Below are 56,113 nucleotides of genomic sequence, written 5' to 3'. Positions count from 1 at the left end.
GTGGCCGCGACGATGAAGAAGCGCATCGAACCCTTCTCCGTGCCGGCGATGCTCGACGCCCGCGAGGGCAAAATGTTCACCGACTTCTACACCCCCGCCAAACTCATCGAGTCGCTGGACATCACGAGCGTCGTAGGCCGCATCAAGATGCCCACGCTTGTCCTGGACTACGACTACGAGCAGTTCTATCCCGGCCAGCCGCGCCAGATGTTCGACAAGCTGACGGCTCCCAAGGACTACGTGAAGCTCACCACGGCCACCGGCGCGCAGTTGCACTGCTCCCCGATGGCCCCGCAGCAGCACTGCGAGGTCGTCTTCGACTGGCTGCAGGAGAAGCTGTCGGGCAGCTGATCTCTGCGGCGGCCTCCTCGTCACGGGGTGTGGATCGCGGTGATCGTCTCAGGTGACCGGACCGGTCAGGAATCGAGAAGCGCGGTCACCCGAGCCGCGGCTAGCGTGCTCGCCATGGACATCACCATTCACGCGAACTTCCTCCCCCACGACGCCCCGGACGCATCCCTGGCCTTCCATCGCGACCGCCCGGAGGTGGTCCCCGTGGTCCTCCTTCCTATCCGGGCTGGGCCCGGTTAAGACGAACGGCCAACGGCCAACGGCGAACTCGCGATCCGGGGCGATCGGGCTGTCGATTTCCGGACTTCCCGTTCGTCTTTGAGCCAGACAAATCCCGATCAGACCCACGACTTCAGGAGTGACCATGACCGGCTCTTCCACCCAGGGAATCAAGACCGTGCTGCATCCCGTTTCCGACCTGGCGGCGGCCAAGGAGGTGTACGCGGCCCTGCTCGGCGTACCGCCGCAGACCGACGAGTCCTACTACGTCGGCTTCGAGGCCGCGGGCCAGCACATCGGGCTGGTGCCGGGCGGTGGACCGCAGGGCATGACCTCACCGGTGGCCTACTGGCACGTGCCGGACCTCGAGGCGAAGCTGGCCGAGGTGATCGCCGCGGGTGCCACCGTGAAGGAGCCCGCGCACGACGTCGGTGGCGGCCGCCTGGTGGCCACCGTCACCGACCCCGATGGCAACGTCCTCGGGCTGCTTCAGGACCGATGAGTGCCGTCCGCCCGCTCCCGCGCTGAGCGTCGCGACACCGGGCATCGGCTCACGCACGGCATCGATGTCTGCGTGGCCGGCTCGGCGGCTGGGCCACACCCGCGACGTCTCCATGATCGAGGCGAAGTTGGCGTCCTCGAGATCGGCGGGCTGCCGCAGCAGCGGGTGACCACCGGTTCGTCGTGCACGCCGGCTTCGACCCGCGTGTGCCGGCCGCGCGGTAGCGCTGGTTCCGCATCTCCTCGCGCCGCATCCAGGTCCGGCGCGAGGAGAACGAGCTGCCCGACCGCGAGCCGATGCGCGTCGGCCGCTGGTTGGTCCGACGCCTCGGCGGGCACGCCGCGTGGCCGGGGCCCCGAGGCTTCACGGGCCGAAGCGAAGAAGACCAGACGTACTGCTCGAAGCTGGTTAGATCGAGCCAGGCGACGCACGGAGACCGCGCAGGCGGCCCCGCCTCACAGATGGAGACACGATGAGCATAGCCACGAGGACCGACACGCAATCGCCTGCGCTGCACGATGCCGACAGCCACGATCTGATCCGCGTGCACGGCGCGCGTGTGAACAACCTCAAGGACGTCAGTGTCGAGATCCCGAAGCGCCGCCTCACCGTGTTCACCGGCATCTCCGGCTCGGGCAAGAGCTCGCTGGTGTTCGGCACGATCGCCGCGGAGTCGCAGCGGCTGATCAACGAGACCTACAGCACCTTCGTACAGGGGTTCATGCCGACGATGGCACGGCCCGAGGTCGACGTACTCGATGGGCTGACGACCGCGATCATCGTCGACCAGCAGCGGATGGGCGCCGATCCCCGCTCCACGGTCGGCACCGCCACCGACGCCAACGCGATGCTGCGCATCCTCTTCAGCCGGCTCGGGAAGCCGCACATCGGCTCGCCGGGCGCGTTCTCCTTCAACGTCGCCTCGATCCAGGGGAGCGGTGCGATCACGGTCGAACGCGGCGCCGGCAAGACCAAGGCCGAGAAGCGGACCTACTCCCGCACCGGCGGCATGTGCACGCGCTGCGAGGGCCGGGGCTCGGTCACCGACATCGACCTCACCCAGCTCTACGACGACAGCAAGTCGATCAACGAGGGTGCGCTCACGATCCCCGGCTACAGCATCGACGGCTGGTACGGCCGGATCTACGGCGGCTCCGGTTTCCTCGACCCGGACAAGCCGATCCGCAAGTACACCAAGACCGAGCTCCACAACCTGCTCTACAAGGAACCGACCAAGATCAAGGTCGACAACATCAACCTGACGTACGAGGGCCTGATCCCGAAGCTGCAGAAGTCGATGCTGGCCAAGGACGTCGATGCGCTGCAGCCGCACATCCGCGCCTTCGTGGAGCGGGCGGTCACCTTCACCATCTGCCCCGACTGCGACGGCACCCGGCTCAGCGAGGCGGCCCGGTCGTCGAAGATCAAGAAGATCAGCATCGCCGACGCCTGCGCGATGCAGATCAGCGACCTCGCCGAGTGGGTGCGGAATCTGGACGAACCGTCCGTCACACCGCTCCTGACGGCGCTGGGGGAGACGCTCGACTCGTTCGTGGAGATCGGCCTCGGCTACCTCTCGCTCGACCGGCCCTCGGGCACGCTGTCGGGCGGCGAGGCGCAGCGCGTCAAGATGATCCGCCACCTCGGCTCCTCGCTCACCGACGTCACCTACGTCTTCGACGAGCCCACCACGGGCCTGCACCCCCATGACATCCAGCGGATGAACGGCCTGCTCCTCCGCCTGCGGGACAAGGGCAACACGGTGCTCGTCGTAGAGCACAAGCCGGAGACGATCGCGATCGCCGACCACGTCGTCGACCTCGGCCCCGGCGCAGGTACCGCGGGCGGCACCGTCTGCTTCGAGGGCACCGTCGAGGGGCTGCGGGCCGGCGGCACTGTCACCGGCCGCCATTTCGACGACCGGGCCGTCCTCAAGGAGACGGTGCGGACGCCCACCGGCAATCTGGAGATCCGCGGCGCGACTGCACACAACCTGCAGGGCGTCGACGTCGACATCCCGCTCGGGGTGCTTGCCGTCGTCACCGGCGTCGCCGGCTCCGGCAAGAGCTCGCTCGTGCACGGGTCGATCCCCGCCGGCGAGGGTGTGGTGTCGGTCGACCAGCGCGCGATCCGTGGCTCCAGGCGGAGCAACCCGGCCACGTACACCGGACTGCTCGAGCCGATCCGCAAGGCGTTCGCGAAGGCCAACGGCGTGAAGCCGGCGCTGTTCAGCGCCAACTCCGAGGGCGCCTGCCTCAACTGCAACGGCGCCGGCGTCATCTACACCGACCTGGCGATGATGGCCGGCGTCGCCACCACCTGTGAGGAGTGCGAGGGCAGGCGGTTCCAGGCATCGGTCCTTGACCATCACCTCGGCGGCCGCGACATCAGCGAGGTGCTCGCGATGTCGGTGACCGAGGCCGAGGAGTTCTTCGGCGCGGGCGAGGCGCGCACGCCGGCCGCGCACCGCATCCTCGGCCGGCTCGCCGACGTCGGGCTCGGTTACCTCAGCCTCGGCCAGCCGCTCACCACGCTGTCCGGCGGTGAGCGGCAGCGGCTCAAGCTGGCCACGCACATGGCCGAGAAGGGCGGGGTCTACGTCCTCGACGAGCCGACCGCCGGCCTCCACCTCGCCGACGTCGAGCAGCTGCTCGGCCTGCTCGACCGGCTCGTCGACTCCGGCAAGTCGGTCATCGTCGTCGAGCACCACCAGGCGGTCATGGCGCACGCCGACTGGATCATCGACCTCGGCCCCGGCGCCGGCCACGACGGCGGCCGGATCGTCTTCGAGGGCACACCCGCCGCCCTCGTCGCCGCCCGCTCCACCCTCACCGGCGAGCACCTCGCGGCCTACATCGGCACCTGACCGAGGCCTTCGCGGCGGCCGGGCGCCGATCGAGGAGGGCCGGCCCACGATGACGAGCACGCGGCCGAACGTGGCCGCGTGCTCGTCGATCACGACCCGCAGTCTCGGTTCGCTGTCGGGCAGCTGTTTGTCATGGACGGGACGGTCTTGCCCTGCCGCGGTCAGGCCACGGACGTGGCGGCCGCCCTTGCCGACATCCAGGCCCGGGAAGACAGGGATCTCACCGGTGTCGAGCACCGTAGTGCCTGAGGTGGTCGATCCGCGGGGGTGTTGTCGATCCGGTGGGGTGGTGAGGACGACATCCCGGGCCCGACGCGACCCCGCATTCCTCGATCGTGACGGAAATTACATTTCTCCGATTTCGTCCATTTTGTGGACTATTCTGTGCGAATTCGCTTGTGCAGGTCGGGCTCTGGCTGGCCAAACGCACCTTTTTTCGGGCCCGTCGGCGCTACAGGGAGAGACATGGGACGCGAACGCAGCAGAACCGTCAACTGGCGGATGGTTCTGCCCGCCGCCGGTGGGGCTGTCGTGCTCGGATTGGGTGGCCTCTACGTCGCTGGGCTCGTGGCCGGCGACGACATAGCCGAGGGCACAAGGGTGCGCGGTGTCGACATCGGCGGAATGGGCCGGGCGGAGGCCCAGCAGGTCCTGCACCGAAAGCTCGGGCCGGTCTTCGCGGCACCGGTCGCGTTGAAGATAGGTGACCGAACCGAGATGGCTGATCCCGGCGCGCTCGGGCTGTCCCTCGACACTGCAGCGACCGTCAACCGTGCCGCGAGCGCAGGATCCGACCCGGTGACGGCGATCGGCAGGCTCTTCGCCTCCGGCGGCCGGGACGTCGAGCCGGCGGTACGCGTGGACGCGCACAAGAGCCGGGCGGGGATCAACCGTGTCGCCGCGGCCACCGAGCGGCAGGTGCGGGACGGGTCGATATCGTTCGAGAAGGGCCGAGCGAAGGCCGTCCCTCCGGTCACCGGCGTCGCCGTGATCGCGGACAAGGCCCTGGACACCATCCGTGACGGCTACCTCCGCACGACGCATGCCGCTCCCGTCGTGATGCCGGTACGGCAGACGCAGCCGCACATCGGCCCGCAGGAGACCGAGCGGGCCATGAAGGAGTTCGCGCAGCCCGCGATGTCCGGCCCCGTCACGCTGACCCTTGCCGACAAACGCATAGCCATGGCCCCCACCACGCTCGGCAGGCATCTGACGATGAAGCCCGTCGGCCGAAACCGCCTCGCGCCGAGCCTCGACTCCAAGGGTCTGTTCGCCGACCCCGCTGTCTCCCGTCCGGTGCGCGACGCCTCCCAGGGGCCTCGGGACGCCGAGCTCCGTCTCGACGGCGACGACCGCGTGGTGGTGGCCCAGGACAGCAGTGTGGGGCGGCACGTCACCGCGAAGGCGCTCGGCGAGGCTGTGGTACCCCTGCTGACGCGCTCCGGACCGGCCCGCACCGGCGAGATCGCCTCCGCGGAGGTCCAGCCGAAGTTCACGAGTGCATCGGTGCAGCGGCTCGGCATCAAGGAGAAGGTCTCCTCCTTCACCGTCGCCTTCCCGGCCGCCCCCTACCGCAGCACCAACATCGGTCGCGCGGTGGAGCTCATCAACGGCTCGGTGGTCCTCCCCGGACATGAGTGGAGCCTCAACCGCACGGTGGGCGAGCGCACGAAGGACAACGGCTTCGTAGACGGCATCATGATCAACAACGGTCAGTACGTGAAGTCGCCCGGTGGCGGCGTCTCCGCAGTCGCCACCACCATGTTCAACGCCATTTTCTTCGCGGGCGTCAAGCCCGTGGAGCACGGCGCCCACTCCTTCTACATCGAGCGCTACCCCGAAGGCCGCGAGGCCACGGTCGCGTGGGGCACCCTCGACCTCCGCTGGATCAACGATTCCGGTCACGCCCTCTACATCAAGGCCGAATCCACTGACACGTCGGTGACCATCACTTTCCTGGGCACGAAGAAGTATGACGAGATACGTGCGACCAAGGGGCCGCGCACCAACATCACGCCGCCGGGCACGCGCACGGGCAGCGGCCCGCAGTGCGAAGTCCAGAGCCCACTCGAAGGGTTCGACGTTTCCGTCGGCCGCGTCTTCGTGCAGGGCGGCCGGGAAGTCAAGCGCGAAGACTTCAAGACCCACTACACGCCTCGCGACAAGGTCACGTGCACCCCGGAGGAACCGGCCTCAGCAGCGGCTGCCGGACGATCGAACGCATCGCGCGCGACGGCAACGAGCGACAGCGCCTCCCGCGGCTGAAGCGCCTCCCTCGGCTGATTCGTACCCTGGGTCCGCGGGACGAGCGTCCCGCACCTGCCGGGCCACGATCGCGCCTGTCAGCTCAAAGGCAGGGCGGCTCCGGGTTGACGGTGGAACGGCGTTGCACGGTCCCCGGGTTGTACTCGGGTGCCTGCAGGGTTACGGCTTTCTTGCGAAGGATGCGAGGAAGGGAAACGGGGACGAATCGCCGCCAACTGCGCACGGTCGTCCGCATGCCGACAGCCGATGCGACGGGGAGGGCGCCGATGAGCACTCTGTTCACGATTGACATCGGACATGGCACGGAGACCGGGCCGAGGTCATGGAACTGAGCTTGTTCCTTGGCATCCGCCTGCGGCGTACGGCGGCGACGGTTGGTTCCAGACCGCGTCGAACCGCCCGATGATCTGCCGGAGTTCGCGGGCGCTTCGACGTGACATGGCCTGCATCACGGTGCCGAGGAGAGCGCGGGCTTCGAGAGGATTGCCGCAGCAGTACCAGTGCACGTTGCCCCACTCGTAGTCGTGCCACAGCTCGCGCTCGGGACGGTGGACGTAGTCCTCCCAGAGGCGCACGGCCCCGCTGACGTCTCCTGGCTGCAGATAGTTGCGGGTGCGCTCGAGACGGATGATCTCGGACAGTGCACGCGAGGACAGGCCGTCGATGACTGGCTTTGCATCTCGTGCCCGGTGACGGGAGATCCCGGCCCGGACGTGTCCTGGCCGCCTACGCGACATGGACCCTTCGGTTCGTCGTCATGCCGCACATGGTGCCACGATCCCGAACGCTGCATCGAACGGATTCGCTCGCCTGGGGATTCGCCGCAGAGTCCGCCCAGACGATGGCGATCTCAAGGTGAGTGAGCGCGAGCCGGAAAACAGCTCCTTGGCCGCGCATGGGTCGATAAGCCCCGGCCCGCCTGCTCCGACCTGGACCTGAACCGCTCGTAGGCGCCTTGCCGCCGGCCTCTAAAACGGCTGCCGGGGCCGGGTCCGGATTCAACGGGGTCCCTGCCTGTTGCCTGACATGGCGTCAGCAGGCGTGGCCGGACTGGAGTGAGCTGAAGCTGTTGTTGTACGGGCCGGTGACGTTGAACGCGCCCACGCCGATCGAGAAGAAGCAGGTTCCGCTGTAGCCGTAACCGTCGTACAGCGACCAGGATCCGCCAGTGCGGTTGTAGACGGAGCTCGTCCGGTTGTCCATGCCCTGGCCCCGCAGGTCGGGCGATCCGGACCTGAACCAGGCCATGGAGCCGGTCCCGTCGGCACCATCGAAGATGCACAGGTATCCATTGGGACAGCGGTCATAGCCGGCCGCGGGTGCGGCGGTAGCCGCCTGTGCCTGGGTCGCGGTCAGGGATGTCAGTGCCAAGGCGGCAGCTGCACCCAGCGTCATCATGGTCTTGCGCACGGCTTTCCTCCCGTAGTTGAACCTGCACCGGCAAACGGCAGCAGGTTCGATCAGCTTCCGGGCTTCAGGATCACGACTCCCGCCAATGCCGGCAATGGTTTCGATCCTGGTCGAAATATGCAGGGGGCGCGTGCCGCCCAAAATGGGGTGATGAAGGCGGAACGGCCGCCGGTGAACTCGGCTAAGGTTCACCGCTTTCGGCTGTAGTGCTGGTGAGGGAGCAGCGGGAACACCTGACGCACGCCAGTGAAGAGCCACACGTCACGGTGCAGGTCTTTCCGCACGACGCAGGAGCGCACCCGGGCATGTCGGGGCAGTTCTCACCTCTCAACTTCGTCGACAACCCGATGCGAGCGCGATGTCGCAGCGACTCAGGCCTGGCCGGTCACGAACCGGTCGAGCGCCGAGGTCAGCTCCGCCGGCTTCTCCACTGGCAGTTCGTGGCCGGCATCCACGATCCGGACCACCGCGTCCGGGTAGTCCTTCGCCATCCGCAGCATCTGCGAGAGGGGCAACTGGATGTCGTGGTAGCCGTGCACCAGCAAGGTGGGCGTGCGGATCTCGCCGACCCGGTCGAGGACGTCGAACGCCCGCATGGCGGCGTAGCAGGTCATGACCACTTCCCGCGGTGTGGCCGAGGAGCCCCGGATGTACTCCCGGACCTCCTCGCGCGGGTGGCCGGGCGCGAAGGCCCGCTGGATGTTGGTGGCGACGAACAGCTTGAACGGCACCAGCGTCGACGCCGCCATCACCAGGCCCCGCCCCCGGCTGTAGGTCATTCGGCTGATCGAGTTCACCAGCACCAGGCGCTCGATCCGCTCGGGATGGCTGAGGGCGAGGGTCTGCGTGATCATCCCGCCCATGGAGTGGCCGACAGGAATGAACCGGTCGACTTCCAGGTGGTCGAGGAGGGTGACGACGTCCCCGGCCAGCTCCTCGATCGTCCGCGCCGACCCGTCGCTCTCGCCGTGCCCGCGCAGGTCGAGTCGTATCACCCGCCGCTTCGGGGCAAAATGCGCCATCTGGTGGTCCCAGCGGTGCCGGTTGGCCGTCCAGCCGTGGATGAACACCAGGGGCACGCCGTCACCATCGCGGGCGCCCTCGTCGTCGTACGTCAGTCTGGCGCCGTCGACATCGAGCTGCGGCATGGGGCGTGGCCTCCTTGAGTGCGGTTCGGGTACGGGCCGGGCAGTGCCGCCGAGCGCCCCGGAAGCCGTCATCGCCGCTTGCCGAGGACGTCGAGAATGTGCCCGAACACGTTGAGGGCGGCGGCCCCGGCCGAGGAACGTGTCGAGGTGACCGTAGCCGGGAATCCCGGTGTACGCCACGTCCAACTGCCGCTGCCGGTGGGAGAGTACCTCGGTGTCGTAGCCGTCCCAGCCCGGGTCGCCGGTGCGGGCGAAGGAGATCCGGGATGCGTGCATCCGCCGCGCCAGGTCCGTCGGTGGGCTGTTGGTCCCCAGCAGGGCGCCGGGTAGACCCGTTGTAGGAAGCCTGCAGGGTCCCTCGGCTCGTGAACCAGGCCTGACCTGTGGCTTCACGGATCACAGATGACGGATTGTCATTCTGCTGGTGGTACTCGTCGAGGCCGCCGAGGGGCGGCTGTAGGTGCCATCAGATCAGTTGGCTACGCCGCTGACCGCCCGGACATTGTCGATCGACACCCGCACCAGGAGGATTCCCGGGGCGCTGTTGCGGACGCCGTACTCGGCTGCGCGCTCCTTGCCCACGTAGCGGGCAGCGATCCGGCTCGCCCAGTCGCGCACCTGCGACGCGTCCTCGCTCACCTGCGCATGGCCGTCGATGATGACGAAGGAGAACGGCGGCTGATCGTCGTCCACGCAGAGGGCGAGCCGCCCGTCTCGGATCAGCGTCCGGCCCTTGACGGAATTCTTGCTGGTGTTGAAGACGAAGTCTTCGCCGTCCAGCAGGAACCAGACGGGGGCCACGTGTGGCCGTCCGTCCGCGCGGGTGGTGGCGATCTTCGCGGTTCTGGTGCCTGCGCTCACGAAAGCGCGCCATTCGGCATCCGTCATGGGTGTGGCCATTGGTCCTGGATTCCTCGTGGGCGGGTCGGTCAGAACAGTCCGTTGTCGTGCGGCAGTTCGGCGGGAATCGCGGGGATTGCGTCCCAGTGCTCGACGATCTTCCCGTCGGCGAGGCGGAACAGGTCGTAGTAGGCGACCGGTACGCCGAACTCGCCTTCGGCCTGCACCAGGGCGAAGTCACCCTCCGCGATGACTCTGTGGATCCTTGTGTAGACCACATTCTTCCCCTGCGCGGCCCACGTGGCGGCAGCCACGCCGAACCCCTCGAGACCGTCACCGGCCTCCGGGTTGTGCTGGAGGTAGGTCTCGGTGGACGTGTAGTCGGCCACCGCCGAGTAGTCGGCGCCCTTGAGTACTTTCTCGGCGTACTCGGTGACCAGCTTGCGGTTTGCCTCGGTCCTTGCCAGGTCGCCCGCCCGGGTCGGGCCACCGGTCTGGGAGCGGCCGCTGACGGTGTCTTCGACCACGGGCACCAGAGCGTCCCAGTGCTCGGCGAGCCGGCCGTTCTCCACTCGGTAGATGTCGAAGGCGACCAGTGGCACGGGGCCGAACCCGTAGTAGATCCCGTGCAGGGCGACCAGGTCTCCGTCGGCGATGACCCGGGCGCCGTCGTAGCGGAAGTCCGGGGACAGCGAGGAGACCAGTTCGCGCAGAGCCTCGGGGCCGTCGGCGGCGAGCGCGCTGTGCTGCGTGTACGAAGGCGAGACCCAGCGGTCCACCGCCGAGGGGTCCTTGTCGCCGAACAGCTCTCTGACGGCCTTGAGGACCAGATCCTTGTTGTTCATTTCGCACTGTTCCATGTCGCCGGGGGTGGCGGACCTGGTGTCCGCCACCTGTGCCTCCAGGATTGCCGGAGCTGATCAGGCACAGGAGGTAGAAATCCGAAGCACTAGGGTCAAAAATGGACAGCCATCCGATGAGCTGCCCTTCTCTCAGGTCATGATGCTCAAAAACCGACAGGAAGCTTGCGAATGATCTCCGAGCTTGCTTTCGCTCCGCCCGTCGGCACTCCGGCCGGGGTCGAGGTCCTCTCGCTGGCGGATCTGCGCACTCGTGTCGTACCCGGGCGTCTGGCAGGGCCGAACCGGCATGACTTCCACGTCCTGCTCACCCTCACCGGAGGCTCCCTGCTGCAGACCGTGGACTTCGCCGAGTACACCCTGCGCCCCGGGTCCTGGCTGTGGATTCGGCCCGGTCAGGTGCATCAGTGGGGTGACGTCACCCGGGCCGCCGGCACGCTGATCCTGTTCGAACGGGACTTCCCCGACTCCGCCACAGCGGCCGCCGCCGGCCTGGACGACCCTTACGCCCCGGTCGTACGGACGCCGGCCGGCGATGACAACGATGCGCTGCACGACGCCGCGCACCACCTGGAGCGCGAGTTCCACGCGGCGATGCGGATGCCGGTCGACATCCACGTCGTGGTGCTCCGCCATCTGCTGGACGTCCTCGTCCTGCGCCTCGCACACCTGAGCCGGCCCATCGACGTCCCCGCGCCCGCTCCGGGCTCGGCGTATCTGAGATTCCGTGACGCGGTCGAGAGGGACTTCGCCCGCACCCGCCGCCTGGCCGACTACGCACGCGCCCTCGGCTACTCGCCGCGCACCCTGTCGCGGGCCACGCTCACCGCCGCCGGCGTCGGGGCGAAGGAGTTCATCGACCGCAGAGTCGTGCTGGAGGCCGGCCGCCTGCTGGCGCACAGCGACTTGTCCGCGGGCCGGATCGCAGCCCAGCTCGGCTTCTCCAGCGCGACCAACTTCAGCAAGTTCTTTCACCAGCGCACCGGTCAGACTCCCATCGCCTTCCGCCATTCCGCGCGCGGGACAGGGGGATGATCCGCACCATGCGACGTCGTCCGTCCGTATGCAGCCTCCTTCCAGCATCGCAGGGAGTTGGCTGAGTCACTGCTCGATGCGGCTCGGTCACAATGTCCGGATGTCCGGCCGGATCTGGGCCGGCTCGCCGTCGTCCTGGGCACCCGAACCGTTCGAAGTGATGGCACGACGCCCGACTTGGAGGCAACGGATGGCGGGCGCCGATCGGGTGCCCCGCTCAGGCGATCCGCTCGTGGATGGCCAGCCTTCTCCTCGCTGTCACGGAACCAGGCGCCGTGCCCATCTCCTCTGCAGCCGGGACGAGTTCAGTGGCTTGGCTTGGTGGGGGTCGCGGCCCGGCCGGCGATGCGGTGACTCACGCACACGGTCTCCATTGTCATCTACACCACTCTCGGGGCCGTCGAACTGGCTCGCGCCAGTCATTACGCTTTCATTCACTGCCCGGCCCGCAGCGGCCGCACCGAGAGGATCCCCGTGTCTGAGCTCGCCCGCTCCTGGCCACACCTGCTCGCAGCGCTTCTGCGCGGGGAGAATCTCACCGCGGACGACACCCGGTGGGCGATGCGGCAGGTCATGGACGACTCCGCCGACTCCGCTCAGCTCGCCGGGTTCCTGGTTGCCCTGCGCGCCAAGGGAGAGAGCACCGCTGAACTCCGCGGCATGCTCGACGCCTTTATGGAACGGGTCGTGCCCCTTCCAGTCGACCGTGCAGACATTGTCGACATCGTGGGCACCGGTGGGGACGGCGCCCACACAGTGAACGTGAGCACCATGGCGGCGATCGTCGTCGCTGCCACCGGCGCCCCGGTGGTCAAGAACGGCGGCCGTTCGGTGTCCAGTAAGGCCGGCTCCGCCGATGTCCTTGAAGCCCTGGGCCTGCCGCTCGACCTCACCGCCGACGACATCGCCCGGTGCCTGCGCGAAGTCGGCATCGGCTTCACCTTCGCCCCGCGTTTCCACCACGGGCTGCGCCACGCCGGCCCGGTACGTAAGGCTCTCGGCATCCCAACCGCCATCAACTACGTGGCGCCGCTGACCAACCCCGCCGGCCCCCGCGCCGCCCTCGTCGGCTGCTCCAACACCGCCCTCACCCCGGTCCTGGCGGGAGTGCTCGCCGAACGGGGCACCAGCGCCCTGGTCGTACGCGGAGAAGACGGCCTCGACGAAATCACCACCGCGGCACCCACCAGCATCTGGATCGCTGACAGCGGCGGCGTCCGGCAAGAGACGCTGGACGCCGCCGATTTCGGGCTCGCCCGCAGCACACCCGATGCGCTCCGCGGCGGTGACGCCACCTACAACGCCTCGGTCGTCCACCGGGTCCTGGGCGGTGAGCTGGGTGCCGCCCGTGACGCCGTCCTCGCCAACGCCGCCGGGGCCCTCGCTGCCCACCGCGGACTCGACGGAGGCCTCCATGACGCCTTCGCGACTGGTTTGGAGGAAGCGAGCCACGCGATCGACAGCGGCGCCGCCGCCACCACACTCAAGAACTGGCTGAAGCTCGCGGCGTCCCTGACCGGCCAGAAGCGCTGACAGACTACGAGCGGCCCGCCTGCTCCGAACTGGACCTGAACCGCTCGTAGGCGCTATGCCGACCGGCCCTGAATCGCCTGCGGGGGTTGTGGGCGCCGGGGTTTCGTCTAGATGAATGAGTCCGATGTTTGTGCTGGCCGCGACCATGGCGAAGGGCGCCCGTTGGCCTGTGTGTGACTACCGGCCTGGACGCCCTCTGGCAGCACTGTACGCGTGGGGCAAGCACGCTGCCTTTCATGTCTGACCGGCGTCCGCTTCGGTCGCCTTGACGGCTACGTCGGAGCCTGTGTCAGGGCGCCGGCGCGGGCGGCGGCGAGCGTGATCCGCACGGCCTGGTCGGCGGTGCCCTCCTCGACCGGATCGGCACTGACCAGCAACCGGAAGTAGATCGGAGCGGCCAGCGTTTTGAACAGCTCGACCGGATCGGTCTCCGCCGGGAGTTCGCCCCGCTCGACGGCGCGGGCGACCACGGGCTCGGCCCGCCGGAACCGGTCGGCGAAGACCCGCCGCCGCGCCTCGGCGATCTCTGGCAGCCGGCCGGCGTCGGAGTACATCGCGGTCTGCACCGCCCTGCCCACCGGGCCCGTCATGCTCTGCACGAGCGCCCGCGCGAGCGCTTGCAGGTCGGTCTCAACGCTGCCGGTGTCCGGAGTGGGGGTGTCGGTGGCGAAATGCTCGGCAAGCGCGTCAACGACCAGGCTCTCGCGGTCCTTCCAGCGCCGGTAGAGCGTTGTCTTGTGCACCCCGGCCCGCTGAGCCACGCCCTCGACGGTCAGCTCGGCATATCCCCGGTCGAGCAACTCGGCGAGGGTAGCGGCGCGCACCGCCGCCTGTGCCTTGCGGCCGCGCCCGACCGGGCGGGTGGGTCCGGAGGAACCCGACTCCATTGCAACTCCTAGTTGCGTTAGTGGGCATTCGCGTGTCAGGCTCCAGCCTATCGCAACGAGAAGTTGCATTGAGCGGGCTCCTGTCCAGCTGCGCGCCGGACGCCCTCAACCCAGGAGAAGGAAGGCCATGCCCAGCGCTTCCCGTACGTGGACCCTCGACTCCATCCCCGACCAATCCGGCCGCCTGGCGGTGGTGACCGGAGCCAACAGCGGCATCGGCCAGGTCACAGCGGAGGCGCTCGCTCGCCGGGGCGCCCATGTCGTGCTGGCCTGCCGCAGTCCCCAACGGGGGCAGGCCGCCCTGGATCGGCTGCTCGCCCAGGCATCCGGCGCCCATGCCGAGGTGCGTCTCCTCGACCTGGCCGATCTTGCCTCCATACGTGCCTTCGCCGACGGCTGGGATCATGACCGGCTCGATCTGCTGGTCAACAACGCCGGCGTGGCGATGGTGCCGTTTGCCCGGACCGCCGATGGTTTCGAGTCGCAGTTCGGGATCAACCACCTGGGCACGTTCGCCCTGACCGGGCTGATGCTGCCCCATCTGCTCGCCTCGCCCGATCCGCGGGTGGTCGCCGTCAGCAGCGAAGGCCAGCGGTTCGCCCGCTTCGACCTGGACAACCTCAACGCCGAACGCCGCTATCGCACCGTCTTCGCCTACCTGCAGTCCAAGCGCGCCAATCTCTACTTCGCCACCGAACTGCAACGCCGCGCCGACGCCGCCGGCCTGAGGCTGCGCAGCATGGCCGTCGCCCCGGGACTCACCCGCACCAACGTTCTCACCGGCGGCGCCAACGGCAACCGCGGCCGACTCTATGGAGCGTTGACCCGGCTGCTGGTCCGCGTCGCCTTCCGCCCAACCCCCGAAGGCGCCAAGACCTCCCTGTACGCCGCGACCGTCCCGGACCTGCCGGGCGGATCGTATGTCGTGCCCGACGGGCCGCTGCAGCTACGCGGCGAGCCGGTCCTGCGCAACCGGGAGCGCGCCATCCGTGACACCGCCACCGCCCACCGGCTGTGGGAGCTGTCAGAGAAGCTCACCGGCGTTCCCTTCCGGCTGTCCGAGGATGCCGCATGCCCCGCCTACCCGAGAGTCCTGGATGAGTGAGTCCGAGCTCTCAGTGGCATACGCGATCATAGATCGTTTGACCTTGGCGCCGATGTTCCAGTTGTGCCAGATGCCAGATGCCAGATGCCGGCTGCCGGGGCGAGGAGGCGTTGGCCGGTGCGGGCGAATACGCCGGCGGGGGTTCTGCCGCCGTGCTGTTCCAGGCTGAGTTGGCCATTTGGAGGTCGTCTCAGTCGTAGCGGCAGTAGCAGGTCAGGACGCTGGCGATGCCGACGAAGGCCAGGAAGTCCTCGGCTTTGCGCTCGTAGCGCCTGTGCAGGCAGCGGCAGCCATTGAGCCAGGACACGGCGCGCTTGACGCCCCAGCGGTGGCGGCCCGACAAGGACCTCCACGTCTTGATACGCGGCCTCGGCCTGGGCGGTTCGTCTGTCGGTCGGCGAACAGGGCCCACGGCCCGCGCGGGACCACGTCGCCGTCCTGGCCCTCGGTCGTCCATGTCTGCTCCGCGGTCCGCCCTTGAACGACAGGCGGCAGCCTAGCCCTTCGAGTCCCACTTCCAGTCCTGGACGAGGAGCCCGAGCAGCACGTCGTCCAGGAACTCGCCCATCACCCAGGCCGAGGAGCGCAGCACGCCCTCGCGGACGAAGCCGTTGCGCTCGGCTGAGCGCAGCATCGCGGCGTTGTCCGACAGCGTCTCGATCTGCAGACGCTGCAGGCCGCGCACGACGAAACCGTAGTGGCACAGCACCGCGACCACGTCGGTGCCGTAGCCCTTGCCGCGGGAGGACGGCAGCAGTCCAAGGCCGATGTGCGCGGACCGGTTGTGGTTGTCGATGTTCCACAGCACCGCGGTGCCGACCAGCGTGCCGCCGTCCAGCTCCACCACGGAGAACGGGACGTGCTGTTGCTCCTTGTCGTCCACCACAAGCCGCGAGTCCTTCGAGCCGGGCGTGATCGGCCGCCACGGCCGGACTTCGGACCGCGAGTAATTGACCACGTCGTCGTAGAGCTCGGTCTGCAGGATCGGGATGTCGTCCTCGTGCCGGGCCCTGAGCCCGACCTTGCTGCCCCTTAGCATGCAAGATTCCTATCCGACCGGGCCGGCCGGCGGCAAACCAATTGGCGGTCGTCGCAGTTGGTGCAGCGGCGGTAGCAGATCAGGGCGCTGGCGATGCCGACGAATAACACACTCGGACCAAGGGTCGGGTGAGCCGAGTGGTCTGACGTCTGTGACATCTGGCTAGAGGTTGTAGCCGCCGGCCACCTCGATGTTCTGCGCGGTGATCCAGCGGCTCTCTTCGGAGAGCAGGGTGGCGATCACCATCCGATGTCGTCGGGTTCGCCGACCCGGCCGAGCGCGGTCTTCGCCGCGAGGGCCGGGATGACCTCGGGGAACCGCTCGAAGGCGTTCTCGGAGATCCGGGTGCGGGTCGAACCCGGCGCGACGGCGTTGACGCGGATAGCCCGCTTGCTGAACTCCTTGGCCATGTAGCGGGTCAGCACGATCAGGCCGCCCTTCATCGACGCGTAGGCCGAGCAGCCGGGCTCCAGCCCGGACTCCAGCGCGGACTCCAGCGCGGAATTGCTGGTCGTGTTGACGATGGCCCCGCCGTCTGCCATCAGCGGGAGCAGCGTCGGCGTCAGGGCGCCGCCCGGGAACGCCCACGGCCACGCGCGACTGGGCGGTCGGGCAGCAAGATCAAGTCGAGGACCGGTTCTCCACCTCACGCCCCGTTCGTGGAGGGTGGCGCTCGCGGTGGGTGCCGCGTCCGGTGGGGGAGTCCAGACCGGTCGCGCCTTTCGAGGGAGCCTCGCACGCGTCAACTCAGGTTGAGCATCTTGGCTTCGCTGGGCACCCCTTGGGCGTTCAGCGCGAAGAGGAAGTACGTGCCTGGTAGTGCCACGCCCGGGTCGGCCGGCACCGTGACCTCATACGCCCCCGTGCCTGTCTGGTGGAACGTGAGCGGCACGCGGCGCTGGTCGTTGTCGGTGGAGTGGGTCGCAGCTCCCGCCCGGACGAGCACGAACGAGGTGATCGTCGAGTCGGTGGTCACGTCGAGCTTCGCCCCGTTGGCCGCGTGGGCCGGGACGCCGCCGCTGATCTCGGGCCGGGTCTTCTCGGTGCCGTCGGCGTTGAGGAGATAGGGCGGAGTGAAGATCGCCCCGTCGGCGTGGTTGGTGGCGCAGGCGCCGCACAGGCCGCCGCCGCCGCTGAAGATGCGGCCGTCGGGCAGCAGGTTGGCGACGCTGTGGTAGTTGCGCGGCACCGCCATCGACGCCATCCGCGTGAACCTGCCCGTCGCCGGGTCCCAGATCTCCGGGGTCATCGCGGAGGTAGCGTCGCTGAACGGCACCGGGAAGGACTGGCCGCCGAAGACCGCGACTTTGCCGTCCGGCATCACGACGCTGTTGCCGAAGGCGCGGGCGTAGGCCATGTCGCCGGTGCGGGAGCTGACCGGCGTACCGCCCCCGTTGAGGTCGACGGTGTAGGCGCGCCTGGTCGCCTTCACGTTCTCGTACGCGGTGGCGCCGCCGAGGGTGAGCAGCTTGCCGATGTCGTACGCGACCGCGTTGCCGTTCATCGCGTCCGGGCTGTCGGCGCGGATGCCGGCCGCGGTGATGCTGCCGTTGCCGCTGGTGGATATCCAGTTGATCTGCCTGCTGGGGCCGAGGTGCAGCACGCGCCCGTTCGATGTGGCGTGCAGCCACTGGTGGTTGTCGGCGCGGTACGGGCCGCGCGGGTCGGCAGTCATGGTCGTGGTGACGGGGACGCCGCTGAGTTTGCGCCACGTGCCGTTGGCGGAGGACCAGACCTCACCGTCCCTGCCACCGCTGCCGCCGCTCCAGGATCCTCCGAGGACGAAGCCGTCACCGGTGGAAAGCAGTGTCATCGCCTGGTAGCCGCGTGCGATGTTCATGTCCGCGGTCGAGGTCCACGCGTCGGTCGCGGGGTCGTAGATGCTGGCGCGCTTGGCGTTGGAGCCGCCGGTGACCAGGACCCGCCCGTCCTTGAGGACCGCTATGCCGGGGCAGAACATGTCGTGCCCGGTGTTGTCCACACGGCGCTGGGTGACGCGGCCGGAAGCGAGGTCCATGATCGCGGTTTGGGTGTAGCCGTTGCTGCCGCCGAAACGGTCGACGCCGTACGCGGACCACGCGAGCATCTTGTTGTTGGGCAGCACCGCGGTGGCGACGGGGACCAGCGGGAAGCCTGTCACCTTTCCCCACATGCCGTGGGCGGTGGGGTCGGCGGGACCGCTGACCCGGATCTCGGCCGCTGAGGACCAAGGCCCGCGGCCCCCCGCCTCGGTGGTCGCGGTGAGCCGGACGTAGCGTGCGGTGACGGTACGTGTGAAGGTGGCGCCCTTGATGGTGTCGTCGTCCTTCCAGGTGCCCCTCGCCACCGGAGGGCTGAAGGTGGTGCCGTTGGTGCTGGTGGTGACGGTGTAGGCGCCGATACGGCCATTGACGCCGCTGCGGCGGGGCTCGTAGGTGAGGGCGGAGACGGGGCGGGCCGTTTTCATGTCGATGGTGATGCTGTGGGGCAACGGCGTGGTAGGAGCGGTCCACTTGCTGTGCCACATGGTGTCGGGGTCGGCGTCCAGGGCGCGGGCGGGGCTGTGGTCGCCCTTGATCCTCTCGTGGTCGCTCGCGGTCGCGGTCCAGCCGTCGCGGGGCAGGTCGACCACGGAGGCGGTGGTGCCCGGATCGCCGAGCAGGTTGATCTCGGCGGCGCTGGTCCAGGGGCCGCGGTTGCCGGCCTCGGTGGTCGCGGTCAGGCGTATGTAGCGGGCGCCCTTGGGCGCGAAGCTCAGGGTCTTGACGGTGTTGTCGTCGGCCAGGGTGCCGGTGGCCACGGCGGCACCCCACGCGGCTCCGTCGGAGCTGAGGTGGATCGCGTACTCGCCGACGCGGCCGTTGATGCCTGTTGCCCGGGGCTGGTAGACGAGCGAGGAGACGACCGCAGTCTTCTTCATGTCGATGGTGATGCTGTGGGGCAACGGCGTGGTGGGGGCGGTCCAGTTGCTGTGCCACATGGTGTTGGGGTCGGCGTCCAGGGCGCGGGCGGGGCTGTGGTCGCCCCTCGTCGTCTCGTGGTCGCTCGCGGTCGCGGTCCAGCCGTCGCGGGGCAGGGTGGGCGCGGCGGGCTCCATTGCGGCGGCGGGGGCGGCCTGGTGGTGCGGGGCCGGCGGCGGGGAGGTCGGGTCCGCTGCGGGCAGAGCCTGCCCCGGCCCGGCGCTCGCGCTGCCGCCGAAGATGAGGAGGGGGAGGAGAGCCGCGACGGTTGCGGTGAGGGCCAGCAGGATCAAGTTCCGGGATCTGAACCGGGACAGTCTGCTGAGACAGAACGGTGCGGAGCCACGCATCATGTCGTCGTCCCCCCACGAAGTGGGCGTCGCCTTCCGCAGTGACGCCACCCGGGACATGACCATGGCAGCAGGCCCAAGGGTTGTAAAGACTCTGGGGTGGTTGTAAAGACTAAGCGGTCATCACGGACAGCCGCGACGCCCGGGCGTCGAGCGGCGTTCGTTGTGGGAGGTTCGGGTAGTCGTGGGTGCCGATGGCGCGGACGAGAGTGTTCCGGATGAGGCCTTCTCGATCGCCTGCGGGCGCCTGGTCGAGATCGCCGGAGAACTCCGCGGCGGTGTCGTTGTCGAACGGGCCGACGTTCCAGGTACCCATGAATCTCTCCTGATCGTGGTGATGTCCGGGCATCGTGCAGGCGGCAACTGACAGTTGCCGCCTCTCACGCCTGATCCGGCCGTTCGCGCGCGGGGTCTGTGCCCGCCATGGCCGGCGAATGCGACGTTTGCCGGCGATGCGGCAGGAAGCCAAGCCAAGAGCCAAGATGGACAGGATCTTCGAGCCAGGAACACTCAGAGCCCGGGGCCGTCGCGAAGCAAGGCCGACTATAGGGTCGTCTCGTGAAGATTCGGTTCGGTCGCCCCGACATCTCCCGTTACGCGGACCGCTTCGACCTGCCCGAGGCCGATCAGGGGCTGTCCGTCACCTTCCTGGGCGTGTCCACCCTGCTCGTCGGGGACGGGACCTCAGCCGTCATGACCGACGGATTCTTCTCGCGCCCCTCACTCCTGGCGGTGGTCGCGCGACGCATTGCCCCGCACCATGCGCGTATCGACGCCGCTTTGGAGCGGGCTGAGGTGACGTCACTCGACGCGCTCGTCCCCGTACACACCCACTTCGACCACGCAATGGACTCGGCGGTGGTCGCTGCCCGTACCGGGGCCCGTCTGGTCGGTGGGCCCTCTGCAGCCAACGTCGGACGTGGGGGCGATCTGCCCGACGACAGGATTGTGCACGTCACGACCGGCGAGCAAGTCACCTGTGGCGCCTTCACCTTGACCCTGGTCGAATCCCGTCACTGCCCACCCGACCGATACCCCGGGGCCATCAACGACCCCGTCGTGCCGCCAGTCACGGCATCGTCGTACCGCTGCGGCGAGGCTTGGTCCCTCCTTCTCGAGCACACCGGCGGCCGAAGCGCACTGATTCAAGGGAGTGCAGGCTTCGCCCCAGGCAACCTGAGCGGGCGATCGGCCGACGTGGTCTACCTCGGCGTCGGGCAGCTGGGCCTTCAGGACGAGGATTACATCCGGACCTACTGGAAGGAGACGGTCGAGGCGGTGGGTGCACGCCGGGTCATCCTCATCCATTGGGACGACTTCTTCCAGCCACTCAGCAAGCCTCTACGAGCACTGCCCTATCTTGGCGACGACCTCGACCGCACCATCCGTGTCATCGACCGACTCGCCACTGAGCAGGGTGTCTCTTTGCACTTTCCCACCCTGTGGAGGCGTGAAGACCCCTGGGCCGGGCTGTAGTCACCACCGGCCATGGGACGGAGAAATCAGTTCGACCACCTTCTCGTACCTGGAGGCGGATCAACGTACCCTCGCTGATCGGGAGTTCACCAGTGGGGCGCGTTGAGCCGCAGTCCAGTCGAGCCGGAACACATCAGCATCACCATGGCACGACTCCGTCGTCGTCGAATAGCTGACCGGTGGGGCCGTCGTCGGGCAGAGCCGCCAACCGGATAGCGATCACCGCGCCCTGCTCAGGGGTCTGAGCACCGCTGAACCCATTGAGGTCGGTAGCCACGTAGCCGGGGCAGGTGTTGTTGATCAAAATGTTGGTGCCGCTCAGCTCCTTAGCGTACTGGATGGTGACGGCGTTGAGGTAGGTCTTCGTCGGCGCGTACGCCCCGCTGATCCCTCCGAGGTCGACACCGGGCGTGGTCTGCAAGGCCAGAGAGCCGACATGGCTGGACTGGTTGACGATCCGTGGGTGCGCCGAGTGGCGCAGCAGCGGCAGCATCGCGTTGGTGACCCGGATGACGCCGATGACGTTGGTCTCCACCAGCTGCCGCACGGTCTCGAGGTCGATGGTTGTTGGCTCCTCCGGCCAACCGCCTGCAGCGCCGGCGTTATTGACCAGCACGTCAAGGCGTCCCGCTCGCTCCTCGATCAGCTGCGCTGCGGCGGTCACGCTCTCGTCGTCGGTCACGTCCAGGGGCACGCCGAACGCGTCGGCACCTGCCGCGCGCAGTTTCGCCACGGCGTCCATCCTGCGCTGCTCGTCCCGAACGCCGATACCGACGCTCCAGCCCAATGCGCCCAGCCCGGCCGCGATCTCGTACCCGATTCCCTTGTTCGCGCCGGTGACCAGCGCGATTGTCTTCTCACTCATGACAGCGAGCATGGCTGCGCTTCGACCAGGCACTAACACCATCTCGGTAATGCAGCAATACCTGAGCGACATCAATCGACCGTCCACCGGAGTTACTGTGAATCCATGGAGATACGCGAGCTGCGGTACTTCGTCGCCATCGCCGAGGAACTGCACTTCGGCAAGGCTGCCCAGCGCCTTGAGATAGCCCAGCCGCCCCTGTCCCGCGCCATCGCCCGGCTCGAACGACAGCTCGGGGTCACGCTGCTGGAGCGCACCAGCCGCAAGGTCACGCTCACCGAGGCCGGATCCGTGCTGCTGTCCGAGGGGCGCGCGATCCTCAGCGCGGTAGCCGCAGCTGAGCGGCGTACCCGGCAGGCTGCGCAAAGGCGCCCCCGCCTCGTCCTCGCCGTCAAATCCGGCACCGCCGGCGAGTTATGGCCAAACTGCTCGATGCCTACCGCGCGGAGCCCGGCGCAGCCACCGTCGATCTGTTGCTCTGCGAGGCGCATCAGCACCGGAAATTGCTGCAGGATGGGCAAGCCGATGTGGCTCTGCTGCACTTGCCATTCGATTCGGTGGTCGGACTCGACACCGAAATTCTGTATACCGAGGGACAGGTCGCGATCCTGCCCACCTCTCACTCACTTGCCGGCCGCTCTCAGATTCGGGTGGCCGAGGTCACCGCATTGTCGGAACTCCCAATGGCTCGCTGGCCCGGCCCTGGCGGCAGATACCCGGAGGGACCGGGGGCAGAGGTACGGAACCTGACGCAGCTCTTCCAGCTGATCGCGCTCGGCCGTACCACCGTGATCATGCCCGAGTCCGCCGGCACCGACCTGCGCCGGGATCTCGCCGCCGTGCCCGTCCTGGATGCTCCGCCCGTGACAACGGTGATCGCATGGCCGTCGCAGAGCCGACTTTGCGCAGTCGCCGACCTGATCCGCGTGGCAACACGTCTTTGACTGGCTGTTCTCTGTCCGCTCGCATGGAATGCGGCCGACTGTCCGGATCGTCAGCCGGCAAAACCGTCAAACGACCCGAGACGTTCATGGAGCGATCCCGGGCCGGAGGTCAAAGAACAAGCTGACCCCGAGCGCACTGTGGTCTGGCGGACGCCTGCGCGAGCCGGTCCAGCGCGTACGTACACCTGCCAGACCCCGGCCGGACTCCGCCCGCTGGGGGCCTGCACTGGGGGAAAGCCCCAACGGGAAAGACGTCACTCGTATGCCCCGACCGACGTGCCGTCGGTCGGCGCCATAGGAAGCCTAGGATCCGTCACCAGACGTTGGATCGTCGCCTTCCCCTGCCCGGCCTCGGCAGGGGAGTTTCCTGACTGGGGGAGACGGAATGTCGCACGGCTTCGGCAGAACCCGCTGGAAGCGTTTCGCGGTGGTCCTCGGCGCGGGCGTCACGGCCGCTGCGGCTCTCGGTATCGGCATGGCGCAAGGAGCGCTGGCCGCGTCGTTCTTCATCTCCGGCCAGAGGTTCCAGGTCGGTGCGGACACGATCAAAGTCCGTGGTCTGAGCATTTACGGCATGGTGGACGTGACCAAGAAGGGCACCCTCGTGCCGGTCGCGGTCACGGGGCTGCGGTCCGCGAAGATCAGCGGGCTGTGCCAGTCCGTGGTGGTGCCGATCCCGGTCCTGGGCCCGTACACGCTGAGGCTCACCGGCGGGGACCGGAGCCCGACTGAGGCGAAGAACATGTTCATCGACGCGACGTCCCTGTCGGCCGGGCAGGCGAATCTCGACGACCTCGACATCGGAGTGGCGGCGGGCGCGGTCAGTAAGGGCCCGATCAACCCGGAGGACAGGGACTCGCGATTCTTCGACCCCAACGGCGTCGCACAGCAGGCGGTCTCGGCCGTCCTGACCGACGTGCGGACGACCGCGGTCGCGGTTTCGGCTGCCACGCTCAACATCCCCGAGCTCGACCTGCGGCTCAAGCAAGGCCGTCGCGAGTGCTTCTGAGCCCTCGGCGCGAAGCGCGCACTCCGCCCGCTCGCTCCTCACCATGGAAAGTGTCCGTGTTCTTCAATCTCTCCGACAGACGCCCGGATGTGCGCGTCGCCGCCGCCGATGCCAGGCGAAGATTCAGGGCGTGGCGGCGCGGACGGCCCTTCTGGGCAGGGCTGTTCACCCTCGCGGCGGGCCTGCCCATCATCTACTTCCCCTACGTGCACCTGCCCGTGGCCAACATCCCGCTGGCACTGTCCACCACAGCCGGCGCCGGGGCCCTGATCACCGGGATTCTGCTCATGGTCCTGGGCATCACCCTCTGGGTCCAACAGCAGGTGCGGGTGTTCGCCGGGATCGCGGCCCTGCTGCTCGCCCTCGTCTCATTCCCTGTGGCGAACTTCGGGGGCCTTTTCCTTGGTCTGCTGTCCGGGCTGATCGGCGGTTCACTGGCGTGTGCCTGGGCTCCGCCCACGGGCAACGCCGGGCCGTGCCCCGCGCTGAACCGCGGCTCCGCGGCCGCCCCAGTGGGGGAAGGTCAGAGTGACAAGTGACGACCCGACCGGTTGGGCCACATCGAGGCCGCACACCGAGCCCGCCGCCCGGCCTGCGCCTGGCCGGAGATCCGTGTGAACGGCCGGTCGCCTCGGACGTTCACCAGGACGCTGGCGCTGACTGCCCTGCCGACGGCCCTGCTCATGGGCGCACCAGCGACCTCCACTGCGCTGCTCGCCCCCGGCGGCCCCCGCGCCCGCGCGACGACACGCGCCGATGCCACGGCCGGCCGTCCCGGGAACGTCCTGTGGGTGCTGCAGGCCGGCAGACTCGTTCTCCACGGCAGCGCCTTCCACGGCGTGGTCACCGTGCCGACCGCGGCCGGGCCTCTGCGCGCTCTGAAGTTCACCGCCCGGTCGCTGGACATCGGCGACCTCGATCTGGCAGCGGGCCGGGACGGCGTGATGGTGCGTCTGCGGGCCAAGCCCGCCACCACATCCACGATCAAGGGCAAGGGTAAAGGCGTGGTGACGCTGTACACCCGAAAGCTGTCCGGCACGGTCACCGGTCTGGGCGGCGCGCCGCTCCCGGCGGACCGCAGCGTCACCGTGACCCCCGACGCCCTGCCCTCGTGGCTCTCCCACACCGCCGTTCCCACCCGCACGGTCGCGTTCGAGAACGTGACCGTTTCGCAGGTAGCCCAGATCGGCGGCGATCTTTCCATCACGGGGTCGGTCCTTTACGCGGCAGACGAGTAATGGCCAAGCGCGCCGGACGGCTCCACCACCGAGGCGCCCGGGATGCTCATGGGCGCGCCCCTGCGTCGCGCACCGCGGCACAGGACGCGAGCCGGCCGCCCACCGATGCGCGGAAGGTCCGGAAACGCCGTTGAAGGGCCGCCGGGAACACCTGACAATCTCTCTCGTCGCCGCAGAAGCGGCCGCCGCGAGTGACACGGATTCCGCCTGTGTCGCCGCACCGTGACGGGGGTCAGTGGTGTTGCGTATCCATTTCACCGCGGACGATCTCGCCCGCACCCGAGTGGCCCCCACGATCGGGGCCGCGGCGGAGACGTATTACAGCCTGGAGATGCTGAACAGGCGCTCCTGCGCGGTGCCTTTCCAAAGGTGGCGCGCAACGGTGGCCGGGCAATTGACGGAGGACGCCAAGCCGCTCACCGCGTTGCTGCCGGCCCGTGGCCCCGGGCTCGACCTGCTGGCGCTGGCCGGGGACTCGCCCGACATCGACCACGCCGTCGACGAACTGCTGCGGGCTCCGCGCACTCGCGTACGCCGCGAGCTGGAGGCAGTCGCCTTCGACTCCGTCCACTCCTCCTGGGCGCGGAGCGTCGCCGATGGGGACGCCGGGGCCCGACGGCAGCTGGCGGCGGCCCTCGTGGCCTGTCATCGGGTGACCGTCGAGCCGTACTGGTCCGCATCCCGGTCGCGCCTCGAAGCGGTACGCGCGCACTACGCCCGTACGTTCCTGGAAGAAGGCGTCGAAGGCCTGCTGTCCTCGGCGTGCCCACTACTGGTGCGCTGGCGCCCGCCTGTTCTGGAAGTGCGACACTCCCGCCCGGTCGAAGTCCACCTGGGCGGGAGAGGCCTGATCCTCGTGCCGACCGTGTTCTCCTGGCGTGAGCTCAGCCTGCTGTACGACCCGTACGACGACGAGTCGGTGCCCCGGCTGACCGTCCCGACGGTGACCGACCCGGCGTCCGGCTCCGCGCTGTGGCACGGCCACGGCACGGCCGCCGACGAGGCCCTGGGCGTCCTGCTGGGGCGCACCCGGGCCGCGGCGCTGCACATCGTCGCGGACGGCTGCGGCACCACCGAGCTGGCCGGGCGGCTCGGCGTCACCCCGGCAGCGGCCAGTCAGCACGCGAAGGCGCTGCGTGGCGCGGGTCTCATCACCACCAGCCGGCGTGGTGGATCCGTGCTGCACGTGACATCGGCCCTGGGCCGGGAACTGCTGGCGGGACCTGAGAGCGCGACGGTGCCCGCAGGCCCTTAAGTCGTGGCTTAAGGGCGTGGCCACGGGTGCCCGGATGCCCACAGCATTCATGATGTTGCTGGCACTGGGCCGAAGAAGAGGAGTACGTGCATGACTGCTTTGACGAGGTCACCGATGAGGAAGTCCCGCCCGCGCCGCGCACTGGAACGTGCGGCGGTCCTCCTGGGCGCCGCAGGGATCGCCCTCGCCACGGCCCAGGCGCCCGCGTCGGCGAGTCCCGGCCAGTGTGCCGACAACCGCCTGTGCGCGTGGTCCGACAACAACTACGCCGGCATCTTCACCGCCTACACGTCCTCCGCCCCGGCTCTCGGCGGCGACAACGACCGGTTCGACTCACTGTGGAACCGCAACAGCGTCTCCTGGTACGTGTACGTCGACGCTTACAACCGGGGAGCCAAGTACTGCGTACGGCCGGGGTACTCGGTGTCGAAGCTCGGTGACTGGTTCGACCTCCACGACAAGATCTCGGCCGTGCAGAAGCTGGGCTCTGCGTCCTGCGGGACCGCGACCCCGATCGGTTCCTACAAGGGCTCCTAGGAGAAGGGGCTGCCGGGTGCGGGGGACATCCGGCAGCCCGGCTCGGTGGCGAAGGCCTCGGGCCGCCCAAAGGGCAGCCGCCGGCGCGAGTTCGGCAACAGGAAGCTCGCGCCCACCACCTCGCGAGCGGCTCGGCTTGTCCGTGTCGTACCGGGAGCCGCGATGGCAGCGCTTGCGGAGGTACACACGTCAGCCACGCACCAGCGTCTCTCCCACGCTCGTCCGCGCATAGAGCACCACTCGCCCGGTGCGGTGCGCGCTCACCAGACCTGCCGTGCGCAGCGCCGTCAGATGCTGGGAGACACCGCCCGGCGACAGGCCGATGCGACGGGCCAGATCGGTGGTGGAGGCGGGGGCGGCAAGCTCGGCCAGCAGCAGGGCACGGGTGCGACCGAGCACGCCGGCCAAGGCATGGGAGTGCGGCCGGGGGCGCTGCTCCCACAGGGTGCCGATTCCCCTCGGCGGGTAGCGCAGGGTGGGCTGCCAGTCCTCGCTGCCGAAGGTGGAGAAGATCCGCGGCCAGACAAAGACCGAGGGGACGAGCAACAGCCCCCGGCCGTCGAGCCGCAGTGCCCCGCGGGTGCAACGTCGGGCCATCTGCAGAGTGCCCGAGTCCCAGGTGAGCTGCGGGTCGAGGTCGTCGAGAAGGCGCCGGGCACCGCCTTCGGCGAAGTGCTTGGCCCGGTGCAGGATGTCGCCTTCGAACAGGGTGAGGATGCGCGGCCAGTACGGCGCGAGTGCCACATCCCAGTACGCGGCGATCACCTCCGCCAGTCGGGCGAGCCCGCGCTTCGGGTCCTCGCGCAGCGTGGCGACACCCGGCTGGGCCCCCGGCGACTTCGTGTGCAGCAACCCGGGCGGCGTGGACCGCAGCGCCGCCAGCTCCACCTCGAGTGAAGGCTGCGGGGTGGTGGGAGGCGGCACCAAGAAGCCGGGGATGCCCACGGTGGGCACGGTGATCAGACTGAACAGCGGCGCGAGGTCGAGCTTCGCGGCCGCGAGCAACGGGCGCACCTGCTCGGCCCACCGTCGGTGCAAGCCCTGTTCGTCGGCGCCCTTGAGCACCCGCACGCTGGCCACCACCTCCCACAGCGGGGAGACGGCAAAGCGCGTACGGGCCACATCCTCGGCCGAGAACTCGATCTCCAACGTGCCGCCTTCGGCCTGCTGTTCATGCACCATTCTGCTGAGGCTAAATCATTGGTACGGGAGCCGGGCACCCGGCACCGTTCCGGTCATGCCCACAGAGAACCCCTTGCGGATACCCGACTTTCGCACCCTGTTCACGGCCACCGCGCTCAGCCAGCTGGGCACGAACATCGGCTATGTCGCCGTCCCGTTGATCGCTGTTTCCTCCCTCGACGCGAGCCCCGGCCAAGTCGGGCTCCTGGCCACTTTGAGCACGGCCGCCTTTCTCCTCATCGGTTTGCCCGTCGGCGTCTGGGTGGACCGGATGCAGCACCGTCGGATACTGATCGCCGCGGATCTGGCGCGGGCAGGCCTGTTCGTGTCGCTGCCGGTGGCCTGGTCACTGGACGCCCTCACGCTCGGGCAGCTGTACACAGTCGTCCTGCTGAACAGCTGTGCCACGGTCTTCTTCGACGTGGGCTCCCAGAGCTTTCTGCCGCAACTGGTCGGTCGCGAGGAGCTGGTGCAGGCGAATGCCGCGGTGGTGACCCTCCAGGCCGCGAGCAACGTGGCGGGCAGGGGAGCGGGCGGCGGGCTCGTACAGTTGCTCACGGCACCGGTCGCTGTGATGGGTGCGGGGGTGTTCTATCTCGCCTCGGCGCTACGACTCATCGGCATCCGCCGTGCACCGGCGCCCTCGCCGGCCCCTGGGCAGCGACCGGCCCGGCTGGGGGCACAGATCGTCGAGGGGCTCCGTCACGTCCTCCGGAACAGGGAACTGCGTGCCCTCGCGCTCACCGCGTCCCTCACCAATCTCGGCGCGCAGACCATCAACACCCTTCTCCCGATTCTGTTCACCCGTGAACTCGGCCTGTCCGCAGGTGTGCTGGGCCTGTACCTGGGAATGGGCGGGGTCGGCATCTTTCTCGGCGCGCGGTGCGCCCGCCCCCTCGCGCGGCGCCTGGGTTACGGCCGTACCCTCGGCCTCGCCGGCCTCTGGGTGGCGCCGACCGCGCTGGTCATCCCGCTCATCGACCGCGGCCCGTGGCTCTGGCTGGCCGGTACTGGATGGCTACTGGCCACCTTCAAGATGGGTATCAGCAACGTACTGGGCGTCAGCCTTCGCCAGCGCCTGACGCCCGACCTGCTCCTCGGCCGTATGAACGGAACCTTCCGGTTCATGCTCACCGGCGCGATCGCCATCGGCTCCGGTCTGGCGGGCCTGATCGGTGAGTTCGCCGGAGTGCACACGGCTCTGTGGGTGGGCGGCTGTTGCCTGGCGCTCGCCAACCTGCCCGTCGTGCTCTCTCCGGTGCGTAACCGGCGTGAGCTGCCGCAGCAGACGGCCTTTTGTGCGCCCGACCGGGGAAGTACCCCAGAAGACCACCCGCGGCCGGTTCAGTGACACATGCATGTGCACCGACGGCCTGCTCCGACAGCACTTCCCCCAAGGCACCTCGAAGCCGTCGCCGTCGAACTCGACGGCCGACCACGCAAGACGCTCGGCCGGGAAGCCCGGGCCGAGCGCCTGCATATGCTGCTCGCGGCCTGATCGAACCAACGCATGTGTTGCGACGATCCCAAGAAACCGCCGCTAAGGGACGGGTGTCACACACACGTGTGCGGTGCCGTCAGATCTTGTACTTCGCATAGTCCGAGCACAGGTTGTACTTGACGTCGTGGCCGCCGGACGTGTGATTGCCCGGACACGAACGCATCGCCAGCGTGTAGTTCTCGGTCAGGTTCTTGTTCTTCCAGCGCCAGTTGCCCGCGCCGGAGGCGTTCCAGATTTCCCCGCGCCGGATGATCTCGTTGTTGGAGGGCTTGACCATCACCCACTCGACGACGGCCGAATAGCCGTCGGCCTTCTTGTCGTACAGGGCGAACCAGTCGCCGTCGGCGGCAAAGCACGCCCTGCTGTGCCCGTAGGGGTCCTCCACACAGGCATTCGAGTTGGGCCCGGAGGTCGCGGTGGCGTGGTCGTGCTCGTCGGTGACCGCCTGCGCGCCGGTGGCCGTCAGCATCACCAGGGACGCGGCCGAGGCGGCAATCATGGATATACGTGTTCTCATGATCCGACCCTAACCTTTGGCTTCCTCCCTCCGAACTCCCCGCAGTGGTCTGGCGGTTGACAGTGAGGTCTCGTCTTTTCCGGAGCCTTCTTCTTCGCTTTGGTCGGCTTGGGAAGCGCGCCCTGGTTGACGCCGGCGCAGGTCGAGCGGTGCGTTCGCGTGGAACGAGCGGATCGCCTACGGCGCCCGGTCTGCGGGTGCCGGCGAAAGTTTGCCGGCGCCCAGCGGCTCAGCAATAGCGGGGTTGCGGAACGGACGCCTGCGTCAGCTTGCGGCGTCCACGACGACGCGGCGAATGTCGTCCCAAGTGGGGACTACCGCGCCTGCGCTCCCAGGGCGTGAGTCATGTAGGTACGCCAGATCTCGGACGGCAGCGAACCACCCCGCGCCTTGTCCGGCCCACCGGTGCCGTACATCCCCAGGAACTGGCGGGACTTGGCTGTCTGGCTCTCGTCGAGGCGGTACATGTCGATCGCGGTGGACAGTTGGGGCGTGTAGCCCACGAACCAGGCCGACTTGTTGCCGTCCGTGGTGCCGATCCTGCCGGCGGCATTGCGGCCGGGGAGCCGGGCGCTGTTGCCGGTGCCGTCGGGCTCGTCGACGACGGAACGCAGGACGTCGGTGACGGTGGCGGCGACGGCCTTGGAGAACGCCCGAGCGGGCTTGCCCTCGTGGCGATACACGGTGCGCCCGTTGTGGCTGACTCGCTCGACGGAGAAGGGTTCCCAGTGTTGGCCGTCGGCCCCGAAGGTGGCGTAGGCGGTTGCCATGCGGATGACGCTGGGCGAGGAGGTACCGATCGAGAACGAGGGGACGCTGGAGGTGTTCAGACTGGACTTCAGCAGCCCGGCATCTTCGGCTGCCTGCCGGACCGTGGGGATGCCGATGTCCATACCCAGCTGAACGAAGGGCGAGTTGACGGAGCGGACCATGGCCTCGCGCAGCGTGATGTCCCCGTACGACGCACCGCCGTCATTGGCCTGGAGCCACTCCTCACCCTTCTCGGACTTCCAGGGGGAACCGTCGTAGTTCTTGATCTTCAGCTTGTTCAGGCCGCTGTACCGGCTCTTGTCCGGATCGACGATCGTGCGGCCGGACGGGCCCTGTTCGGGCTTTCCCTCGGGATCGCGCACGCCGTCCCTCAGGGCAGCCGCCAATACGAAGGGTGTGAACGCCGAGCCGACCCGGACACCCGTCTCGTCTGCATGGTTGCCGATGTGCTGGGCAGCGCCCTCACCGCCGTACACGGCGACAATTGCCCCAGTGGCCGGGTTGACCGAGGCGCCACCGAACTGGACGTGAGTGTCCGTGTCCGGGCGCTGTGCGGGATTGATGCGCGCCTTGCGGGCCTGCTGCACAGCGCTCTCCAGCGCCGCGACGTTCCGCCTGTCGAACGTCGTGTGGATCTCGTAGCCGCCGCGTGCCAGGTCGTCGGACGTGATGCCCTTCCCGTTGTTCTTGAGGAAGTACGCGGTGGCGAGGTCCACGAGGTAGCCGACCTGACCGTCCGGCTTCGCGGCCTTCGTGATGGGTCGGGGGATCGGGAAGTGAGTGAACCTGGCGCGCTCGGGGGCGGCCAATTGCCCGTCCTTGACCATCTCGTCGAGGATCCACGCCCAACGCTGCTTGGCACGTGCCGTGTTGGCGGCAGGCGTTGCGGCCGGGTCGGTCGTGACGGCCCCTGCCGGATCGAAGTGGGTCGCGCCCTGCAGCAGCGTGGCGAGGAACGCGCACTCGCCCACATTGAGGTCCCTGGCGTCCTTGTCGTAGTACACATGGGCCGCGGTCTGGACGCCGTATGCGTCACGGCCGTAGTACGCCGTGTTCAGATAGCCCGTCAAGATTGTGGACTTTTCCATATTGCTGCCCACCTTGGCGGACACCACGAGCTCCCGGAACTTGCCGCCCAGGGAGTGCGGCTCGCCCGAAAAGCGGGTCGCCCTCACGTACTGCTGCGTGATCGTGGATCCGCCTTGGGACTCGGTGCCCCCGACCATGTCCACGAGGGCCCGGCCGACGCCCATGGCGTCGACGCCGGAATCGGTCCTGAACGACTTGTTCTGCGCCGAGATGACAGCGTTCTGCATCGCGGCGGGGATCTGGTCGACCGCAATGATCTGGCGGTTGACCTCACCCCCGGTACTGGCCATTTGCCCGCCGTCGGCCCAGTAGTAGACGTTGCTCTGCGCCTGGGCCATCCTGGTCGGATTCGGGACCTCCACCAGCGCGTAGGCCACGGTCGCAACTCCCAGCACGCCGCCGACGAACCCCAGGCAGAGGACGGTCACCAGCTTCCACGACGGTATCCACCGTCGCCAGCCGGACTTGGCGCGGCGAGGGTAGTCGGCGAATCGTTTCGCTGCCGACTGCTCCGCATGAACGTCGCCGTTCTCGCCGTCCGCCTGTTCGTCCGTGCTCACAGCTGCTCCCCTTGATCGTCTCGCTGCCGATGCTGCTGATACGGAGCAGCGGCACCCTGAGCCATATGGCTACCACAGGGTCCTGGTGACGCGGAGAGCCAGCCTGCATCAACTGCACCGCAAAGCACGGAACATGCCGCTATGCACGTCGTAGCCCTCTGTCGCCGCGGCCTGCCCATCCATATCGGCGCCGCGTTGCTCGGACATCTCAACATCCAGACCACCTATGGCTACGTCGCGGTCTTCGACGAGGACGTCATCCAGCACTACCAGCAGTTCCTCGCTCAGCGCCGAGCGGAGCGTCCCGCAGAGGAGTACCGCGAGCCCACCGCCCAGGTACGCGCTCGCGGACCGGCCCGCCGGGCCTCTGGCCTTCGTCCGGCTGTACCGCCTCGCCGGCTTATGTTCGCCCAGGACCTCGCGGGCGGTGGGGCCTGCGAGGTTCCTTGGTTCCTGGCTGCATCCATGCGGCGGATGATGTCACCGGGACGAGCCTGGCATAAGGGAATTTATACGAGGACTATCAGGCGCTGGTGCCTCTGGCTGCGTTTGCCAGGGGGCATCTGTCAGTGCAGCGACCGGTGAAGGTCGCCCTGCACCTCTTCCCATGCCGCCGGCCCGAACACGGTCTCCACCTCGGCGTTGACATGCGGGTCGGTCACGCGCCAGACGATCAGGGAACCGCTGTCGGGAATGGAGTACTCAAACCGAAGCTTCCCTCCATCCGTACGGTCCTCGAAGCGCCGGATCCGATCCACGTCCTCCTCGTGAAGCCGATGCGGGATGGTGGCAGGCAGCAAGGTCACGTCAACGCTCATGGGGCGACTGTATGTTGCGGGCCTGACATTTCAAGGTTTCCCAGGCAAACGCGGCCGTCATCCACCACGCGCGAGTTACGAGTCGGTCGGCCGGTCCAGCTCGATGGCCGACGGGGTGCCCGACAGCCCTTGGCATGGAAATCGGCGTGACCCGTGATGACATGCCGCGTCCCGATGCCGACCACCACCCTCGGGGGCAGGCGGCGCGGGGCGCGGCCGGTGGCCTCATCCTGGCTCCTGCCGCGATCGAGTACTGGCCGTAGCCGTCCGGCTGCCTCTTCCCTCCACGGCATCGCAACTCGCTGGGGTTTCCCCCGCGCAGCCGACTTCAGCCGCGCCTTCCGCACTGCGTACAGCCTTTCGCCGAAGGACTACCGGCGCCAGGCAATCGATCTCGGGAAGTCGACTCACAGCTAAGGGACTTGTGGACCGAGTGCTGACGACTCTCCGGCGAGCTTCCGGGATCCTTTCCGGAGGCGTACGGCCATGACCAGGCCCTGGACGCCGTGCTGCACGCCGTCCTCCGCACAACTACAGGGGAGAACATCCAATGCAGACAACCAAGCGGATCGCTTCCATGGCCACAGGCGGGGTCCTGCTCACCGGCGCTGTCCTTGGATTCGGGGCCGACCGCAAGCGCCGCACCTTCGGTCACCTTCAGCGAGTCTCCCAACGCGAACGGCACGACGATCTACGCCTACATCAACGGCCAGTTCGCCGGCGACGGCAAGTGGCACCAGGACCCGTCCGGCGCCCAGACCGGTGACACCGTCTGCGCCGAGGACGGCACGGGCGACGGCTACTACATCCGCGCCGAACTCGCCGTCGGAGTCTCCGCCAACACCAAGGGCGACCCCGCCCCAGCAGTCCACTGCAACACCGGGAACCTTCCCGAAGGGCACACCTTCAATATGCGGGTCTGTGTGGTGAAGTCCGGGCCCATCTGCTCGAGGTGGTACTCCGTCACCGCCTGACCACCGCCTGACCACCGCCTGACCACCGCCTGATCACCGCCTGACCTGGACCAGGGGCCCCGGTCCGCCATACCGGGGCCCCTTCCCCGCACAGCCGGAAGGGGAACACCCCACCGGAAATCCCGGGATCTACATACTGGGATATATAGCATCAAGCTCGGCAAGTCTGCCGCGCATGATCGCAACGTACTTCCGGGGCATAAGACGTACTACGGGAGGCATGATGAGCCAGCAGCCGGTCCTTCTGCCCTACGCAGACCCGGGCTTCGTGGCGGACCCCTTCCCGCTCTACCGGCAGCTGCGCGAGGATGGCCCCGTGCGGCGCGCCGTCATCGCCGGGGGCCTGGAAGCCTGGCTGGTCACGCGGTACGAGGACGGCCTCGCAGCTCTGTCCGACACGAGGCTGAGCAGCGACATCCGCGACGCTTCCGATCCCCGGCTCATGCGGCAGCTGCCCGCGACGCAGCGCGAGTCCATGCTGCGCAACATGCTCCGCTCCGACCCGCCCGACCACACCCGCCTGCGCCGCCTGGTCTCGAAGGCATTCACCGCACGGAGGGTGGCCGAGCTGCGGCCCCGCGTCCAGGCGATCACCGACCGACTGCTCGACGCCGTCGTGCCGGCCGGCCGCGCCGACCTCGTCGAGGACTTCGCGCTGCCTCTTCCGGTCACCGTCATCAGCGAACTGCTCGGAGTACCCGTGACGGACCGTCACGACTTCCAGCGTTGGACCGACGACATGATCCTGCGCCGAGCGGAGCTGCCGGACCCGGCCGTGGTGGACGCGGCGTGGCAGCACATGCGCTCGTACCTGACCGAGCTGCTCGATGCCAAACGAGCCCGGCCAGGCGACGACCTGCTCAGCGCGCTGATCACCGCCCGGGACGAGGAGCAGCGGCTGGACGAGTACGAGCTGATCGCCATGTCCTTCCTGCTGCTGGCAGCCGGATACGTCACCACCGTCAACCTGATCGGCGGCGGCATCGCCGCGCTGCTCGCGCACCCCGAACAGCTGCAGATGCTGCGGGACGATCCGGCGCTGCTGCCGGACGCGATCGAGGAGTTCCTCCGCTACGACGGACCGGTCAACCCCGGCATCGCCCGGTTCGCGCGCGAGGACGTCTCCATCGCGGGCGTAACCATTCCACGCGGCGCGACCGTGCTGATCGCCTCCGCCATCGCCGACCGCGATCCGGCGAAGTTCCCCGATCCCGATCGCCTCGACATCACCCGGCGGGACAACGCCCACCTCGCATTCGGGCATGGCATCCACTACTGCCTCGGGGCGCCGCTCGCCCGGTTGGAGGGTCAGGTCGCCATCGGCACCGCCCTGCGCCGCCTTCCCGGCCTCGCCCTGGCCGTGGCGCCCGGCGAGCTGTGCTGGCGGCCCGGCGGTCTGCGCGGTCCTGAGCGCCTGCCCGTCACCTTCACCCCGGGGAGCCCGCGCCGGGCCACTCCGGCCTGATCCGGACGACAGCGGCCGTCGACAACTGCCGTCGACGAAGTCATCACCGTGATGACCAAGCGCCTCACCCGCAAAGACCCCCGCACCTTCAGGACGAGGAAGCCCAGCTCAGCGACAGCTGACACGACTCCGTCCCATCGGCCCAGCCATGCCTGGGCGTACCACCGCCGTCATCGCACCCTTACCTCTCACGCAGTGGCCCCGCCTCCGGCGGGGCCACTGCCGCATCCAGGCTCCTGACCGACGCCAAGAAGGAGGCATGACCACCGTGACGGCCGCGGACGACGTGCTCGAGGCCATCCCGTAGGCTCCGGCCGCGCCGGATACACCGCCGCGCTTTGCACGGCCGACGGCTGGGGCAGCGATAACTGGCCTCACTCCGAGCAGCAAGAGGAGCTGATTCACGACGCCGGGCCGCTGGTACGGCGCAGCCGTCGGACCTTCCGCTACGGGTGCAGCACTACCTTCGTGTATCCCTCGATCCGCTTGTCGAACTTCTCGTACGCCGACGGCGCCTGGCCCAGAGGCAGTTCATGCGACACAACGAAGCTCGGCTTCGCCCGGCCCTCGATGATCATGTCGCGCAGGTACCGGTTGTACCGCTTCACGTTGCACTGCCCCGTACCCATCCGCAGGCCCTTTTCGAAGAGCTTGCCGATCGAGACGAGGAGCATGCCGTGCTTCGCCTGCTCGTCAGGGCCTCCGGGGTCGGCCGGGACATAGAGGCCGGGCACGCCGAGCGCTCCGGTGGCCCGGACCGTGCCGACGAGGGAGTTCAGGACGGTCGCCGGTTCCTCGCGGTCGGCGCCGTGCGCCATCGCCTGATAGCCGACGGCGTCCACGCCCTTGTCCGTTCCGACGCCCTCGGTCTGCTCCTTGATCTGCTCCACGGGATCGCCCTCGGCGAAGTTGATCGGAACCGCGCCGATCTCCCGGGCCTTCTCCAGCCGCTCGGGAACCCGGTCCACGACGAACACCTTCTTCGCGCCGCGCAGCATGGCCGAGTAGGCGGCCATGAGCCCGACCGGCCCGCCGCCGTACACGGCGACGCTCTCACCCGGGCGGACTTGAGCGAGTTCACAGCCGTGGTAGCCGGTGGGGAAAATGTCGGCAAGCAGCATGAAGTCGGTCTCGTGCTCGCTTCCCGGCGGCAGCTTCAGGCAGTTGAAGTCGGCGTAGGGAACGCGCAGGTATTCCGCCTGGCCGCCTGGCCAGGGCCCCATGGCGACGTAGCCATAAGCGCCGCCTGCGAAACCGGGATTGACGGTCTGACAGAATCCGGTGAATCCCTCGACGCAATTGGTGCAGAACCCGCAGGCGACATTGAAGGGCATGACCACACGGTCGCCCGCCTTGAGCGCGGTGACGCCTTGGCCGATGTCCTCGATGATTCCCATGTTCTCGTGGCCGAAGACTATGCCGGGCTCGGCCGCGGTACGGCCCTCGTACATATGCAGGTCGGATCCGCAGATTGCGGTGGAGGTGATCCGTACGATCACGTCGTTCGGGTGCTGGATCTTAGGCTTTTCAACATCTTCGATTGCAACGGTGAACGGTCCCTTGTATACGACGGCTTTCATGGCCGCTACCTCCGCTCGGCAATGCACTTATGATTTCTCCCCCCGCCCGCTCTATTTTCGCGGGTGACCCATCTCTCATGATTATCCGCCCTGCGTCGACAGACGGCCCGGTAATCTCGGGAGGAATATCCGCCCTGGTGTCGCACCGCGAAGAGGAAAGGGAGGGCGAGAAGTGGCAGCACAACGACTCGGGACCCTGCTCGTCCCCGTGCCCGGCCTGTCCGGCACCACGTACCCCGCCGGAACGACGGTGGCTGTCCGTGGTCGCGGCGCGACTGTCGATGCCTTTGTCAACGGCGACTGGCTTCCGCTGTCGTGGTGGGAGTTCTCCGACGGCCTCCGCGAGGACATCGCCGACCGCTGACCCCGGCGCGCGAACGGCTGCCCGAGCGTGCGTGTCCCATCGGGCCGGTGCGTCCTTCGGACGCTGCCCGCCGCCGCTGCCTGGCTGTCGTCCGCGCCGTGGCGCGGCGGAAGGGCTCGGGAAACTCCCTTTCGAACGAGTTGTCGAGGACTCTGAGCTCCGTGGGGACCGCCGGCTCTCGTCCACCCGTCCGTACTGGAGTGGGCCTGGCCATCGCAGCCATGTCGAGCGGGTCCCCCCGCCCGCCGCGACCCACGTCGACACCACTCCTCGCACCGTCCACCGGACCAGCCGCTGACCGCCCCACCCGCTTCCGTAGCGGAGCCGTGGGCGAGGCGGCGCCGTGGGAGCTCGCTTCCTGATCAGGCGGCGCGGGGATGGCCGCGCCGGGTGACCACCAGGATGGCCATGTCGTCCTCGTGTTCGCCTTCGGTCCAGCGGTCTACGTCTTTGGTGAGGGCATCCACCAGTGCATCGGGATCCCTGAACCGTCTGCGCATGCGCCCTGAGGAGACCGGATCATAGAAAGTCCCCCGCTTGTCCCGCGCCTCGGTGACACCGTCAGTCACCAGCAGCAGCGAAGCCCCCGGGGGCAGCCGCACCACATCGACAGGCACGGAGCCGACAGAGGTGATATCGCACAACCCCATCCCAAGAGGCAGCTGTGGGATGGGCGGGTCGAGCCGTACGAACTGTCCGTCGTGAACCAGGTACGGCGGCGGATGCCCGCGGTTCACCAGGCTCAGCACCTCGCCGTCGGCGGAGACCTCGGCCAGCACAGCGGTGGTGAAGTCCTCCGTGGAGATCACCGGGCCGCTCCCGGCTGCTGCCCTGGCCAGCGCCTCGTCCATCCGCTGTACCAGCGTGACCAAGGTGGGAGCGTACTCGGCCTCCTGACGGAACGCTCCGATCGCGACCGAGACGGAGGCGACAGCCGCAATACCTTTGCCCCGCACATCCCCGATGATCATCCGCACCCCGAACGGCGTCTCCTGCACCGCGAAGAGATCACCGCCGATCCGCGCCTCGGCCTGCGCGGCCGTATACCCCGCAGCCACGGCCAGCGGCCCGACCTCCTTCGGCGGGTCCGGGAGCACCGCCCGCTGGACTGCCTCCGCGACATCCCTGGCCAGCGCCAGATCGCGCCCTTGCCGCACAATGAGCCGGTTGACCGCGAGAGCCAGTACGCCGATCAAGCCGACCACGGCCAGATCGACAAACAATGGCGTCGCCGGACGTCCGCGTTCGATATCCACCGCCACCGAAATCACGCACGTGACACACACGACGGCGAGCGCGGAACGGAAGGAGAGCGTGGCGCCCGCGACGAGCGGTGCGGCGGCCAGCAGCGGGAGTCCTGTGTACGGCTGGGGCGCGAAGAGGTCCAGTAGGACGCCAGCCATGAGGGCCAGCGCCACGATCATCCATGGCACCTTCGCCAGCGTGGGTTGCAGGACTTTCACGGTGCATCTCCTGCTGCCGGGCCGCGCTCACGACCCGGAAGGAACGCAGCCACCGCACGGTTTGCCTTACCACACCATGTTTGTACTTCCAGCGGCTTCACGTATACGCCTTGTGGGCCAGATGTGCTCGTTGTAGGCACACCCCGTCGGTGACCACGGGCGGCTCACCTGCACTTCTTCCCATCATCTGCCGGTCATCGGACTTCACCGGCCGGGTTTCGCGGCCGGGGCGGGGCGGCGTGGCTTCGACAAGACGATCTACAAATGACGCAACGAAGGAGAGCGACCTCACCGAAGATGAGGTGCTGTGCGCCGGCAAGGACCCTTCGGGAGTCAAGGCCGGCGAGCTGGCGCGGGGCGAGGCAGTCACGATCGGCACCGACGACGACGCACAAGAGATCCTGCGAAGCATGGCCCAGCGCAAGGTCCGCCGCCTGCCGGTGATCCACGGCCACAATGCTCGGCGGAGCTGCCGCCCTACACCTGTCCACGGACCGACCGCCGCGCTTCACGCTTCAAAGGCCGGGCCGCCCCCGGGGTGCGAGGACGTCAGAGGCAAGCAGGGGGTACGCCGGCCTGAGGACTCAACAGCGCGCCGTAGCGAGCTGATCGATGCCGGCTGCCGCGGTCCCCAGCCGGTGGCGCACAAGGTCAGCGGCCCAGAGCTTTGCGCAGCTGCTGCTTGTTCATCGAGGAGCGACCGTCGATGTTGCGCTTCTTCGCCTCCTCGTACAACTGGTCCTTTGTCGGTCCTTGCGCCCCGCTGTGGGACCGCTCGCCGCCGCGCTGGGATGCGGACTTCTTGTCCTGCGTGGAGGTCTTGCTGGCCGTCTTCGACTCACCGGCCCTGGCCCGCTCCTTGTTGACCGTGCGCGAAGCAATCTCCTTCGCGCGCCCCGTGGAGGCGCCGCGCTTCTCGGCGCTCTCCTTGATGTGCTCGTACTGACGCTCCCGCTTGGGGCTGGAACCTGCCGGCATGACACCTCTCCTTACCGTCGGACAGCTCAGTCGACTGAGCTGTGTGGCCTCACTCAGCGCCTGCCCGCGGCCGACAAACACACACCCACGGCCGCAGCCACTACTTCAACCGAAGACCGTTCCCCCCGCGACACGAGACCGCCAACCGAGCGGCGAAGCGCACCGTCGCAAGGATCCGGGGTGGCACATGTGCGGTAACCCGAAATACCGGCTCTACGGCCCCCTTGGACCTCAGGGCATTTTCATTCGGCTGGCCGCCCGCGCCGAGACGCTCGGTGACGTCGGCGAGAGCAGCCCCGAGCGCTGGGAACCTCCCCTGGGCAGCATGGACGTCCATGTGGCGCCGGCCTTGTTCGCACCGGACGATGCCACGCTACGGTCCGTGTTGGACATCGCCCACCGGGCCCACCCACCACGATCTGCCGGGAGTGTCGGTGATCTACCGGGTCGACACACCGCAACTGCCCACCAGGCGCACCCACCGGGGGTTCGTCGACGGCATCGGAGAACCCGACATCGAAGGCAGCGGCGTAGACATGGCCAACCTCTTCCCGGGGCCCGACCACTACGGCTACCTGCCTGGCTTCGGCGCCCATCAAGGCCGGCGAGATCCTGATGGGCTACGTCAACCAGTTGGGCCGGCCGCGCTCATGGGTTTCAATTCGATCGTGGAACGCGCCGTTCGCGGCTACTGACCGTCAAAGCGTGGTGTCGTGAGGGCTGACGGCTGGTGATCCCCGCCCACGAAGTGAGGGCGAATGTGCCCAGGGGAGGCGGTGAACCCTCGGCGCCGACGATGGCGGAGGGGAAATTCCGCGCACCACGTGGGGACGCAAGTTCCGGCGGCCGCCGGGTCATCGATGGCCACGGACTGGTGAGCACGGTGGCGCCATCCGATGCCGCCTGCGCATCCCAACTCACAGGTTGGCGAGCTGCTTCATGCCCTCTCCGCAGACTGATCTGACCAGAATGTGCTCCAGACGCACAAGATCGGCCGGCGGCCTGGTTCTGTACGCGAGCGTTCTCGCCAACAGAACCAATCGCCTCTCGCGCGCCTGGAGGATCGCGGGGGCAGCCACCGGCCGGTGTACACAGACGCGGTTACATCATGGGGTCGATGTTCCCGCTGCCCATGCCGCTTTGCTGCTCGCTCTGTTCCTTGAGCCGACGGGCCTTGTCCTTCAGCCGCTGGCGCTCTTCCGGGTCAGTGGTGCGCTCCGCGGCCTGCTCCATCTCCTGGGCCTTCTGACGCATCTGCTCGGCACGTCCGCCGGACTCGCGTGCAACGCTCATGATCACTCCTTGGTGAGACGGGGAGAGCGGCTCACACCAGCGAACCAGCGCCCCCGCCCCCGCGCATTTCGAACGGTCACTCACGGCGATCTCCGCAGCTCGGAAGCCGTGTCGGCCACCCAGTTCTGCGCGACGGTACACGGACAATGCGCGCATGATGGCGTGGCGCGGATATCGCTACCTGGGCCTCATACAGGCCGAGGAATGGGCGAAGTCTGGTCGTGGGTGGAGGGAGCCCTGGACGAGCACCGCGTCCGGAGCCTGGCCGGCATCTCGTGGCGATCAGCTTCACGCATCCCACGGCCTGTACGGCACCGCCGCGGCTCGTGAATATCGGCAGTGGTCAGCCTTGTTGGCGGAAGTCCAGCATGTAGAAGACCTTGTCGTAGCGGCGTTCACCGACGGCGACGAAGTCGGGGAGACGGCCGTATTGGGTGAAGCCCAGCGACCGGTAGAGGTGCAGGGCATTGGTGTTGTCGCCACGGGCGTCCAGGGTGAGGACCTCGATACCCGCCGCCCGGGCGTCAGCGATCAAGGCAGCGGTCAGCGCTCGACCTACGCCACGACCATGGGCAGCAGCATCTACCGCGATCTTCTCCAGATCGGCATGTGGCCGATGGGTCGGTCGGGCATAGCGGAGCCAGTACCCCAACCCGACAAGCCGACGTCCGAGGTAAGCGGCACGCAGGGCCGCCTCCCCGGCCCGCACCGCAGAGACGACGTGGCCGAGAAGTTCCCCCACCTCGTCCCGCGAGGGTGGTTCGACCCAACCCAGTGCGGCACCTCCACTGACCAGGTCCGCCAGGATCCGGTGGGCCGACTCCGCCAACCCGGCCTCCAGCTCCGGATCGGAAGTCAGCTCCATGGCGTCAAGGATGGCGGGCTCAGTGGTCACACCGCCGGTCATGGCCGGATTCATGACCAGCAGCCTAGCCAGTCGCCCAAGGCTCACCCGCGATCCGCGATCCGCGATCCGCGCTCCAGCTTCGGCTGCAGCCCCTCGCCATCAGCTGCTCCACCCGCGCCCGAGTTCACCTACGACGCCGACCACGATCGACCGCACGTGGACATTCGTGCGAAGAAACGACACGGTTGCCCGGCTACCCCGGACAGGAAAGGGGCATTCGCCTTCTTTCGTGTGATGACAGGCGAAGTGATTAAGAAGGAGGGTAAGTCGGCACCTACAGGAGAGCTGAGGATCACATATGACCGTCGAAGCCGACCGGGAAGCCGTGCAAGCACAAGCGTCCGTGCAGCAGAGTCTGGCGACGTCCGCGGCGCGGAACCTGGCGACGACCGCGAAGTCCGTTCCGCAGATGCAGGAGACCTCCTCGCGGTGGCTGCTGCGGATGCTGCCGTGGGTGGATGTCCAGGGCGGAACCTACCGGGTGAACCGGCGGCTGAGCCATGCCGTGGGCGACGGGCGGGTGACGTTCGTGCAGACCGCCGGGCGGGTCTCGGTCATCCCGGCCGAGCTGGGGGAGCTGCCGGCGCTCAGGGGGTACGGCGACGAGGCGGTGCTGGGCGAGCTGGCCGGTCGTTGCGAACAGGTCGACTTCGCGCCGGGCACGGTGCTGGCCCGTGCCGGCGACGCGAACGACCGCGTCTTCCTGCTGGCGCACGGCCGCGTCGACAAAGTTGGCAGCGGACCGTACGGCGGAGACGCCGTTCTGGGATTCCTGGCCGACGGCGCCTACTTCGGCGACCAGTGTCTGACCGAAACGGAGCCGGTCTGGGAGTGCACGTTCCGCGCCACCACCGCCTGCACGGTGCTGGTGCTGTCCAGGAGGGACGTCGACAACCTCGCCGCACGCGCCCAGTCGCTGGGCAGCCACCTGGACACGGTCGCGGAGCTCCCGCAGCAGCGCACCAACAGGTACGGCGAGGCGGCGATCGACCTCGCGGCCGGACACATGGGCGAGCCACTCATTCCCCACACCTTCGTCGACTACGAGCCCAAGCCGCGCGAGTACGAGCTCTCCATCGGGCAGACGGTCCTGAAAATCCACAGCCGCGTCGCCGACCTCTACAACGATCCGATGAACCAGACAGAGCAGCAGCTCCGCCTCACCCTCGAGGCGCTGCGCGAGCGCCAGGAACACGAGCTCGTCAACAACCCGGAGTTCGGGCTGCTCAGCAACTGCGACTACGCGCAGCGCCTCCAGCCCCATGAAGGGGTGCCCAGTCCCGACGACATGGACGAGCTGCTCTCGCGGCGGCGCGGCAACAAGTTCTTCCTCGCCCACCCCCGTGCCATCGCCGCGTTCGGCCGCGAGTGCAACAAGCGCGGCCTGTCCCTGGAGCGGGTGGACAGCGGTGGCCACCGCATCCCTTCCTGGCGCGGTGTGCCGATCTATCCGTGCGGGAAGATCCCCGTCAGCGAAGCCCGTACGACCTCGATCCTGTGCATGCGCACGGGTGAAGACGACCAGGGCGTGATCGGGCTGCGGCAGTCGGGGATCCCTGACGAGATCGAGCCGAGCCTGTCGGTGCGGTTCATGGGCATCGACGAGCAGGCGATCATCTCCTACCTCGTGACCGCCTACTACTCGGCCGCGATCCTGGTTCCCGACGCTCTCGGCATCCTGGAGAACGTCGAAGTCGGCCGCTGGCGCTGACCGGAGCCACAGGCACCCCAACCGCCCGCTGCCCCGGCACGGCCGGCCGCGCGCAGCGTCCGCGGCCGCTCGGGCCCTCGCCCACGTATGACGGCCCACGCAGGGATGCCCCGCATGCCTCGCACGCCCGGCGACCAGCAGGCGCGTCCACCCGCCTCGTCCGAAAGGCACTCCTCGCATGACCCGAACCAGTGGCGCCGACGTCCCCCCGTGGACGTGGAACGGGCCGCCGGCAGCCCACCCACCAGTCCTCCCCACGGCCCCGACACTCCATGCGACCGAGCAGGCTCCACCGACACCGACACCGACACCGACACCGACACCGACACCGACACCGACACCGACACCGCCCTCGCACGTCGCGCTTGAGCGTCTGCTGGCCAGCCCCGCCGGGCTGGGCACGGCCGCCGCCCGCGCCTTCCGCCCCCTCACCCAGTTCACGACGTCACAAGCGGCGCAGCCCGCCCGCCAGGACGAGGTCCCACCGTCCGCCATGCAAGACCCCTCGGCCGGCCAGGACACGGCGGTGCGGATCCCGCCCCTGTACTGCCCCGACGCGGTGCGTGACGACCCCGCCCTCGGGGAGGAGGTCAACAACCGCCTGGTCGACTGGGCCGCGGAGATCGGCATCTTCACGGGCCGCCTCGAACGCCTGCGCTCGCACCAGTTCGGGCGCCTGTTCATGCTCGCGCATCCCGACTGCGACGACCCCGACCGCCTGCTGGCCGCGGCACGCTGCGGGCTCGCGGAATGGTCCGTGGACGACCACTGGGTCGACGAGGGCGACGACACGGAACCGGAACTCCTGGGCTCCCGCCTCGCGATGGCCCACGCGGTGATCGACCCGGTCCGCCTCCCCGCCCGCTACCTCGCGCAGTTCGAAGAACTCGTTCACCGGCAGCCCGTCCTGCGCGCATTCCGATCCAGCCTCGCCCACCTGTCCCAGATCGCCAGCACCACCCAAGTGGCACGTCTGCGCCACGAACTCGACGTCATGTTCGTCGGATACGGGCAAGAAGCCGAATGGCGCAGCAGCGGGCGCAGGCCCGCGGTGTGGGAGTACCTCCTGCACCGTTACGAGAACGCCTTCTACCCCTGCATGGTGCTGATCGACCCGGTCGGCGGCTACGAGCTGCCCGCCCACGAGTTCGCCGATCCCACCGTGCGCCGCACCTACCTCTACGCAGGCATGGCCAACGTCCTGCTCAACGACCTCTACTCGATGGCCAAGGAAGACCCCGCAGACACCAACCTGCCCAACCTCATCGCCGCCGAGGACAACTGCTCCCTCCAAGAAGCCGTCGACCGCACGGCAGCCATCCACGACGAACTCATGCACACCGTCGAGGCCGACTGCGCCGTCCTGGCAGCGGCCGGCTCCCCCCAGCTGCGCCGCTATCTGGCGGGTCTGTGGGCGTGGATGGGCGGCAGCAAACAGTGGCACGCCACCAGCGCCCGCTACCAGAACACGAACTGAACCCGTAAAGAACCCGGCAAAAAGGAGAACCCATGACCGTCCAGAACACCACCACCCATCCCCTGCGCAGCCTCTACCAGAAGTCCGTCGCCACCTACTGGAACCAGGAGAGGAACCCCGTCAACCTGCGCCTGGGCGAGGTCGACGGCATCTACCACCACCACTACGGCGTCGGCGACGTGGACTGGTCCGTCCTCGAGGGCCCCGAAGAAACCCGCCAGGAACGCCTCACGGCGGAGCTCCATCGCCTGGAATGCGCCCAGGCCGACCTGCTGATGACCCACCTCGGCGACATCACCCCTGCGGACCGCCTCATGGACTCCGGTTCGGGCAGGGGCGGCAGCAGCTTCGTCGCCCACAGCCGCTTCGGCTGCCGAGTCGACGGCGTCTCCATCTCCGAAACCCAGGTCGCCTTTGCCAACGGCCAGGCCGAGGAACGCGGGGTGGAGGACAAGGTCCGCTTCCACCTCAAGAACATGCTCCACACCGGCTTCGAGAGCGACAGTTTCCAGGCTATCTGGAACAACGAGAGCACCATGTACGTGGACCTGGCCCTCTTGTTCCCCGAATACGCCAGGCTGCTCAAGCACGGCGGTCGCTATGTCACTATCACCGGCTGCTACAACGACGCCTACGGACTGCCGTCCCGGGCTGTCAGCGAGATCAACGCCCACTACATCTGCAGCATTCATCCCCGCAGCAGCTACTTCAAGGAAATGGCCGCCAACCGCCTCGTCCCCGTCAGCGTCATTGACCTGACCGCGGCCACCATCCCCTACTGGGAACTGCGCGCCAAGTCACCCCTGGCCACTGGCATCGAGAAGGCCTTCCTGGACGCCTACAAGGACGGCAGCTTCCAGTATCTGCTGGTCGCAGCAGACAAGGTCTGAACCGCGCCGGCCATCGAGCCGCCTGGCCCCAACACCTCGGCCGGCCCCCAGGGGGAGAGCCTGTTCACACCAGTCCCTGAGGGCTGACGCCCGTGCCCTGCGTGGGCGGCCGTGGAGCAAGTTGCCTTGTGCTCAGGCGCTCTTCCAACAAGCTCTGAGCCTGAGCCCTGGTAGCACCAGCAGTGCCTTGACGTGCTCCCTGGCTTAAAGTCCAGGGGTTCCGGTCTGGGTCGTCTGACCCTTCCGGGGGCTTCCTGCTTCAACGCGCTGTGCGGGCACGTGTGCCCGTCTTACTGGCGCTCCACAGGCGTTTGGCGTCTCCACCCGTCCGGTGGCGACGATTCGGCGTCCTTCGAAGAGGACGTTGCGGCTTGCGTTGTGGTCGCGGTCGTGCACGGTGGCGCACGCGCCGCACGTCCACTCCCTAACGTGCAGGGGCTTGGGGCCGTCCCGGGATCCGCAGGCCGAGCAGACCTGCGAGGACGGGAAAGCACGGTCCACCTTGGCGAAGGTGCGGCCGTGCCTGACCGCCTTGTACTCCAGCATGCCGACGAACGCCGACCACCCCGCGTCGTGCACGGACTTGGCGAGCCGGGTGCGCCCGAGGCCGGACACGGCAAGGTCTTCCACATACACCGCTTGGTTGTCGCGAATGATCTGCGTGGAAGCCTTGTGGTGGAAGTCCCGGCGCCGGTCCGCCACCTTGGCGTGCCGGCGTGCGACCTTGAGGCGGGCCCTGGCCCGGTTCTTCGACCCCTTGACCTTGCGGGACAGCTCCCGCTGAAGGCGCTTGAGCTTCTTCTCGGCGCGGCGCAGGAAGCGGGGGCTGTCGATCTTGCTGCCGTCGGACAGGACGGCGAAGGCGGACAGGCCGAGGTCGACACCGGCCTCGGTCTCCAGGCCGGGGAGGATGTCCGGTTCGGTGTCCACGACGAAGCTGAGGAAGTACCGGCCGGAGCTGTCCTTGGTGAGGGTCAGGGACGTGGGGGCGGCCGGAAGCCGGCGGGACCACTTGGCCTTGAGGTTGCCGACCTTGGCCACGTACACCGTGCCGTCGTCCTGGAGGGAGAAGGCGTTGGTGTTGAGGCGGACCGACTGCCGGGTGTCTTTCTTCGATTTGTAGCGGGGAGGGCCGACCTTGCGGCCCTGCCGCTTGCCTTTGACCGAGTCGAAGAAGTTCTTGCAGGCGGTGTCCAGGTCCCGCAGAGACTGTTGCAGGACGACCGCTGACACGTCGGCGAGCCAGGCGCGTTCCTCGGTGCGCTTGGCCTGGGTGATGCGCAGCCGGGACAGCTCGGTCGACTTCACGTACGGCAGTCCTGCCGCGTGCGCTTCCTTCCGGTCGCGCAGGCAGTCGTTCCACACCACGCGGGCGCACCCGAACGCACTTGCCAGCGCCCGGCGCTGGGAGGCGTCCGGGTAGGCCCGGTAGTTGTAGCGGAGCTGCACACCTCAGATCCTACGACGATTGGTCTCATGGATAAGGAGAACGACTACAGGCATGGCAGGCACGTCGCTTCGGCCGTGCAAGTGCACTTGGTCTTCGTGACGCAGTACCGGCGTGGGGTGTTCAACCACGAGATGCTGACACGCTGCGAAGAGATCATGCGCAAGGTCTGCGAGGACTTCGAAGCGGAGCTGAAAGAGTTCAACGGCGAACGCGATCACGTCCACCCGCTGATCAACTACCCGCCCAAGGTCGCCGTCTCGAAGCTGGTCAACAGCCTCAAGGCTGTCTCCGCCCGCCGGATACGGCAGGAGTTCACCGGCCGGATCACCCGCGCCATCATGCACGGGCACCTGTGGTCACCCTCGTATCTCTCCGCATCGTGCGGCGGAGCACCATTGGCCATCGTCCGCCAGTACATCGAACAGCAAAAACGTCCGCTCCAAAGTGCACGTCAGAGCAGTCTTGAGATGCATTCATCCCCGGCGTGAACGCCGGGGCTTTCTGCAAGAGTCTCGGTAACCCACTGGATGAATAACCGGGACTGTAAGAAGAACGTCTACAGACCCAGCGCCGGCCGGGGATGAGCCGCCACGGACCGGTGTACTCGAGGCCGCAGTCCGCGCAGTGGGTACGGAAAGAGGGTGACGGCCGGCCCGAGATTCCCGGCCGGGCAGGCAGCGAGCCGCTGCTCCTCGATGGTCGTGACCAGCTGATGCTCGACTCCGGAAGGCGTCGGTCACCGGCGCTCGGTTTCGCGGCACCGGTAGCCGCTGACCGCAATGCGGCACCAGGCGTGCGTTCAAACGGGTTTGGGCGTGCTCGGCGGCGGCTGTGGCCGGTCACACGAGGGGATGGTCTCCATCCGGCGCAGTACGGATTCACGCTTGTCGTGGCCGTTCTCGGACTGCCTTCGCCATTCTGGCTCATCGCGTCGGCAACTGGGTATCTCCCTACAGGAGTTACGGGGGCGTGGATGATGGCGGATGAGCAGAATTGCGGCCGCACTTGGCTGAGAGCCCGAGAAGCCGCAGCGGTCTGTCGTGTGCGTCAAAGCTGTGTCCACAAGGTCGCCGAAGCTCACGGGGTACGGTGCGAGACGCGGACGGGGCACGGCACGTGGGGAGAGAGCACAACGCGGGTGTATCACTCCGAGGACTTGCTGCACCTGGCTGATGCCCTTGGCAACGGCACAGCATCCATCGACCCGAGCTGGCGGACCGGTACCCCTCAAGGGCGGCGAGCCCATCTGCGTGAGCTGCTCACGGGATGCGGGTGTCTCCTGTTGATCGTGCTGGTGTTCGTCCTGTTGTGCGTGTGGGGGCTCTCCAGCGACCAGCCAGGGGGCGAGACCTCGTACTGGCATTGAACCTGGCGACGCAGGTCACGTCGCGGCGCCGCTCCGGCCGCACGTGGCCGCCGCTGACATTGCCCGCAGTTCCTTGAACTTTTTCACTTGCCGCCGCATCGCCCGGAGTTGGGCCGAGCAACACGCTCCGACTACGTAGGCAAGACCGTCGACCGGGACGCGCGCCGAGGCGCTGGGACGGTCCGCCTTCGTCTTCCTCCTGACGGAGTACGAGTCGGCTTGCGTATCGGGAGAGTGGGCCCAGGCGGACCGCGACGTGCCGGGTGCGGACGATGCCGGGATGATGGCCGGTATGCGCATCCGTATCGACGCCGTCGACCTGCCCGGCCTCACCTGCCCGGCCCCCGCCGACGGCAACGTCTCCGTGTACGGCAACATCCACGTCGCCGTACAACGCCGCGACCGTCCGGCAGAACTCCTCGAGCCGCAGCCCGGCGACGCCAAGTCGGCAACCTGGACCCTGGAGTGCACCGCGACCGCCTCGCCGACCGGCATCGACGTCAAAGGCCCCTATGTGCAGGACCGTCTGGGCCGCCGGTTCATCTACCTGTCATGGGGCACGGTCGACGATTCGGGCGTCTTCACCATGTTCCGCCGCGCCAAGCTCATGCTCGACGTCATCCCGGCGGAGGTGCTCGCCGCCGCCGCCCGCGACGGCATGCTGGTCGGACGCCTCGGGCTGAGCGACGCATGCGGCAACCCCCTGTGCGCACGGGTTGTGCCCCCGCATATCACCTGGACCGCCGAACCCGCCGGACCCGCCGAACGGAGCGCTGAATCACGCCCGGCCTCCGGCGGGTGAGCCCCGGCCGATCACCGTCGGCCGGTTGGGCACGCAGCTGGGGACGCTCCGCCGCGGCCGGCGCGGCGTGACCCGAAGCGGCTCCTCGGTGAACTGGGAGGAGTAGCCGGACAGTTCCGGCCAGGGCGTGCTGTAAGTGCTGGGCATGGCCACTCGCCCCAACTTGTATCGAGCTATTGACACAAGATTCCGCCCCGGTGCATCTTGTACTAACTGATCGATACAAGCAGGGCTTGCGGCAGGCAGCGTCCGCAAGCGCCGGGCGCAAGCCGCGCAGCCGTCACCACTCACTGGGGTCCGCATATGCTCGGTACCGACCGGCCCGAATCCCGCCTCCGTGCCCGCGCCGACCGCTACGCCCGCTGGGCCGGTCTGGCCGTGGGCGTCGTGGCCGCACCGCTGTGGGCCACCATGGACATCACCAATTACCCCCTCTTCGACGCGGGAGTGCCCTTGGTGAGCTTCGCCACCGTTGTCGGTCTGTGCGCGGTGGGCGGCGTCCTGCTCGGCGACACCCTCACCCCCCGCCCTCGGGAGGCGGTACGCACCGCCAGTCTCACCCCGCGCCGGGTCCGGGACCACGTGCCGCCCCGTATCACCCGTCTACTTCTCCTCCAGGCGGTATTCCTCGTCGTGCTGGTGGGCATCGGGGATGTCACGGCCACCCAAGACGCCACGGACCGGGCGATCGGGGCTATGGCTGACGGCGGCTGTGACGGGACCGAACCACCTGTCATCCTCTGGCCCGGCATCCTCGACAGCCGCCAGATCCTCGGCTCTCTCGTCACCGGCACAGTCGCCTGCGCCTGGGCCCTGCGCCGTGTCGCCCGTCGTGGGGGCGACGACCAGCAGCGCCGCGACCGCTCGTGGGCGATCATCGCAGCCTGGGGGGTGTTGGTCTCGGGCCTGTTGTTGGTCGTCGTTTTGATGATCGCCACCTATCTGGCGGACAGTAACTGCGCCGGCATGATGGGCTCCGTCACCTCTATGGCGATCTACCCCCTGGGCCTGCTCTCCCTGTTCACCCTGGGATGGTCTCTGTTCACCGTGGTGGTGCCCCGGGTGGCCCGACGATGACCGCACTCGCCGTCCGCGTCGACACCACCAGCCCGGTACCGCCGTACGAGCAGATCCGCGTCCAGCTCGCCGCCCTGATCACCACAGGCCGACTTACCGAGGACGAGCGCCTGCCGACCGTGCGTCAGCTCGCCACCGACCTGGGCCTGGCACCGGGCACCGTGGCCCGCGCATACCGCGAGCTGGAGACCGCCAAACTGATCCGCACCCGCCGTGGCGCAGGCACCCGGGTCGCAGCCCTCCCGCCCGCACCGAAGCACCCCGACCAAGTCCAACTCGCCGCACTGGCCGGGGACTTCACCGCAGCCGCCCGCGCTCTGGGCGCCGACACCGAAGCCATCCTGACCGCCGTCCGCAAGGCCCTGGACTGGCCATGACCGGCCCCGCCATTCGTGTGGACACCACCCGCCCGATATCGCCGTACGAGCAGATTCGCGCCCAGCTCGCCGCCCTGCCTGGGCTCTTCGAGGCATGAGCCACCGCGATCAACCCATTGGCAACGTAAGGAAACCGACACGTGGACCTGCCCAAGCACCAGGACAAGGTGCTGGAATTCGAGGAGTACGTACGTACACGGCAGGATGCGCTACTGCGCAGCGCCCGGGGTCTGGTCGCCGACCCGCTCGATGCGCAGGATCTGCTGCAGACCGCGCTCGTACGCACGTACGGCCGCTGGGACGCCATCACGGACAAGCGCCTGACGGACGCCTACCTGCGCCGCGTGATGATCAACACGCGAACCGAGTGGTGGCGGGCCCGCAAGCTGGAGGAGGTCCTCACGCAGCAGCTCCCTGACGCATCCGTCGAGGACTTCACCGGACAGCACGCCGACCGTGCCCTGCTGATGGACGCCCTCAGAGTGCTCGCCCCGAGGCAGCGCAGTGTCGTCCTGTTGCGCCACTGGGAGCAGATATCCACGCAAGAGACGGCCGCCGCCCTGGGCATGTCGATCGGCACTGTCAAGAGCACGCTGCACCGGGCACTCACTCGCCTCCGTCAGGAACTGGAGCTCCGCGACCTCGATTCCAGCTCGGCATGAGCCCCAAGTTGCGGGTGCGCAGCCGCGGACCGTCACGAATGACGACCATCGTCTCCCAGCGGCACACCCGGATCCACGGACAGCCCTCCCGCCGCGGCCGAAACACCTCCGCGGCAGCAGAGCCTGATCGTGCACCCATGAGGTGCCTGTTCAGGCAACAGTGGTGCCCCAAGGCTTGGTGACCTGGCGTGATCCCACCGCATACCGTCCCCACGTGAGCCTTTGGACTTCGCTGGAGCCCGCCTCCAGCACCGTGGACCCCGGCGGCAGCACCAAGGCGCGGCTGCGGTTGCGCAATACCAGTGATGTGGTGGACGAGTACCGCTTCGAGCCGGTGGGTGATGTCGCGCCCTGGACGACGGTGGAGCCGCAGACGCTGCGGCTCTACCCCGGTACGACGGGCACGGTGGAGTTGACGTTCGCGCCCCCGCGCAGTCGGGATGCGACGGCGGGGCCGAACCCATATGCGGTGCGGATCACGCCGACCGAGCAACCCGAGGCCTCCACGGTCCCCGAGGGCAACCTGATCATCACGCCCTTCACTGAGGTGAGGGCGGAGCTGGTGCCGCCGACGGTCAAGGGGCGTTTCCGGGGGCGGCCCAAGCTCGCCGTCGACAACTTGGGCAATACCAAGCTCACGGCCTCGATCAGCGGCAGCGACAACGGCGATCATCTCTCGTACGACATCCACCCCAGCAATATCCAGATCGAGCCGGGGCGCGCCGTCTTCGTCAAGGCGACGTTGAAGCCGCGGCATATCATCTGGTTCGGCTCGAAGGAGCAACGCCCTTACGCTCTCGCGATCCAGCGCTCCGGGACCGGGCCTCAGCCCGTCGAGGGAACGTACGTGCAGCGCGGGTTCCTGCCCCGTTGGCTCGCCACTTTCCTGGGCGTCTTCATGGCGCTCGCGATCACTTTCGTGATGCTGTGGATCGCGTACAAGCCCCAAGTCCGCAGCGCCGCCGCGGAGAAGCTCCAGGAGGCGGGCATCAGTACGCTGGAGCCCAGCCCTTCGGTCTCTGCCCAGCCCGTGGTGCCGCCGCCTCCCTCGAGTTCTGCGGCGTCCCCGACTCCGACGCAAGCCGGCGGAGGTGGTGGTGGCGGGGCCACGGACGAAGGCAAGACGAAGGAGACGACCAAGCCTCCGGAGGACACTGCGGCGACTGCTGTCGAGCAACTGGCTGCGGAGGACCCGGGCCGGCACATCTGCTATCGGGCCTATGTAACGGGCAAGGGCTGGACGGATCCGGTGTGCGACGGCGCCATGGCCGGCACGGTGGGCCAGAACAGGCCGATCAAGAAGCTCAACATCGCGGTGTCCGACACCAAGGGCACGGCCGCCAGCGCCTTCGTCCACGACCCCAAGTCGAGCAACGGCCGGGGCCATTACAATGCGCCGTGGTCGGGCGCGGTCGACGGCATCGACAACTACATCGGCAGCACGAAGAAGGACGCCCCGTACATGCTGGGGTTCGTCATCAACGTCGGCGACGGCGCAGTCTGCCAGACCGCGCACGTCCACAACGAGGGCTGGCACGGCCTGGGCTGCGACGAACCCGGCGGGGACAACTGGATCTTCGGCGGGACCCTGAGCAACTCGCTCTGGCTTGAGGCCGTCAAGTTCACCGTGTGACGCAGCCCCTGGCCGACACGTGCCGGGAGCGGTACGGTGACCCGCCCCGGGGCGGTGGATCCGGGTGGCAACGCGATCGTTCGGCTGCGACTGCCGAACACCGGTGATGTGGGTGGACGAGTACCGCGTCGAGCCGGTGGCTGATGTCGCGCCGTGGACAGCGGTGGAGTCCCAGACCTTGCGGGTCTGTCCCGGTACGACGGGGCGGTGGAGTTGACGTTCGCGCCGCCCGCGGATCTCGGGGATCACAGATGGCGACCTCGCGTGATCGCTCACAGGTCGTGCATGCTCGTTCTCTATGTGTTCTGAATCGCGTTCACCAGTCCAGCAACAAGGCTCGCCCGCTCGGCCATGGCTTCGATCACCAGGTACTCGTGGTCGGCGTGGGCACCGCCCCCGACTGCCCCAAGGCCATCGAGTGTTGGCACCCCCAGCGCGGCCGTGAAGTTGCCGTCGCTTCCGCCGCCGACCGCCTTGCCTTCGAGGCCAGGAAGCAGCTTCTCTGCCACCGCAAAGAGCTCGGCCGACGCCGACTCAGGCATCGGGGGCCGGCTGATGGCTCCCTGAACCGCGATCTCCGCCTCATCGAGATCGGAGCCAGTGCTGCGAACGCAGACTTGAGCAAGCAGCCGCCGGGAGAGCGCAAGGACTGACTTTCGGTCCATGCGCCGTTGACTAGCTCATCCACTCGGCAGAGGTCGTCACACTCCGTACGTGCGTCACGGAAGTTGAGCCAGAACCGTATCTGGTTCTGGCTCAACTTCTGTGGGCTGTAATCGCTGAGTGACGGCTGATTGTCCCTCAGGCCATCCCGAAAACCTGATTGGCTGGCCACTGCCGAGCTGCGATGATGTCTCTGTTTCCCAGGCGGAGGACATTTGTTCGTTTTTGTGTGTGCGGGGTGCGGTGCCGAGCTGACCACCTCGCTGTCCCAGGTCGCTCTTCCGGCCCACGCCCGTCAGAAGTACGGAAACGGGATTCAGCTCCCCGTGCTGATGGAACCGGGCACGTTCGCCGTGGACCCGGAGCCCTGGGGGCCGCCGTGGCGGAGGTGGGAGGAGATCATCCGGACGAGGCGGCCGCCCGCGGTATCTACGCGCCGGTCTACGCCCTGTCCGATGGCGCACCCGGCGCGATCGTCATTGCACCCGGGGATACCCGCAGCACCCTGCTGATCCCGGAAAAACGTGGCGGCGCCTGCTGCGGCCTCGACGGGGCCGATGGCCCCAACATGGCCTGCGAGGCCTGCGGCCTGCCCGTGGCGAGCCGGATCGACGACTGCTCGCTCTGGCAAGCGGTTTGGCTCGCACCGGACGCCGTGCGTTGCCTCCCCGTCGACGGCGCCGACGCCGCACCGTTGTCCTGGGCGGAGCTGGTGGCGGAGGGGATGGGCATGCCTCCGTTCGAGCCGATCGCCACGTGGGGGTCGCGGCTGGGGTCGAACCACTTCTGGTCGTGGAGCCCGCAGTGGGAGGCTGCGGCCGGCCGGGCACTCGCTCATCTACTGGTGGCCTCGGAGGGTCGGCCGGTGACGGTCCCGGACGGTCTGGTCGGGGAGGTGTTCCAACGCGCCCTCGACGCTCTGCTGCCCGCGGGCCCGGGGGCGCGGCGCGCAGTCCTGGCCGGACCGGGACGGCCCGCCCCCGACAAGGGAGCCGACATCTTCCTCGTGCCAACCCATCCGCAGACGGGGGAAGCCTGGGCCCCGGCCGACTCGGCCGGCCCGGCTGCCTCCGCGCACCTGGTGCCGTTGCCGGTTGGGGTGTGGTTGTGGCTGGCCTTCCCCGAGCCGCATCTGCCTGTCCCCGCGTCGGGCGGCATGCCCGACGGCGTCCTGCGCGACGACCCACCCGCTATGCGCGCCCCCTCACCTGTTCCGGGCCGACGCGGGAGCGTTCCAGCACACCCTGGTCCGGCTGCCGGCCGTCCGCAGCTTGTGGCTGCGGGAGCTCCTTGAGAACCTCACGCAGCACATGCGCGCGGGCCTCTTCTAGCCCGCTCCCGGTTACCTGGTCGGCTACCTGGTCGGCCAGGGCCCCGGGGCCGCCGCCATCCTCGACGAGGTGGTCAAGGGCGTCGGAGCCGGAGTCCTGTCCATGGCGACCGGCCTGCGGATGCTGATCGATGCCGGATACCCCATCGGCGACGCACAGGCGGAGATCGAGAGGATCCAGGCATGCGCCTTCGACGCTGCTGCCCGCCTCGCCGACGCGACCGGAGACAACGCTGCCGTACGCGCATACCTCGGTCTCCCTGAGGCAGACCGCGATGTACCGGGTGCGCCGCTGATCCCAGCGATTGCTCACGAAGAATGATCACGTTTTGAACGGCCTGGGTCCGACGGGCCCCTACGGACGCCGTGTGCGGTTGGCTGATCGGGGGGGACCATGGAAGCCGAAGCACTCACCAGATAAAGGGGCGGCCCACAGATAGGTGGACGGGCCACGGACCGCAGCGGGGTGACAGCCCAGCTGGTCCGGCAGGTGGAAGGAGCGCCGCGTGAGCGCAGCCGATGGGAGACCGGCCGACGCCG

Annotated in this window: 53 protein-coding genes and 8 pseudogenes (2 of these 61 only partly in view); 35 read left to right on the top strand and 26 right to left on the bottom strand. The window is 68.2% G+C overall.

The genetic code is table 11. The features are described 5' to 3' along the window. The 3 genes from OG966_RS02055 to OG966_RS02045 form a co-directional block, all read left to right on the top strand. Window positions 1–351, top strand: the 3' end of a protein-coding gene (locus OG966_RS02055; RefSeq protein WP_326647568.1) for an alpha/beta hydrolase family protein. 978 nt of this gene lie to the left of the window's left edge; the window shows 351 of its 1,329 coding nt (coding positions 979–1,329); its start codon lies beyond the left edge, outside the window; its stop codon occupies window positions 349–351. Window positions 352–715: 364 nt separating this feature from the next. After that, window positions 716–1,072, top strand: a complete 357-nt coding sequence (locus OG966_RS02050; RefSeq protein ID WP_326647567.1) for a VOC family protein — start codon at window positions 716–718, stop codon at window positions 1,070–1,072. A gap of 472 nt (window positions 1,073–1,544) precedes the next feature. Further along, window positions 1,545–3,938 carry an excinuclease ABC subunit UvrA gene (locus tag OG966_RS02045; RefSeq protein ID WP_326647566.1) on the top strand — a complete coding sequence of 798 codons (2,394 nt, stop codon included), beginning with the start codon at window positions 1,545–1,547 and terminating at the stop codon, window positions 3,936–3,938. A gap of 15 nt (window positions 3,939–3,953) precedes the next feature. Here OG966_RS02045 and OG966_RS02040 read toward each other — a convergent pair. After that, window positions 3,954–4,175 (bottom strand): annotated as a pseudogene (locus tag OG966_RS02040) (IS110 family transposase); the annotation flags it as partial. 228 nt (window positions 4,176–4,403) lie between these two features. Between OG966_RS02040 and OG966_RS02035 the strand changes: the two are divergent. Then, window positions 4,404–6,203 (top strand): VanW family protein, encoded by a 1,800-nt coding sequence (locus OG966_RS02035; protein WP_326647565.1) that lies wholly within the window; start codon window positions 4,404–4,406, stop codon window positions 6,201–6,203. 320 nt (window positions 6,204–6,523) lie between these two features. Here the strand turns inward: OG966_RS02035 and OG966_RS02030 are convergent, their stop codons facing one another. Both OG966_RS02030 and OG966_RS02025 read right to left on the bottom strand, forming a co-directional pair. Further along, complete coding sequence (locus tag OG966_RS02030; protein WP_326647564.1) at window positions 6,524–6,940, bottom strand: hypothetical protein; 417 nt, start codon at window positions 6,938–6,940, stop codon at window positions 6,524–6,526. A gap of 295 nt (window positions 6,941–7,235) precedes the next feature. Next, entirely contained in the window at window positions 7,236–7,613 is a 378-nt protein-coding gene (locus tag OG966_RS02025; RefSeq protein ID WP_326647563.1) for a peptidase inhibitor family I36 protein, read from the bottom strand. Between the two features lie 206 nt (window positions 7,614–7,819). On the opposite strand from OG966_RS02025, the pseudogene OG966_RS02020 reads away from it, so the two are divergent. Continuing rightward, window positions 7,820–7,975: pseudogene (locus tag OG966_RS02020) on the top strand (Scr1 family TA system antitoxin-like transcriptional regulator); the annotation flags it as partial. A 9-nt stretch (window positions 7,976–7,984) separates the two neighbouring features. On the opposite strand, the gene OG966_RS02015 reads toward OG966_RS02020, so the two are convergent. From OG966_RS02015 to OG966_RS02005, 3 genes are all read right to left on the bottom strand, one after another. Further along, window positions 7,985–8,761, bottom strand: a complete 777-nt coding sequence (locus OG966_RS02015) for an alpha/beta fold hydrolase (protein WP_326647562.1) — start codon at window positions 8,759–8,761, stop codon at window positions 7,985–7,987. A 471-nt stretch (window positions 8,762–9,232) separates the two neighbouring features. Further along, window positions 9,233–9,661 carry a PPOX class F420-dependent oxidoreductase gene (locus OG966_RS02010; RefSeq protein WP_326647561.1) on the bottom strand — a complete coding sequence of 143 codons (429 nt, stop codon included), beginning with the start codon at window positions 9,659–9,661 and terminating at the stop codon, window positions 9,233–9,235. Window positions 9,662–9,690: 29 nt separating this feature from the next. After that, a complete protein-coding gene (locus OG966_RS02005; protein WP_326655049.1) occupies window positions 9,691–10,446 on the bottom strand; it encodes a nuclear transport factor 2 family protein in 756 nt (251 codons plus the stop codon). 186 nt (window positions 10,447–10,632) lie between these two features. Between OG966_RS02005 and OG966_RS02000 the strand changes: the two genes are divergently transcribed. Continuing rightward, window positions 10,633–11,496, top strand: a complete 864-nt coding sequence (locus tag OG966_RS02000; RefSeq protein ID WP_326647560.1) for a helix-turn-helix domain-containing protein — start codon at window positions 10,633–10,635, stop codon at window positions 11,494–11,496. Between the two features lie 474 nt (window positions 11,497–11,970). Next, the gene (trpD, locus tag OG966_RS01995) at window positions 11,971–13,029 is read left to right on the top strand and encodes an anthranilate phosphoribosyltransferase (protein WP_326647559.1); all 1,059 of its coding nucleotides are present in this window, start codon (window positions 11,971–11,973) and stop codon (window positions 13,027–13,029) included. Window positions 13,030–13,301: 272 nt separating this feature from the next. Here the strand turns inward: trpD and OG966_RS01990 are convergent, their stop codons facing one another. After that, a complete protein-coding gene (locus tag OG966_RS01990) occupies window positions 13,302–13,916 on the bottom strand; it encodes a TetR/AcrR family transcriptional regulator (RefSeq protein ID WP_326647556.1) in 615 nt (204 codons plus the stop codon). 127 nt (window positions 13,917–14,043) lie between these two features. On the opposite strand from OG966_RS01990, the gene OG966_RS01985 reads away from it, so the two are divergent. Then, window positions 14,044–15,021: an oxidoreductase gene (locus OG966_RS01985; RefSeq protein WP_326647555.1), complete on the top strand. Its 978-nt coding sequence runs from the start codon at window positions 14,044–14,046 to the stop codon at window positions 15,019–15,021. Window positions 15,022–15,039: 18 nt separating this feature from the next. On the opposite strand, the pseudogene OG966_RS01980 reads toward OG966_RS01985, so the two are convergent. The 6 genes and pseudogenes from OG966_RS01980 to OG966_RS01955 all read right to left on the bottom strand — a co-directional run. Beyond that, a pseudogene (locus OG966_RS01980) lies at window positions 15,040–15,197 on the bottom strand (IS982 family transposase); the annotation flags it as partial. 14 nt (window positions 15,198–15,211) lie between these two features. After that, complete coding sequence (locus OG966_RS01975; RefSeq protein ID WP_406734032.1) at window positions 15,212–15,364, bottom strand: hypothetical protein; 153 nt, start codon at window positions 15,362–15,364, stop codon at window positions 15,212–15,214. A 153-nt stretch (window positions 15,365–15,517) separates the two neighbouring features. After that, on the bottom strand, window positions 15,518–16,060 hold the full coding sequence (locus OG966_RS01970; RefSeq protein WP_326647554.1) for a GNAT family N-acetyltransferase: 543 nt from the start codon (window positions 16,058–16,060) through the stop codon (window positions 15,518–15,520). 239 nt (window positions 16,061–16,299) lie between these two features. Next, window positions 16,300–16,602, bottom strand: coding sequence for an SDR family oxidoreductase (locus OG966_RS01965; RefSeq protein WP_326647553.1), 303 nt, complete (start codon window positions 16,600–16,602; stop codon window positions 16,300–16,302). Window positions 16,603–16,802: 200 nt separating this feature from the next. Continuing rightward, window positions 16,803–19,292: a discoidin domain-containing protein gene (locus tag OG966_RS01960; RefSeq protein WP_326647552.1), complete on the bottom strand. Its 2,490-nt coding sequence runs from the start codon at window positions 19,290–19,292 to the stop codon at window positions 16,803–16,805. Between the two features lie 169 nt (window positions 19,293–19,461). After that, window positions 19,462–19,665, bottom strand: coding sequence for a DUF4259 domain-containing protein (locus OG966_RS01955; protein ID WP_326647551.1), 204 nt, complete (start codon window positions 19,663–19,665; stop codon window positions 19,462–19,464). A gap of 242 nt (window positions 19,666–19,907) precedes the next feature. On the opposite strand from OG966_RS01955, the gene OG966_RS01950 reads away from it, so the two are divergent. Further along, window positions 19,908–20,825, top strand: a complete 918-nt coding sequence (locus OG966_RS01950; RefSeq protein ID WP_326647550.1) for an MBL fold metallo-hydrolase — start codon at window positions 19,908–19,910, stop codon at window positions 20,823–20,825. Window positions 20,826–20,964: 139 nt separating this feature from the next. On the opposite strand, the gene OG966_RS01945 is transcribed toward OG966_RS01950, so the two are convergent. After that, window positions 20,965–21,702, bottom strand: a complete 738-nt coding sequence (locus OG966_RS01945; protein ID WP_326655047.1) for an SDR family oxidoreductase — start codon at window positions 21,700–21,702, stop codon at window positions 20,965–20,967. A gap of 93 nt (window positions 21,703–21,795) precedes the next feature. Here OG966_RS01945 and OG966_RS01940 point away from each other — a divergent pair. The 6 genes and pseudogenes from OG966_RS01940 (at window position 21,796) to OG966_RS01915 (ending at window position 26,673) form a co-directional block, all read left to right on the top strand. Beyond that, window positions 21,796–22,634: pseudogene (locus OG966_RS01940) on the top strand (LysR family transcriptional regulator). Between the two features lie 385 nt (window positions 22,635–23,019). Beyond that, window positions 23,020–23,643: a DUF6230 family protein gene (locus OG966_RS01935; RefSeq protein WP_326647549.1), complete on the top strand. Its 624-nt coding sequence runs from the start codon at window positions 23,020–23,022 to the stop codon at window positions 23,641–23,643. A gap of 56 nt (window positions 23,644–23,699) precedes the next feature. Continuing rightward, on the top strand, window positions 23,700–24,182 hold the full coding sequence (locus OG966_RS01930) for a DUF6114 domain-containing protein (RefSeq protein WP_326647548.1): 483 nt from the start codon (window positions 23,700–23,702) through the stop codon (window positions 24,180–24,182). A gap of 75 nt (window positions 24,183–24,257) precedes the next feature. Beyond that, window positions 24,258–24,881 (top strand): hypothetical protein, encoded by a 624-nt coding sequence (locus OG966_RS01925; RefSeq protein WP_326647546.1) that lies wholly within the window; start codon window positions 24,258–24,260, stop codon window positions 24,879–24,881. A 238-nt stretch (window positions 24,882–25,119) separates the two neighbouring features. Then, entirely contained in the window at window positions 25,120–26,136 is a 1,017-nt protein-coding gene (locus OG966_RS01920) for an ArsR/SmtB family transcription factor (RefSeq protein WP_326647545.1), read from the top strand. A 90-nt stretch (window positions 26,137–26,226) separates the two neighbouring features. Then, window positions 26,227–26,673, top strand: coding sequence for a peptidase inhibitor family I36 protein (locus OG966_RS01915; protein ID WP_326647544.1), 447 nt, complete (start codon window positions 26,227–26,229; stop codon window positions 26,671–26,673). A 189-nt stretch (window positions 26,674–26,862) separates the two neighbouring features. Here the strand turns inward: OG966_RS01915 and OG966_RS01910 are convergent, their stop codons facing one another. Continuing rightward, on the bottom strand, window positions 26,863–27,855 hold the full coding sequence (locus tag OG966_RS01910; RefSeq protein ID WP_326647543.1) for an ArsR/SmtB family transcription factor: 993 nt from the start codon (window positions 27,853–27,855) through the stop codon (window positions 26,863–26,865). 55 nt (window positions 27,856–27,910) lie between these two features. Between OG966_RS01910 and OG966_RS01905 the strand changes: the two genes are divergently transcribed. Both OG966_RS01905 and OG966_RS40670 read left to right on the top strand, forming a co-directional pair. Continuing rightward, window positions 27,911–29,206 carry an MFS transporter gene (locus OG966_RS01905; protein ID WP_326647542.1) on the top strand — a complete coding sequence of 432 codons (1,296 nt, stop codon included), beginning with the start codon at window positions 27,911–27,913 and terminating at the stop codon, window positions 29,204–29,206. Between the two features lie 13 nt (window positions 29,207–29,219). Beyond that, window positions 29,220–29,353 (top strand): annotated as a pseudogene (locus OG966_RS40670) (IS30 family transposase); the annotation flags it as partial. A gap of 79 nt (window positions 29,354–29,432) precedes the next feature. Here OG966_RS40670 and OG966_RS01900 read toward each other — a convergent pair. The 4 genes from OG966_RS01900 to OG966_RS01885 form a co-directional block, all read right to left on the bottom strand. Further along, the gene (locus tag OG966_RS01900; protein ID WP_326647541.1) at window positions 29,433–29,873 is read right to left on the bottom strand and encodes a hypothetical protein; all 441 of its coding nucleotides are present in this window, start codon (window positions 29,871–29,873) and stop codon (window positions 29,433–29,435) included. Window positions 29,874–30,187: 314 nt separating this feature from the next. Beyond that, window positions 30,188–32,293 carry a transglycosylase domain-containing protein gene (locus OG966_RS01895; protein ID WP_326647540.1) on the bottom strand — a complete coding sequence of 702 codons (2,106 nt, stop codon included), beginning with the start codon at window positions 32,291–32,293 and terminating at the stop codon, window positions 30,188–30,190. A 108-nt stretch (window positions 32,294–32,401) separates the two neighbouring features. Continuing rightward, a complete protein-coding gene (locus tag OG966_RS01890) occupies window positions 32,402–32,560 on the bottom strand; it encodes a hypothetical protein (RefSeq protein ID WP_326655558.1) in 159 nt (52 codons plus the stop codon). 299 nt (window positions 32,561–32,859) lie between these two features. Beyond that, entirely contained in the window at window positions 32,860–33,111 is a 252-nt protein-coding gene (locus tag OG966_RS01885; protein WP_326647539.1) for a hypothetical protein, read from the bottom strand. A gap of 614 nt (window positions 33,112–33,725) precedes the next feature. Here OG966_RS01885 and OG966_RS01880 point away from each other — a divergent pair. Together OG966_RS01880 and OG966_RS01875 are read left to right on the top strand one after the other, a co-directional pair. Beyond that, window positions 33,726–34,085 carry a hypothetical protein gene (locus OG966_RS01880; RefSeq protein ID WP_326647538.1) on the top strand — a complete coding sequence of 120 codons (360 nt, stop codon included), beginning with the start codon at window positions 33,726–33,728 and terminating at the stop codon, window positions 34,083–34,085. A gap of 223 nt (window positions 34,086–34,308) precedes the next feature. Further along, complete coding sequence (locus OG966_RS01875) at window positions 34,309–35,550, top strand: cytochrome P450 family protein (protein ID WP_326647537.1); 1,242 nt, start codon at window positions 34,309–34,311, stop codon at window positions 35,548–35,550. Between the two features lie 446 nt (window positions 35,551–35,996). On the opposite strand, the gene OG966_RS01870 is transcribed toward OG966_RS01875, so the two are convergent. Further along, window positions 35,997–37,130, bottom strand: coding sequence for a glutathione-independent formaldehyde dehydrogenase (locus tag OG966_RS01870; protein WP_326647535.1), 1,134 nt, complete (start codon window positions 37,128–37,130; stop codon window positions 35,997–35,999). A gap of 172 nt (window positions 37,131–37,302) precedes the next feature. Here OG966_RS01870 and OG966_RS01865 point away from each other — a divergent pair, with 172 nt between their 5' ends. Beyond that, window positions 37,303–37,494, top strand: coding sequence for a hypothetical protein (locus OG966_RS01865; protein WP_326647534.1), 192 nt, complete (start codon window positions 37,303–37,305; stop codon window positions 37,492–37,494). A gap of 362 nt (window positions 37,495–37,856) precedes the next feature. Here the strand turns inward: OG966_RS01865 and OG966_RS01860 are convergent, their stop codons facing one another. After that, window positions 37,857–38,957 (bottom strand): PP2C family protein-serine/threonine phosphatase, encoded by a 1,101-nt coding sequence (locus tag OG966_RS01860; RefSeq protein ID WP_442806654.1) that lies wholly within the window; start codon window positions 38,955–38,957, stop codon window positions 37,857–37,859. A 651-nt stretch (window positions 38,958–39,608) separates the two neighbouring features. Continuing rightward, on the bottom strand, window positions 39,609–39,935 hold the full coding sequence (locus OG966_RS01850; RefSeq protein WP_326647533.1) for a plasmid stabilization protein: 327 nt from the start codon (window positions 39,933–39,935) through the stop codon (window positions 39,609–39,611). Window positions 39,936–40,363: 428 nt separating this feature from the next. Here OG966_RS01850 and OG966_RS01845 point away from each other — a divergent pair, with 428 nt between their 5' ends. Further along, window positions 40,364–40,630 (top strand): hypothetical protein, encoded by a 267-nt coding sequence (locus tag OG966_RS01845; RefSeq protein ID WP_326647532.1) that lies wholly within the window; start codon window positions 40,364–40,366, stop codon window positions 40,628–40,630. Window positions 40,631–41,036: 406 nt separating this feature from the next. Here the strand turns inward: OG966_RS01845 and OG966_RS01840 are convergent, their stop codons facing one another. Both OG966_RS01840 and OG966_RS01835 read right to left on the bottom strand, forming a co-directional pair. Then, window positions 41,037–41,228: a DUF6381 family protein gene (locus tag OG966_RS01840; protein ID WP_326647531.1), complete on the bottom strand. Its 192-nt coding sequence runs from the start codon at window positions 41,226–41,228 to the stop codon at window positions 41,037–41,039. Window positions 41,229–41,571: 343 nt separating this feature from the next. Next, window positions 41,572–42,147, bottom strand: coding sequence for a GNAT family N-acetyltransferase (locus OG966_RS01835; protein WP_406733381.1), 576 nt, complete (start codon window positions 42,145–42,147; stop codon window positions 41,572–41,574). A gap of 286 nt (window positions 42,148–42,433) precedes the next feature. Here OG966_RS01835 and OG966_RS01830 point away from each other — a divergent pair, with 286 nt between their 5' ends. The 4 genes from OG966_RS01830 to OG966_RS01815 all read left to right on the top strand — a co-directional run bounded on the left by OG966_RS01830 (window position 42,434) and on the right by OG966_RS01815 (window position 46,213). Continuing rightward, a complete protein-coding gene (locus OG966_RS01830; RefSeq protein WP_326647530.1) occupies window positions 42,434–43,846 on the top strand; it encodes a family 2B encapsulin nanocompartment shell protein in 1,413 nt (470 codons plus the stop codon). Window positions 43,847–43,960: 114 nt separating this feature from the next. Further along, on the top strand, window positions 43,961–44,215 hold the full coding sequence (locus OG966_RS01825) for a hypothetical protein (RefSeq protein WP_326655556.1): 255 nt from the start codon (window positions 43,961–43,963) through the stop codon (window positions 44,213–44,215). Window positions 44,216–44,219: 4 nt separating this feature from the next. After that, window positions 44,220–45,323 carry a family 2 encapsulin nanocompartment cargo protein terpene cyclase gene (locus tag OG966_RS01820; RefSeq protein ID WP_326655044.1) on the top strand — a complete coding sequence of 368 codons (1,104 nt, stop codon included), beginning with the start codon at window positions 44,220–44,222 and terminating at the stop codon, window positions 45,321–45,323. A gap of 32 nt (window positions 45,324–45,355) precedes the next feature. After that, on the top strand, window positions 45,356–46,213 hold the full coding sequence (locus tag OG966_RS01815) for a geranyl diphosphate 2-C-methyltransferase (RefSeq protein ID WP_326647529.1): 858 nt from the start codon (window positions 45,356–45,358) through the stop codon (window positions 46,211–46,213). A gap of 204 nt (window positions 46,214–46,417) precedes the next feature. On the opposite strand, the gene OG966_RS01810 is transcribed toward OG966_RS01815, so the two are convergent. After that, window positions 46,418–47,662 carry an RNA-guided endonuclease InsQ/TnpB family protein gene (locus tag OG966_RS01810; RefSeq protein WP_326647528.1) on the bottom strand — a complete coding sequence of 415 codons (1,245 nt, stop codon included), beginning with the start codon at window positions 47,660–47,662 and terminating at the stop codon, window positions 46,418–46,420. A gap of 27 nt (window positions 47,663–47,689) precedes the next feature. Here OG966_RS01810 and tnpA point away from each other — a divergent pair, with 27 nt between their 5' ends. The 7 genes and pseudogenes from tnpA to OG966_RS01775 all read left to right on the top strand — a co-directional run. Beyond that, window positions 47,690–48,151, top strand: coding sequence for an IS200/IS605 family transposase (gene tnpA, locus OG966_RS01805; RefSeq protein WP_326647526.1), 462 nt, complete (start codon window positions 47,690–47,692; stop codon window positions 48,149–48,151). 1,170 nt (window positions 48,152–49,321) lie between these two features. Further along, on the top strand, window positions 49,322–49,831 hold the full coding sequence (locus tag OG966_RS01800) for a DUF5990 family protein (protein WP_326647524.1): 510 nt from the start codon (window positions 49,322–49,324) through the stop codon (window positions 49,829–49,831). 303 nt (window positions 49,832–50,134) lie between these two features. After that, window positions 50,135–50,908, top strand: a complete 774-nt coding sequence (locus OG966_RS01795) for a hypothetical protein (protein ID WP_326647523.1) — start codon at window positions 50,135–50,137, stop codon at window positions 50,906–50,908. Next, window positions 50,905–51,285 carry a GntR family transcriptional regulator gene (locus OG966_RS01790; protein WP_326647522.1) on the top strand — a complete coding sequence of 127 codons (381 nt, stop codon included), beginning with the start codon at window positions 50,905–50,907 and terminating at the stop codon, window positions 51,283–51,285. Before OG966_RS01795 ends, OG966_RS01790 begins: the two co-directional genes overlap by 4 nt. Window positions 51,286–51,431: 146 nt before the next feature. Next, the gene (locus tag OG966_RS01785) at window positions 51,432–51,947 is read left to right on the top strand and encodes a SigE family RNA polymerase sigma factor (protein WP_442806799.1); all 516 of its coding nucleotides are present in this window, start codon (window positions 51,432–51,434) and stop codon (window positions 51,945–51,947) included. A gap of 214 nt (window positions 51,948–52,161) precedes the next feature. Beyond that, complete coding sequence (locus OG966_RS01780; RefSeq protein WP_326647520.1) at window positions 52,162–53,580, top strand: hydrolase; 1,419 nt, start codon at window positions 52,162–52,164, stop codon at window positions 53,578–53,580. A gap of 54 nt (window positions 53,581–53,634) precedes the next feature. Further along, a pseudogene (locus OG966_RS01775) lies at window positions 53,635–53,811 on the top strand (hydrogenase expression protein); the annotation flags it as partial. 65 nt (window positions 53,812–53,876) lie between these two features. Here OG966_RS01775 and OG966_RS01770 read toward each other — a convergent pair. Further along, window positions 53,877–54,202 (bottom strand): annotated as a pseudogene (locus OG966_RS01770) (M20/M25/M40 family metallo-hydrolase); the annotation flags it as partial. Window positions 54,203–54,458: 256 nt separating this feature from the next. Between OG966_RS01770 and OG966_RS01765 the strand changes: the two are divergent. The 3 genes and pseudogenes from OG966_RS01765 to OG966_RS01755 form a co-directional block, all read left to right on the top strand. Then, window positions 54,459–55,574, top strand: a pseudogene (locus OG966_RS01765) (hypothetical protein). A gap of 69 nt (window positions 55,575–55,643) precedes the next feature. After that, complete coding sequence (locus OG966_RS01760; RefSeq protein WP_326647519.1) at window positions 55,644–55,895, top strand: hypothetical protein; 252 nt, start codon at window positions 55,644–55,646, stop codon at window positions 55,893–55,895. Between the two features lie 184 nt (window positions 55,896–56,079). Further along, window positions 56,080–56,113: the start of a SpoIIE family protein phosphatase gene (locus tag OG966_RS01755; protein WP_326647518.1), read on the top strand. The gene runs 2,063 nt beyond the window's last position; 34 of the gene's 2,097 nt are visible here — the first part of the coding sequence; the start codon lies at window positions 56,080–56,082; its stop codon lies beyond the right edge, outside the window.

The sequence above is a fragment of the Streptomyces sp. NBC_01750 genome (assembly GCF_035918095.1).
GTDB lineage: Bacteria > Actinomycetota > Actinomycetes > Streptomycetales > Streptomycetaceae > Streptomyces.
Note: the sequence above shows the minus strand (reverse complement) of the source record. Positions and strands in the feature narration are given on the sequence as shown.

Excerpts from the sequence above, each read along its gene's own strand:
- tnpA (WP_326647526.1), top strand. The coding sequence starts at position 47,690 with ATGGATAAGGAGAACGACTACAGGCATGGCAGGCACGTCGCTTCGGCC.
- OG966_RS01850 (WP_326647533.1), bottom strand. The coding sequence starts at position 39,935 with ATGCCGGCAGGTTCCAGCCCCAAGCGGGAGCGTCAGTACGAGCACATC.
- OG966_RS01870 (WP_326647535.1), bottom strand. The coding sequence starts at position 37,130 with ATGAAAGCCGTCGTATACAAGGGACCGTTCACCGTTGCAATCGAAGAT.
- OG966_RS01915 (WP_326647544.1), top strand. The coding sequence starts at position 26,227 with ATGACTGCTTTGACGAGGTCACCGATGAGGAAGTCCCGCCCGCGCCGC.
- OG966_RS01795 (WP_326647523.1), top strand. The coding sequence starts at position 50,135 with ATGCTCGGTACCGACCGGCCCGAATCCCGCCTCCGTGCCCGCGCCGAC.
- OG966_RS01825 (WP_326655556.1), top strand. The coding sequence starts at position 43,961 with ATGCCTCGCACGCCCGGCGACCAGCAGGCGCGTCCACCCGCCTCGTCC.
- OG966_RS01935 (WP_326647549.1), top strand. The coding sequence starts at position 23,020 with ATGTCGCACGGCTTCGGCAGAACCCGCTGGAAGCGTTTCGCGGTGGTC.
- OG966_RS02005 (WP_326655049.1), bottom strand. The coding sequence starts at position 10,446 with ATGAACAACAAGGATCTGGTCCTCAAGGCCGTCAGAGAGCTGTTCGGC.
- OG966_RS01965 (WP_326647553.1), bottom strand. The coding sequence starts at position 16,602 with ATGGCAGACGGCGGGGCCATCGTCAACACGACCAGCAATTCCGCGCTG.
- OG966_RS01910 (WP_326647543.1), bottom strand. The coding sequence starts at position 27,855 with ATGGTGCATGAACAGCAGGCCGAAGGCGGCACGTTGGAGATCGAGTTC.
- OG966_RS01905 (WP_326647542.1), top strand. The coding sequence starts at position 27,911 with ATGCCCACAGAGAACCCCTTGCGGATACCCGACTTTCGCACCCTGTTC.
- OG966_RS01990 (WP_326647556.1), bottom strand. The coding sequence starts at position 13,916 with ATGGAGTCGGGTTCCTCCGGACCCACCCGCCCGGTCGGGCGCGGCCGC.
- OG966_RS02000 (WP_326647560.1), top strand. The coding sequence starts at position 10,633 with ATGATCTCCGAGCTTGCTTTCGCTCCGCCCGTCGGCACTCCGGCCGGG.
- OG966_RS01985 (WP_326647555.1), top strand. The coding sequence starts at position 14,044 with ATGCCCAGCGCTTCCCGTACGTGGACCCTCGACTCCATCCCCGACCAA.
- OG966_RS01875 (WP_326647537.1), top strand. The coding sequence starts at position 34,309 with ATGAGCCAGCAGCCGGTCCTTCTGCCCTACGCAGACCCGGGCTTCGTG.
- OG966_RS02010 (WP_326647561.1), bottom strand. The coding sequence starts at position 9,661 with ATGGCCACACCCATGACGGATGCCGAATGGCGCGCTTTCGTGAGCGCA.
- OG966_RS01885 (WP_326647539.1), bottom strand. The coding sequence starts at position 33,111 with ATGAGCGTTGACGTGACCTTGCTGCCTGCCACCATCCCGCATCGGCTT.
- OG966_RS01955 (WP_326647551.1), bottom strand. The coding sequence starts at position 19,665 with ATGGGTACCTGGAACGTCGGCCCGTTCGACAACGACACCGCCGCGGAG.
- OG966_RS02015 (WP_326647562.1), bottom strand. The coding sequence starts at position 8,761 with ATGCCGCAGCTCGATGTCGACGGCGCCAGACTGACGTACGACGACGAG.
- OG966_RS01830 (WP_326647530.1), top strand. The coding sequence starts at position 42,434 with ATGACCGTCGAAGCCGACCGGGAAGCCGTGCAAGCACAAGCGTCCGTG.
- OG966_RS01970 (WP_326647554.1), bottom strand. The coding sequence starts at position 16,060 with ATGCTAAGGGGCAGCAAGGTCGGGCTCAGGGCCCGGCACGAGGACGAC.
- OG966_RS01840 (WP_326647531.1), bottom strand. The coding sequence starts at position 41,228 with ATGAGCGTTGCACGCGAGTCCGGCGGACGTGCCGAGCAGATGCGTCAG.
- OG966_RS01945 (WP_326655047.1), bottom strand. The coding sequence starts at position 21,702 with ATGCTCGCTGTCATGAGTGAGAAGACAATCGCGCTGGTCACCGGCGCG.
- OG966_RS02030 (WP_326647564.1), bottom strand. The coding sequence starts at position 6,940 with ATGTCGCGTAGGCGGCCAGGACACGTCCGGGCCGGGATCTCCCGTCAC.
- OG966_RS02050 (WP_326647567.1), top strand. The coding sequence starts at position 716 with ATGACCGGCTCTTCCACCCAGGGAATCAAGACCGTGCTGCATCCCGTT.
- OG966_RS01900 (WP_326647541.1), bottom strand. The coding sequence starts at position 29,873 with ATGAGAACACGTATATCCATGATTGCCGCCTCGGCCGCGTCCCTGGTG.
- OG966_RS01815 (WP_326647529.1), top strand. The coding sequence starts at position 45,356 with ATGACCGTCCAGAACACCACCACCCATCCCCTGCGCAGCCTCTACCAG.
- OG966_RS01800 (WP_326647524.1), top strand. The coding sequence starts at position 49,322 with ATGCGCATCCGTATCGACGCCGTCGACCTGCCCGGCCTCACCTGCCCG.
- OG966_RS02035 (WP_326647565.1), top strand. The coding sequence starts at position 4,404 with ATGGGACGCGAACGCAGCAGAACCGTCAACTGGCGGATGGTTCTGCCC.
- OG966_RS01790 (WP_326647522.1), top strand. The coding sequence starts at position 50,905 with ATGACCGCACTCGCCGTCCGCGTCGACACCACCAGCCCGGTACCGCCG.
- OG966_RS01835 (WP_406733381.1), bottom strand. The coding sequence starts at position 42,147 with ATGAATCCGGCCATGACCGGCGGTGTGACCACTGAGCCCGCCATCCTT.
- OG966_RS02045 (WP_326647566.1), top strand. The coding sequence starts at position 1,545 with ATGAGCATAGCCACGAGGACCGACACGCAATCGCCTGCGCTGCACGAT.